Annotated in this window: 37 protein-coding genes and 3 pseudogenes; 25 read left to right on the plus strand and 15 right to left on the minus strand. The window is 67.8% G+C overall.

Annotated elements, in window-relative coordinates; translation table 11 throughout:
* Positions 1-28: 28 nt before the first annotated feature.
* The 4 genes from AB0G02_RS01490 to AB0G02_RS01505 all read left to right on the plus strand — a co-directional run bounded on the left by AB0G02_RS01490 (position 29) and on the right by AB0G02_RS01505 (position 2,584).
* Positions 29-772, plus strand: a complete 744-nt coding sequence (locus AB0G02_RS01490; protein ID WP_360787711.1) for an SPASM domain-containing protein — start codon at positions 29-31, stop codon at positions 770-772.
* Between the two features lie 109 nt (positions 773-881).
* On the plus strand, positions 882-1,535 hold the full coding sequence (locus AB0G02_RS01495) for an AAA family ATPase (RefSeq protein ID WP_360787714.1): 654 nt from the start codon (positions 882-884) through the stop codon (positions 1,533-1,535).
* Positions 1,536-1,723: 188 nt separating this feature from the next.
* A complete protein-coding gene (locus AB0G02_RS01500; protein WP_360787614.1) occupies positions 1,724-2,377 on the plus strand; it encodes an aminoglycoside phosphotransferase in 654 nt (217 codons plus the stop codon).
* 69 nt (positions 2,378-2,446) lie between these two features.
* Positions 2,447-2,584: a hypothetical protein gene (locus AB0G02_RS01505; RefSeq protein ID WP_360787617.1), complete on the plus strand. Its 138-nt coding sequence runs from the start codon at positions 2,447-2,449 to the stop codon at positions 2,582-2,584.
* A gap of 135 nt (positions 2,585-2,719) precedes the next feature.
* Here the strand turns inward: AB0G02_RS01505 and AB0G02_RS01510 are convergent, their stop codons facing one another.
* The 3 genes from AB0G02_RS01510 to AB0G02_RS01520 form a co-directional block, all read right to left on the minus strand.
* On the minus strand, positions 2,720-2,887 hold the full coding sequence (locus AB0G02_RS01510; protein WP_360787620.1) for a hypothetical protein: 168 nt from the start codon (positions 2,885-2,887) through the stop codon (positions 2,720-2,722).
* Positions 2,888-2,890: 3 nt separating this feature from the next.
* On the minus strand, positions 2,891-4,075 hold the full coding sequence (locus AB0G02_RS01515; RefSeq protein WP_360787623.1) for a multidrug DMT transporter permease: 1,185 nt from the start codon (positions 4,073-4,075) through the stop codon (positions 2,891-2,893).
* Between the two features lie 105 nt (positions 4,076-4,180).
* Entirely contained in the window at positions 4,181-4,423 is a 243-nt protein-coding gene (locus AB0G02_RS01520) for a helix-turn-helix domain-containing protein (protein ID WP_360787626.1), read from the minus strand.
* Between the two features lie 317 nt (positions 4,424-4,740).
* Between AB0G02_RS01520 and AB0G02_RS01525 the strand changes: the two are divergent.
* Positions 4,741-5,195 (plus strand): annotated as a pseudogene (locus tag AB0G02_RS01525) (NUDIX domain-containing protein).
* Between the two features lie 118 nt (positions 5,196-5,313).
* Here AB0G02_RS01525 and AB0G02_RS01530 read toward each other — a convergent pair.
* Both AB0G02_RS01530 and AB0G02_RS01535 read right to left on the minus strand, forming a co-directional pair.
* Entirely contained in the window at positions 5,314-6,216 is a 903-nt protein-coding gene (locus AB0G02_RS01530) for a phosphotransferase (protein WP_360787629.1), read from the minus strand.
* Positions 6,209-7,531, minus strand: a complete 1,323-nt coding sequence (locus AB0G02_RS01535) for a helix-turn-helix transcriptional regulator (RefSeq protein ID WP_360787632.1) — start codon at positions 7,529-7,531, stop codon at positions 6,209-6,211. Before AB0G02_RS01535 ends, AB0G02_RS01530 begins: the two co-directional genes overlap by 8 nt.
* A 472-nt stretch (positions 7,532-8,003) precedes the next feature.
* Here AB0G02_RS01535 and AB0G02_RS01540 point away from each other — a divergent pair, with 472 nt between their 5' ends.
* Positions 8,004-8,864: a helix-turn-helix transcriptional regulator gene (locus tag AB0G02_RS01540; RefSeq protein ID WP_360787636.1), complete on the plus strand. Its 861-nt coding sequence runs from the start codon at positions 8,004-8,006 to the stop codon at positions 8,862-8,864.
* Entirely contained in the window at positions 8,864-9,142 is a 279-nt protein-coding gene (locus AB0G02_RS01545) for a zinc finger protein (protein ID WP_360787639.1), read from the plus strand. The genes AB0G02_RS01540 and AB0G02_RS01545 overlap by 1 nt, the downstream gene beginning before the upstream one ends.
* An 857-nt stretch (positions 9,143-9,999) precedes the next feature.
* Here the strand turns inward: AB0G02_RS01545 and AB0G02_RS01550 are convergent.
* Positions 10,000-12,534, minus strand: a complete 2,535-nt coding sequence (locus AB0G02_RS01550) for a DUF262 domain-containing protein (RefSeq protein WP_360787642.1) — start codon at positions 12,532-12,534, stop codon at positions 10,000-10,002.
* 147 nt (positions 12,535-12,681) lie between these two features.
* The gene (locus tag AB0G02_RS01555) at positions 12,682-12,990 is read right to left on the minus strand and encodes a hypothetical protein (protein ID WP_360787645.1); all 309 of its coding nucleotides are present in this window, start codon (positions 12,988-12,990) and stop codon (positions 12,682-12,684) included.
* Between the two features lie 365 nt (positions 12,991-13,355).
* Between AB0G02_RS01555 and AB0G02_RS01560 the strand changes: the two genes are divergently transcribed.
* From AB0G02_RS01560 to AB0G02_RS01570, 3 genes and pseudogenes are all read left to right on the plus strand, one after another.
* On the plus strand, positions 13,356-13,898 hold the full coding sequence (locus AB0G02_RS01560) for a transposase family protein (RefSeq protein ID WP_360787717.1): 543 nt from the start codon (positions 13,356-13,358) through the stop codon (positions 13,896-13,898).
* Positions 13,864-13,947, plus strand: a pseudogene (locus AB0G02_RS01565) (hypothetical protein); the annotation flags it as partial. The gene AB0G02_RS01560 and the pseudogene AB0G02_RS01565, both read left to right, overlap by 35 nt.
* 389 nt (positions 13,948-14,336) lie before the next feature.
* The gene (locus AB0G02_RS01570) at positions 14,337-14,906 is read left to right on the plus strand and encodes a transposase (RefSeq protein ID WP_360787648.1); all 570 of its coding nucleotides are present in this window, start codon (positions 14,337-14,339) and stop codon (positions 14,904-14,906) included.
* Between the two features lie 125 nt (positions 14,907-15,031).
* Here the strand turns inward: AB0G02_RS01570 and AB0G02_RS01575 are convergent, their stop codons facing one another.
* Both AB0G02_RS01575 and AB0G02_RS01580 read right to left on the minus strand, forming a co-directional pair.
* Positions 15,032-17,554, minus strand: coding sequence for a DEAD/DEAH box helicase family protein (locus tag AB0G02_RS01575; RefSeq protein WP_360787651.1), 2,523 nt, complete (start codon positions 17,552-17,554; stop codon positions 15,032-15,034).
* Positions 17,551-19,560 (minus strand): site-specific DNA-methyltransferase, encoded by a 2,010-nt coding sequence (locus AB0G02_RS01580; protein WP_360787654.1) that lies wholly within the window; start codon positions 19,558-19,560, stop codon positions 17,551-17,553. The genes AB0G02_RS01575 and AB0G02_RS01580 overlap by 4 nt, the downstream gene beginning before the upstream one ends.
* A gap of 1,088 nt (positions 19,561-20,648) precedes the next feature.
* Here AB0G02_RS01580 and AB0G02_RS01585 point away from each other — a divergent pair.
* The 9 genes and pseudogenes from AB0G02_RS01585 to AB0G02_RS01625 form a co-directional block, all read left to right on the plus strand.
* Positions 20,649-20,780: pseudogene (locus AB0G02_RS01585) on the plus strand (RNA polymerase subunit sigma); the annotation flags it as partial.
* Between the two features lie 84 nt (positions 20,781-20,864).
* Entirely contained in the window at positions 20,865-24,086 is a 3,222-nt protein-coding gene (locus tag AB0G02_RS01590; RefSeq protein WP_360787657.1) for an SNF2-related protein, read from the plus strand.
* 1,360 nt (positions 24,087-25,446) lie between these two features.
* Positions 25,447-26,001 (plus strand): hypothetical protein, encoded by a 555-nt coding sequence (locus tag AB0G02_RS01595; RefSeq protein ID WP_360787660.1) that lies wholly within the window; start codon positions 25,447-25,449, stop codon positions 25,999-26,001.
* 173 nt (positions 26,002-26,174) lie between these two features.
* Entirely contained in the window at positions 26,175-29,201 is a 3,027-nt protein-coding gene (locus AB0G02_RS01600; protein ID WP_360787663.1) for a tetratricopeptide repeat protein, read from the plus strand.
* Between the two features lie 456 nt (positions 29,202-29,657).
* Positions 29,658-30,104 (plus strand): YbaB/EbfC family nucleoid-associated protein, encoded by a 447-nt coding sequence (locus AB0G02_RS01605; RefSeq protein WP_360787666.1) that lies wholly within the window; start codon positions 29,658-29,660, stop codon positions 30,102-30,104.
* Positions 30,105-30,108: 4 nt separating this feature from the next.
* Positions 30,109-30,414, plus strand: a complete 306-nt coding sequence (locus AB0G02_RS01610; protein ID WP_360787669.1) for a type VII secretion target — start codon at positions 30,109-30,111, stop codon at positions 30,412-30,414.
* The gene (locus AB0G02_RS01615) at positions 30,411-34,883 is read left to right on the plus strand and encodes a DUF6531 domain-containing protein (protein ID WP_360787670.1); all 4,473 of its coding nucleotides are present in this window, start codon (positions 30,411-30,413) and stop codon (positions 34,881-34,883) included. The genes AB0G02_RS01610 and AB0G02_RS01615 overlap by 4 nt, the downstream gene beginning before the upstream one ends.
* Positions 34,884-34,935: 52 nt before the next feature.
* Positions 34,936-35,337, plus strand: coding sequence for a hypothetical protein (locus AB0G02_RS01620; RefSeq protein ID WP_360787672.1), 402 nt, complete (start codon positions 34,936-34,938; stop codon positions 35,335-35,337).
* Positions 35,324-35,665 carry a hypothetical protein gene (locus AB0G02_RS01625; protein WP_360787674.1) on the plus strand — a complete coding sequence of 114 codons (342 nt, stop codon included), beginning with the start codon at positions 35,324-35,326 and terminating at the stop codon, positions 35,663-35,665. The genes AB0G02_RS01620 and AB0G02_RS01625 overlap by 14 nt, the downstream gene beginning before the upstream one ends.
* Before the next feature lie 105 nt (positions 35,666-35,770).
* Here the strand turns inward: AB0G02_RS01625 and AB0G02_RS01630 are convergent, their stop codons facing one another.
* Positions 35,771-36,922 (minus strand): serine hydrolase domain-containing protein, encoded by a 1,152-nt coding sequence (locus tag AB0G02_RS01630; protein WP_360787677.1) that lies wholly within the window; start codon positions 36,920-36,922, stop codon positions 35,771-35,773.
* Positions 36,923-37,233: 311 nt separating this feature from the next.
* Entirely contained in the window at positions 37,234-38,421 is a 1,188-nt protein-coding gene (locus AB0G02_RS01635) for a serine hydrolase domain-containing protein (RefSeq protein ID WP_360787680.1), read from the minus strand.
* A 209-nt stretch (positions 38,422-38,630) separates the two neighbouring features.
* On the opposite strand from AB0G02_RS01635, the gene AB0G02_RS01640 reads away from it, so the two are divergent.
* Both AB0G02_RS01640 and AB0G02_RS01645 read left to right on the plus strand, forming a co-directional pair.
* Positions 38,631-39,842: a sensor domain-containing protein gene (locus tag AB0G02_RS01640; RefSeq protein WP_360787683.1), complete on the plus strand. Its 1,212-nt coding sequence runs from the start codon at positions 38,631-38,633 to the stop codon at positions 39,840-39,842.
* Positions 39,830-40,486, plus strand: a complete 657-nt coding sequence (locus tag AB0G02_RS01645; protein WP_360787686.1) for a response regulator transcription factor — start codon at positions 39,830-39,832, stop codon at positions 40,484-40,486. The genes AB0G02_RS01640 and AB0G02_RS01645 overlap by 13 nt, the downstream gene beginning before the upstream one ends.
* A 534-nt stretch (positions 40,487-41,020) precedes the next feature.
* On the opposite strand, the gene AB0G02_RS01650 is transcribed toward AB0G02_RS01645, so the two are convergent.
* From AB0G02_RS01650 to AB0G02_RS01660, 3 genes are all read right to left on the minus strand, one after another.
* On the minus strand, positions 41,021-41,377 hold the full coding sequence (locus tag AB0G02_RS01650; protein ID WP_360787689.1) for a hypothetical protein: 357 nt from the start codon (positions 41,375-41,377) through the stop codon (positions 41,021-41,023).
* Between the two features lie 120 nt (positions 41,378-41,497).
* A complete protein-coding gene (locus tag AB0G02_RS01655) occupies positions 41,498-42,868 on the minus strand; it encodes a hypothetical protein (RefSeq protein ID WP_360787692.1) in 1,371 nt (456 codons plus the stop codon).
* Complete coding sequence (locus tag AB0G02_RS01660) at positions 42,865-44,154, minus strand: hypothetical protein (RefSeq protein ID WP_360787694.1); 1,290 nt, start codon at positions 44,152-44,154, stop codon at positions 42,865-42,867. Before AB0G02_RS01660 ends, AB0G02_RS01655 begins: the two co-directional genes overlap by 4 nt.
* Positions 44,155-44,986: 832 nt before the next feature.
* Here AB0G02_RS01660 and AB0G02_RS01665 point away from each other — a divergent pair.
* From AB0G02_RS01665 to AB0G02_RS01675, 3 genes are read left to right on the plus strand one after another with little or no spacing between them, the layout of a single operon-like run.
* Positions 44,987-45,577, plus strand: a complete 591-nt coding sequence (locus tag AB0G02_RS01665; protein WP_360787697.1) for a toll/interleukin-1 receptor domain-containing protein — start codon at positions 44,987-44,989, stop codon at positions 45,575-45,577.
* Positions 45,577-47,205 (plus strand): AAA family ATPase, encoded by a 1,629-nt coding sequence (locus tag AB0G02_RS01670; RefSeq protein WP_360787700.1) that lies wholly within the window; start codon positions 45,577-45,579, stop codon positions 47,203-47,205. Before AB0G02_RS01665 ends, AB0G02_RS01670 begins: the two co-directional genes overlap by 1 nt.
* A gap of 11 nt (positions 47,206-47,216) precedes the next feature.
* On the plus strand, positions 47,217-47,822 hold the full coding sequence (locus AB0G02_RS01675) for a hypothetical protein (RefSeq protein ID WP_360787703.1): 606 nt from the start codon (positions 47,217-47,219) through the stop codon (positions 47,820-47,822).
* Here AB0G02_RS01675 and AB0G02_RS01680 read toward each other — a convergent pair.
* Positions 47,759-48,463 (minus strand): hypothetical protein, encoded by a 705-nt coding sequence (locus AB0G02_RS01680; protein ID WP_360787706.1) that lies wholly within the window; start codon positions 48,461-48,463, stop codon positions 47,759-47,761. The two genes, AB0G02_RS01675 and AB0G02_RS01680, sit on opposite strands and share 64 nt — an antisense overlap.
* A gap of 621 nt (positions 48,464-49,084) precedes the next feature.
* Between AB0G02_RS01680 and AB0G02_RS01685 the strand changes: the two genes are divergently transcribed.
* Positions 49,085-50,928: DUF87 domain-containing protein (locus AB0G02_RS01685; RefSeq protein ID WP_360787709.1), on the plus strand; the 1,844-nt coding region annotated here is incomplete at its 3' end.

Raw genomic sequence — 50,928 nt, forward strand, 5'->3', positions numbered from 1 at the left:
CCGCTTCTTCCTGCCCATGGGCTCCATGATGGGACATCCTTCCGGGGGCACGCGCCCCCTGATCTCAGATGTCCGTCAAAACGGGTCAGGCCCAGATTTGGTGAACCGTGCCCTGAGTCGCGGCCTGCGAGTCGAGGTGTTCAGTAACCTGGTGCGCGTGTCGCCAAGGCTCTGGGAGCTCTTTGCGCAACCTGGCGTGCAGCTCGCCACGAGTTACTACAGCGACCGTCCGGACGAACACGAGGGCATCACCAAGGTGCGGGGTAGCCACCAGCGCACCAAGGCCAACATTGTGGAGGCGTTGCGCCGTGCGATCCCGCTCCGCGTCGGGGTGACCGACCTCGGTGACGGACAGCGCGTCGAGCAGGCACGTGGTGAGCTTGCCGCGCTGGGGTTCGACGGCGAGGTACGTGTCGACCGCTTGCGAGGGGTCGGACGCGGAGTGCGTGCCATGGCCTCCGACTCGTCTGCGCTGTGCGGGCAGTGCGGTGACGGGAAGGTCGCGGTTGCCGCGGACGGCTCGGTGTGGCCGTGCGTGTTTTCGCGTTGGCTGCCGGTGGGTAACGTGCGGCTTGCTCCGCTTGTCGAGATCCTGAACGGACCAACCATGCTGGCGACGACGACTGCGTTGGCCGAGCGGTTCGCGCAACGACCGGTGTCGCCGTGTGTGCCGAACATGTGCGACCCGCAGTGCGGGCCGAGTTGTGGCCCGGCGTGCAACCCTGCGGGCAACTGCACGCCCAAGGGGAAGTGCGTCCCGACCGAGTACTGATCAAGGACAGCCCATGCTTGCCCGCCGCGCGTACATCCCTGACGACCTACTGCCCTCCGGTCTTCCGGATTCACGACCGTGGCCGCTCACCGTGCCGTGCGTGGCGCAGATGGCCGAGGAAGGCATGGTCTTCGAGCGGCCGATCACCTTCCTGGTCGGGGAGAACGGTTCGGGGAAGTCGACCCTGGTCGAGGCGTTCGCCGAGGCGTGGGGACTGGACGCGCGCGGCGGGCGAGCGGGTCGCAAGTACGTCAACGACCGGCCGAAAACGGTGCTGGGTGACCTGCTCCGCTGGGAGACCACGGCCGCGGGCGCCCGGCAGAAGAGCGGGCCGCGGACCAAGCGCCGGGGATACTTTTTGCGGGCCGAGACGGCGTTCGGGTTCATGGAAGCCGTCAGCGGGATGCGCGGCTACTGGGAAGAAGACACCAGCGAGATGAGCCACGGCGAAGGCTTCCTCACCGTGCTGGCGAACATGTTCCGTGAACCCGGCTTCTACCTCATGGACGAGCCCGAGGCGGCGCTGTCGTTCACATCCTGCCTACGGCTGGTCAACCTCCTGTACGACCTCGGTGAATCGGGGGCGCAGGTGATCTGCGCGACGCACTCGCCGGTCCTGGCCGCCACGCCGGGCGCCGACATCATCGAAGTGGGCGACCACGGGTTCCGGCGGACGAAGTGGGAAGACCTCGCACTGGTCGACCACTGGCGCCGGTACATGAACAACCCGGCCGCCTACCTGCGGTACGTCACCGAACAGTGAAAAAGGGCGAGGTGCCGATCGACACAAGCGAAGCCGACGCGCGGTTCCGGCAGTGGATGCGCGACAACCTCGACCGCGCTGCCGAACACTTCGGCGTGGTCGTAACCGGGGACCCGCTGCTCGGCTGGCACGACCGGTCGATCAGCACCCCCGTCCGCAAGGGCGACGCCGAGTACTGGCTGCGCGTCGTGTCCGAGGACAAGCAGTGGATCGCCGGCGACTTCTGGACGGGCAACCTCGACGCGAACGTCCTCGCCGACCTCGCCAAACCGCGCGTCCTGGACGTGGTCGAGTGGGAGGAATGGCGACAGCAGCGCGCCGAACTCATGACCCGCATGCCTGGCCAACCTTGCTCACCCACCGACGCACTGCGCACCGCGGTCGAACTGCCTGACGAGTGGTGGGCCGAGCTGCGCCGCACCACCAACACTGTCGCGGCGACACCGACCGCACGCGTCAACAGCAGCCAGGACAAGATCACCGACCGGATCGTGCAACGCTTCGGCGACGCCGTCGACCCCACCGTGCCCGAATGGGAGACCGTCCACGGCGATGTCCACTGGGCGAACCTGCTGCGTCCACGGTTCGGCCTGCTCGACTGGGAATGGTGGGGACGCGGACCCGCGGGCACCGACGCGGCGACCCTGCTGTGCTACAGCCTCCTGACGCCCACGATCGCGCAGCGAGTACACGACGTTTACGCCGACATCCTCGACACGGACGCGGGTCGGTTCGCGCAGCTCTACACCATCGCCCGGCTGTCGCGTCGAATCGGCGGCGGAGAGTTCCCCGACCTCGCCGAACCGCTCGAAAGATACGCACGAACGTTGCTCGGTCACTGAGGATCCCTTCACGCTGGTGGTCTTCTCACGAAGGCGGTCGGCGGAGAAGACCTTCCCGTCGAGGACCACGTGGCCCAGCCCCTCGTCCTCGGCGCGTCGCAGGGCGTCGTGCGGGTCCGAGATCTGGTCGGCGAGCACGGTGACGGTCTCGTCGTGGTAGCGGTGTGCGCGGTGGCCCTGCTGATGCGAATCCGGCGCTTGCCGTAGTAAGGAGGCGAGGGCGTCCACTGCCGCTTGGTCGAGGGCATCGGCGTTGATGCGGCCGGTGGCGATCATGTCGGAGTGTTCGTTCGTCGCGCATGTCGCTTCCGCCTGCGCCATATGGATTGAGGGGCGGGCAGCTCAGCCGGGCCGACCGTTGGTGGGTTTGGGCGTACAACATGGTGGGGTGCGGCTACGGGTGGCCAGAATGTCGATCAGGACGTAGTCGAGGGTGGCCTCGGAGTGCATGACGACCGGCTTGTCGGCGTGGTTGCCGCCGTTGAAGTGATAGATGAGGAGACCACGCATCGGCTACGCCATCCTGCGCCAGGAGCTGTCACCGACGTCGACGACGGCCTTGTCCCAGCGGTCCTGCAGGCACTGGAGCAGGCGGCTGGTGACTTCGGGGGCGACGTGGGAGTAGGTGCGTTGGACGGGGTCTTTGAGGATGTGGCCGAGTCGGAGTGACTGGGCGATCTCGGGGATGGTGTCGGCGATCATCCAGGTCTTGTGGCTGTGGCGCAGTCCGTGGAAGGTCAGGCCGGGCTTGACCGGTTGGAGGCGCAGGACGGCGCGGGGCTGGTTGAGGTTGCCGTCGGCGGCGGGGCGCATGGCGCGTTTGCTGAAGTTGCTGCGGCGCTGGAGTGCGCCTTCGGGGGTGGTGAAGACGTGCGGGTGGACGTGGTTGTCCAGGTGCGCCCGCAGGAGTCGGACGAGTGACGGGTTGAGGCTGATGGTGCGGGCGGAGGCGTCGGTCTTGGGCTGGCCGAGCCAGAGCTTGCCGCCGGCGGATTCGTGCAGGGCACCGTTCTGGGGGTCGATGATGAGGAAGCCTGTGTCGTCGTCGAAGAGGTGCAGGTTGTGGCGTTGCAGGCCGGTCAGCTCGCCCCAGCGTGCGCCGGTCCAGCCTGCGGTGATGACGAGCACGGCTCCGATGGGTCCGTAGAAGGCGGCGACCTGGTCGGCGATGCGCAGCACCTCGGTGGGCTCGGCCCAGACTTTCTCGGGGATGCGGGCGGCGTGGTTGCGCCGTCCGCGTCGTCGGGGCCGGATGGGGTTGGCGACGATGAGCTTGTCCTCGGCGGCGTCGGTGAGGATCTGAGAGAGCAGCTTGACGAACCCGGCGACGGTCACCGGTGACAGGTGTCCGGCGCGCAGCTGCTTGGCCCATGCCTGAACCTTGAGGTTGGTGATGTCGGCCAGGGCGGTGTCGCCCCAATGGGGCATGATGTGGTTGCGCACGATGCTGCGGTAGTTGTCCTCGGTGCGGGTATCGACGTCGAGGGCGTCCCACCAGTCGGTGAGCCACTCCTCCAGGGTCGTGCGACCGTCGGTGGGGTCGAGCCAGGTGCCGCGACGTTGGTCGGATTCGAGGTCGTTGGCGTGGTCTTGGGCGGCTTTCTCGCTCCTGAAACCGGGGATGGACCCGATGGTGGCGTCGTCGCGGCGAAACCGGACGCGCCAGTGGTTGCTTCCCGACTGCTCCACCCAGGCCATGTGTGCTGCTCCTTCGTTCGGTGGTGGTGTGGTGGTCACGGTGTGACAGGAGGATGAACGCTCCTACGGTCGAGTAATGCAAGCGTTGCGGCACAAGAACTTTCGTCAGTTCCGAGAGGACTTGGTGCACTTGGCGGGTGGTCGTGTGGAGCGTGCGAGTCGGGCGCCTGTCTGGGCGATCGAGGTGAGGTCGTCGCTGGAGAAGCGCAGGTGCTTGCCGAGGAAGGTGCACGGGATCTCCCGGCGTCCTGCCTTGCGTCGAAGCCACGACTCGCGGACGGCCAGCAAGGCCGCCGCTTCGGCGGGGGTGTACAGCAGGCGGTGGGTGTCGGCATCGTGTCGAGGCACGGAGCCCTCCGGAGGTGGTCGAGGGTGCGATGACACCCTTTAACTCCGGAATAAGGACCGTTGGGGGACACGCGCCGACAAGATCTTTTCGCCGGCTTCCGCCCAAACGGTCGTGTGGACCGGCCCGTAAGGCGGGTACCAACCGCTTACCGAACTGGTACCGCGCTTGGTAACCGCTGCTCAGCGCCTTCTGTTCGTGTCTGGATCAGCGACATGACCGACACGGATCGCACGATCGGCGACCGGGCGCATCCGAATAGTTATATACCTCGTAAGCTGCGCCAGGTTCCAGACCGCGTGAGAACCGACGAGGATCCATGGCTGACCGACACCTGATCGACGTGCACGTCCTCCTCGTCCGCGACGACGACATCCTGCTTACCCGCCGCCGCGACACCAACCCGCTCTTCGACGGCCTGTGGCACCTGCCCTCAGGCAAGCTCGACGCGGGAGAGTCCGTTCTCGATGCTGCTGTCCGCGAGGCGAAGGAGGAAGTCGGCGTCCACGTCGACCCCGCGGACCTGCGCCTGGTGCACACCCTGCACGTCAACGGCTCCGGTCCCGAACCCCGCCTCGCCTCTTCTTCGAAACCCGCCACTGGACCGGGACGCCGACCAACCGAGAACCCGACAAGTGCTCCGCGGTCCGTTGGTTCTCTCTGGACGCCTTGCCCGACCGGCTCATCGACTACCCGGCTGCCGGCATCCACGCCTACCGCACCGCTACCACCTTCAGCACTCGAGGCTGGGCCAGACATGCAGGGACGTTCTGAAACGCGGGCCAGCTTAGTGGTCCTTGTCCCGCCGGTTATTTCCTCGACCTGGTGAAAGTTGTGGATTGCCTCAATAGCGACTTGCTGATCCGCGAATCAGCTAAGCCTTGTATCGTCCCTAAAAGGCGGCCCATGACCAAGGCTGTCTGACCTCTCCTTTCAGGCAAGCTATTCGATGGTGTGCCTGGTTCCTCTTTTTGGAATCGGTGCTGGCTTTGTTCAGGGCGAAGGCGGTCCAGCGGAGTTCGGTTGTGGTAGCCAGTGTGCGGTAGCCGGGCCAAGTGGTGACGTCGTAGCCGCCGTAGGCGTCGATGAACGCTGTGTACTCCGAAGATGTGATACGGGCGAAGTCGGTGTGGTCGACAGCCAGAGGGATGAGATCCCACTCGCGAAGGCCGAGTCCTAGGTTGTCGAGATCCAGGAGCACGGGGACACCGTCGGCGGGGACGGCCACGTTGCCTTGCCAGGCATCGCCGTGGACCACACACCGGGGCGATCCGACCTGCAGTTGCGCGTACTCGCGACGCAACCTCTTCAGCAGGTCTTTGAGCCACGTCCGGTCGTGCTCCGAAAGCGTGGCGGCGGCAGTGAGCGCCTCGTCCAGCCCAGCGAAGGGATCAAGCACAGGCAGGGCTGGCGAGAGGGGCGGAGCCAGTGTGTGGAGTCGTTTGAGCACGGCGCCGAGTTCGACGGGGGCGGCGTATCGGTGTTCTGGGATGCACACCCACCAGGTGACGGGCCGATCGTCGACCATGGTGGGCTGGCCAATGTCGTCGAGTGCTTGAACCGCGGGTATGCCGGTGCGGGCCAGCCAGCGCGAGGTGTGCAGCAGGCGGGTGGCGGTCTCGCGGGAGCCGTCGGGGCCGATGCGGGCGATGATGTCGCCCGGTAGTCGGTAGAGGACGTTGACACCGTCGCGGATCAGTTCCGCGCCGGAGGTCGGTACACCTGCTTGTCTGCCTGCGGCCGCCAGTACTCGGTAGGTGGCCTGGTCTTCGTCGACGTCGGAAACGTCAGGCATCGTTGATCGCCGATGCCAGCGAGTGTGACAGGTCAGCCACCTCGGGAATCGCCAGGTGCTGTCCGCTGGCGCGCATCAGGGCACGCAGTTCCCCGTTCATCCGCTGGGAGTGGAACATTGCGGCGTCCGCAACGGCCTGTCGCCCCAGTGCGGTGGCTTCACGTGGGTCGCCGATCGACATGTGCAGTGCGGCCAAGCGCGTCCTGGAGAACGCCCGCGACCGCGGATAGGCGTCGCTGTGCAAGCGGACCGCCGTCTCCAGGCGTTCGGCGGCCTCACCCGGCCGCCCGGTAGCGATGGCGACAGGGATCAGCGCCCTGGCACTGCTGCCTGCGTGTTCGGCCTCGTCGTAGTAGACCAGCCAGGCCGGCTCGGTGGCCGTTTGGCGCTGCGCGAAGTCCGAGTCGGCGCGGTCCACCTGTGATCGCGCTTCTTCGTGACGGCCGAGCACGGCCAGCACTCGGGCACGGACCACCCCGATCACGGCCCTTGCCGTGGCCGTCAGCCGATCGGCACGGACCTGGGCGAACTCGATCAACGACAGGGCTTGGTCCAAGTCGCCCAGGTAGACGGCCTGTCGGGCCATGTCGGTGAGAGTGGCCGCGCGCAGTTCCCACGAGCCACCTTGCTCCGCACACGACAGGGCGAACCGGAAACAGCGCGCCGCGACTGGGTGATCGCCGACATCGAAGGCCGAGAACGCCACCACGCCAGCCAGGTTCCCGACAGCCTCGAACAACGCCACCTCGACCGCGGGCTCGGAGTGCGCCTTCAACATCCGACTCGCCCAACGCAGGTGGGCGATGCCCGCCTCACCTGTCATACCTCCGCCGTAAAGGTTCTCGCTGGCCGCCAGCGCGCTGGTCATCAACTTCACCTGCCCGACCTCGGCCCGGCCCACGCGCCGTCGAGGTGGTGCATCCAACGTCAGGTCGGCGATCGACTTGACCACGTCTGACTTGGCGTCGACGCGGGTAGCCGAGGCAGACAAATTGGCCTCAAGTGCGACCGTGTTCTGCGGTACACGCCTTACATGCGACTTCCCTCGCAGCCTTTTTTGCTCACTCCTGCCCTGTTCTCGCAACGCGATCAGGACGCCCATTGCGTTCAGGGCTTGATCTAGAGCCCGAATGACTTCGGCGGAGGGAAGGTTGTGGCCGACGCGTTCGGCCAGGGACACGTACTGCCTGGTGTAGCCGATCATCCGGGCCAGTTGTGGCTGGCTGAGTCCGGCTTCGGTGCGTCGTCGGCGGATCTCGTGAGCGAGTCGGACACCGGCTGGTGCGGTCATGTCGGAGCGCTCATCGTCGCTCATGTCGCCTCCGCCTGCGCTAGGGGGCAAATAGGGGGCAAATCCGCGTGTCGACTGTTTGCGTTGTTCCCTGATCGTACCGGTCCTGGTTGAAATGCGTATCTACCGATTTCGGCGGGTCGAAAGGGAAGGCGATGATGCTGGTCTCGTCAGGACGCGCGGCTGGGCGGGTGTCCGGATGCTCGATGGCGCGGACGGCCAGGTTCCGACCGGAGTTGCTGTCCCCCGGCGATCACGACCAAGTCCTCGAAGGCGCCTTCGGCCTCGTCTTCGTTCGCGTTCCCTGCATCGGCAGGACCTCGACATCCGACGGATGGGTCGACACAAGCTCGCGCGCCGAACGTGGCCGCGCCATGCCGCTCGTGTGCAGCCGGACTCGGTCGGACTTATCGGCCTGTTCTGCACCACGCCAGACCGAAGCTTGATCATCGCCGCCGACCGTGTAGCGGCCCCCGAGCACAACTGAGGAACGTCGATGGACACCGACGGCGAGAAGTCGCCCGCCATCACGAGGTTGAGTACGGCTCACAGCCGTGAGCTCGGCGAGGAACTACGCCGCATCCGCCGCACCGCTCGCCTGTCCTCCGCAGTCGTCGCCGAGAGCCTGGGCTGGTCGCTGGGCAAGCTCAGCAAACTCGAGACCGGCAACCGCGGCACCAGCCCCTGGGGGATCGCCACCCTCCTTGGCCGCTGCGTCGCCGACGAGGCCACCCGCGATCGCGTCATGGCCATCGCCCACGAGCCCGACACCGGCACCTTCACCCGCACCCACCACGGCAGCCCCGACACCCTCACCGCCCTGACACTGCACGAACACCTCGCCCACAGCGTCACCGCCTACGAACCGCTCACCGTCCCGGCCCTTGCCCAGACCACGGCCTACGCCGGCGCACTGACTGGTGACCAGAACCTGGCCGCCACGCGTGTCGCGCGTCAGGACCGTCTCCTATACCGCCGCACCCCGCCGAACGCCACGCTCTACGTCCACGAAACCGCGCTGCGGCTGGTCGTCGGCAACCGCGCCGCCATGCGCGACCAACTGCTCTACCTCACCCTGCAAGCAGGTCTACCTCACATCACCGTCCACGTCATCCCCATCACCGCACCAGCCCACCCCGCCCTGCGCCACCACGCTGCACTGTTCACCTTCGCCCCACCACTGCGCCCGCTGTCCTATAGCGAAAACGGCATCACCACCGTCTTCCACGACAACCTCCACGCCGTCGAACACCACCAGCGTCGACTCCGCGAACTCCACGCCCGCGCCCTGCCCGCAGCTCAGTCTGGCGAGGTCATTGCCCACTGGGCCGACGCCTACGACAAGGGAATCCGCTGATGGGACCGCGCCCGTTCCAGTGGCAACCTCACGACGGCAAACGCCATGCCATCGACGACAACGCCATGCCTACCCAGAAGACGACCACGCTGTGCGAGGCGCAGCTGACCATCCCCGCTGCACGCCCCACCAAGCAGCAGTGGTGCTGGCCCACCTGTGCGGAGTGCGACGCCGCCTGGCGCTTCGCACAGGGCATCACCCTCTTTCTACCGCAGCAGCGCGACACCAACCGGAAGACGACGCAGCCCCGCGAAAGTCGCCGTCCAACGCGCACCTGATCCAACCGGCAGTCAAGCCCGTCGATTCCGCCACACCTGTTTCTGGATCCCTGTCTGCACGAGGACCATTGCCTGTCGCAGGCCCAGTGCAGCAGTCAAACGGTATAATTGGCCGCATATTCGGGAGACGCTCCCGCTGTCATGCTGACGCCTCTCCTTGTGCGGCGCATCAAGCTTTGATCGTCGGTGCACTATTGTTGTAGGCACGGCGCTGGCATGGAATTGTGTCTATGCGGCGAACCTCTCGACCGATCACTCTGTGTAGCAACATTGAAGATCGCTTGCGCGTACGGTGACTTCCGTAGGGGGTTCATACGGGGGATCACATTGGGGATCAGGTTGGAGATCCTGTTAGAGCGCCACCCCCTCCGACCGGCGAAGAGCCTGCTTATAGGGGCTGTAGAGGGATCCGCTGGTATCCCAGACTCGCTTGTCCACAAGCCGGTGACACATCGGGGCGGGCTGGTCTTCAGTGGTCACTCGATCTGCCCTGTAGTTGCCTGAACTGGCTACGGAAGGCCTGGTCAATACACCGGCTTCGTTGCCTTATTCCACCGACATCGTTGGCCCGCACTATCGAACGGATCGAGCGGATCCCCGCACGTCATCCGCCCTGGACGCATCCAGGGCGGATGACGGAGGCTGTTCCTGCTGCAGTGGTCGGTCTTCGGCAAGCGCGCCATCACAACGACCGCAAGCTGGTCAACAGCCAATGGTCGGACATCCGACAGCGATCAGGACGCCTCGACTGCGATCTCGAACGCCACGGCTATCTGAACTGGACTCCAATGAGGGGCACCCCTACCGAATTGCCGTTCTCCGAACGTCACGTTGTTACGGTGGTCGCGCCTCGCACATCACGAAACGTCGCTGTCGGCTGGCTGGTCGTTACCGGCGACCGCGTGGAACCAGCCGAGCACTTCGATGAGCTGCTCGCGTGCCGGTGTGTCGAGCAAGACGCCGAGGTCGAAGCCCGGTCGCAGGTCGACCTTCCTTGCAGGCAGGTCGACGCCATCGATGCCGTTCAACCGCTGCCGCAGTTCCTCGCGTCGCGTGAGGTTCTCGAAAGGCGGTCGCCTGCGAAGGTGCTGGAACACGACCTCGAACTTGCCGCTCGGGTAGATGGCCGCGGGCCAGATGTTGCCGTCGGGGTGGGACTTCGTACGGGACATGAGGAAGCACGACGTCTCCAGTTCGACTCCGTAGGCCAGGTGCCCGCCGCTCCCGGTCCATGCGTTGAGCACCGCGATCACCGCCTTGGCGATGTCGTGTCCCTGCCGCTCTACAAGCTGGTCGAGGAAGCGGTCGCGCAACGCCGGGTCTTGACCAGGGGTGGGTTCGGGAACCAGGTCCGGTACGTCGGCGCCGATAAGCACGGCAAGCCCTTCGGTGGTGACGCGTTGGGCTTGGTCTGCCCGCCCGTGACTGTCGAACGTCACCCCTTCTGCTGCCAGCAGGTCCCGCGGGTCGTCGGTTTGGGTCGGGTCGAGCCAGGCGAAGTTCGGCGATACCTTGCCGTCGGACTGCAACACCCGGTGCGCGTTAGGAGCGGGCGTGGTGGCGAGGCGCTGACCGATGGACACGGGATGACTGCCGATCAGCGCGGCGAGGTCACCGTAGGTGGTCCAGGATCCGGCGGGCAGTTCGGCAAGAGCTCTGTTCATCACGCCCCATGGCACTCCCGATGAATCGCCATCATGCGTGGCTGGCGCAGGCCACTCGCCGATCACCCGCTCGGCGAGCGCGTCGGCGCGTTCCAGGATCTGCGGCCGTCCCCAGCGCTCCTGCTTGGCGATCTCCTGGCTCATGAGCACGCCGCTACCTGCGAGTTTGGGGCGCTTCACCTCGAACGGGCTGTTGCTGAGAGTGGCGTTGTAACCGGTGAGGGTCAGGTTCCCCAGCGTGTGCACCAGGGCCTCGTGCACCTGCCCGAACTCCTCTCCGGCCTCCAAGTCCTCTGCCAGCACCTGCCGCCACTCCGGGGTCGGTGTTTGGGGCAGCACGTGCTCGATCGTCAGCGACGACAGGTCCACCGGCTCCTTGCTGCCGTAGGTCTCCTCCAACCACCGCAGCACCAACGTCCGGTGATTCGGACGCCCGTTCAGGTAGTAGGGCATGGACCGTGCTGCCGCACGAATCTCACGATCACTCGCGTAGTGCTTGCGGCCGGTCGCCAGATAACGGCGGACGGCATGGTCGACCGGAGCCTCGGAGTCCATCTCAGTCACCATCGTCAGCAGCGTCCTGTTGATGCCAGCCGTGGGGCGGCCGATGAGGAGGCGGCGGACGAAGTAGCTTTCGAGGTACCGCATCGCGGTCGCGATCTGTGCGGAGTCCGCCGTGCCGCCGACTCGCCGGTCCAGCAGGTGCAGCAGCACCGGGTAGACGGTCGTGGTTCCCCACTCGCCGAGCCGCGTCAAGCGATGCCGCACCGCCGGGTCCGGCTCACGCGACGGGTCGAGGATCGTCCGCAGGAGCTGTCCGAGCCTGCCGAACCGAGCGACCTCCCGCTCGACCTCCTCTTCCGAGCGCATCCGATCCAGGCGCCGTTGCTGGCCCGTGTAGGTGTCGGCCTGCTTGGCGCGCGGGTCGCGCTGCACTAGATCGAGCCAGAACAGCAGCTCTAGTTGGCCGCGGTCCAAGGTGTTCTGAAGTGGCAGCCACAGGGACTCGTAGACGGCCTCACCGCGCGTGGGCAGCCGCATGAACAGGTAGTTGCGCAGCAGGTCGGCCTGGGTCAGGCGCAGACCGGTGTTGTTGAGCGACTCGAAGATGCGGTGCGGGTTGTCACCCTGCTGCGCGGTGACCGAGACCAGGGCGAGGCCGGAGATTACCGCGTCCTCGATCCGCTCGACGTCGTGCGGGTCGTCGGGATCGTCCGCGCTCGCAAGTCGAGCGGAGAAGAACCGGTAGGCGGCGCCGATCCGGTCGGTCCCACCCGCCTGCGGGGTGGAGTCGAGGCAGGCGAGGTAGGCGGCGCGGTCGGCCTGCGTCGGTACGAGCTTTAACCGCTGCTGTCCCGGACGCCATTTGTTGATCAGGTACTGCTCGTCGATGCGCTCGCGGTGCTCCTTGCCCTCCGTCGCCGACCGGTGGTCGCGGATGGCGCACAGCAGGATGGACAGGGTGGTGAGCCGCTGCTGACCGTCGATCACCAGGAACTCCGGCACACCGGTCGGCCCGTTGCCCGGGCTGGGCGTGAGCACCACCGAGCCGATGAAGTGGGTCGACTCGCGGTCGTGCGCGCGGTCGTCGGCCAACTGCGTGATGTCTTCCCACAGCTGCTTGAGCTGGGCCGTCTCCCATGAGTAGGTCCGCTGGTAGAGCGGGATCTGGTATTGCTTCGACCCCTCCAGCAGTTCCTGAAGAGTCGTCTCACGTGCCAGGACCACGTGGTCCCCTTTCTGATCAGGATTTGATGCCGAGGCGGACTGAGAGGTCGGTTGACGGCTGGAACACCCGGCTCACCGAGGCGGGGCATCGGTGTTCGCCGGGATGGAGCACACCGGCCTCGACGGCGCCGGTGTCCGGAGTCGTGCTCAGGCTGTTGTGCTGCGACCAGAACTCCAGGAGTACGGCGAGTACAACGAGCGCCCAGGCACCGTCAATCCACCGGCCGGATCTTCGCGCAGGAGCGTCTTCACGGTGCCCGTGCCGTGCGCCGGCGTTTCGTAGTCGTGAGCTATCGAGACCCGGGCCAGACCGACCTCCGTACGGCGCACCAGCGTCTGACACGCTGCGGCGTCGAGACCACGGTCTTCGAGGTGGTCGCCCCGCGTCCAGTGCAACGCGTAGTAGCGGGCCAGTCTGGTCAGCATGGACATGCCGGGCACCAGCGCGCCCACCATGCCTGTCACTAGTGTTGCGACCGAGAGCGGGTAACGACCGCCACGCTGGTCGAGGCCGGGCGCGCACCACCGAGTCCCGTCCACTTCAGCGGGGATCACAGCGCTCCGCCGAATCCAAACTCAAGACCCCGCACCTCATGGTGATCGCCCAGGATCGCGTCTTCGTTTCACTCAGGCAGGGAGGTAAGGCACCGGTCGACGACGCGTAAAACTGGTTCTGGCACGATTTCCGTGATCTAGCCCCGAGATCCGACTGTCGGCCCGGTAGTCGATCATGATTCGAGTGTACTGATCTTGGTGTGATAGGGGTGCTGTTTCCGCATCTGGCCCGATGCTTGCAGGTGTCGGGCCCGGTGGTGCGGATTGTGGCGAGCACCCCGCAGAGGCCGGTCCCGTGCCCAGGATGCGCGACACCGTCGGCCTGGGTGCCCAGCCGTTACGAGCGCCGGCTGTCCGACACCGCCGTGGCCGGGCGGGAGGTGCTGATCCGGCTGCGGGTCCGGCGCCTGTTCTGCGGCAACACCGAGTGTGGCAGGAAGACCTTCGCCGAGGCAGTCCCCGAGTTGACCGCCCGTTATGCCCGGCGGACCACGGTGCTGGAGCGGGTGTTGTGCGCGATCGCGTTGGCCCTGGGCGGCCGGGCCGGGGCACGGCTGACCCGGCACGTGGCCGCCTCGGTCAGTCGGACGACCCTGCTGCGCATGATCCGGGCCCTGCCGGACCCCGAGCACCCGACACCCCGGGTACTGGGCGTGGACGACTTCGCCCTGCGCCGCGGCCATCACTACGGCACCCTGCTGGTCGACATCGAGTTCCACCGCCCGGTCGACGTCCTCACCGATCGCACCGCACAGACGCTCGCGGACTGGCTGCGTGCCCCATCCCGGTGTCGAAGTCCTGTGCCGTGACCGTGCCACCGCCTATGCCGAAGGTGCCCGTAACGGGGCGCCGGAGGCGACCCAGGTCGCTGATCGCTGGCATGTCTGGACCAACCTGGCCGAGGCGGTGGAACGCACCGTGGCCGTCCACCGCGATTGTCTGACCGCCGCGATGGCCGCCCGGGCCGACGGCGACACCGAGGATGCCGGGGTCGGCGGCGGTGAACAGCCCGCTGCGGAGGGCCGTCTGCAGCCGGCGGCACCGGTCGGGCCGGGAGAGCGGACGGACCGGTGGGCAGTTCGAACCCGTGAGCGGCACTCCGCCGTGCACGCGCTGCTGGCCGACGGGGTCGCGATCAGGGACATCAGCAGACGACTGGGGCTCTCACGGGGCACGGTCCGTCGTTTCGCCCGCGCCGACACCGTGGAGCAATTGCTGACCCGCAACGGAACCGGGCGTCGACCCGCATGCTCGAGCCGTTCAAACCCCACCTGCACCGACGCTTCGGCGAGGGATACACCAGTGCCACCGCCCTGTTCGCCGAGATCGCCGCACGCGGCTATCGGGGCGGGTACACGCCGGTGCGCCAGTACCTGCGGCAGTTGCGCACCACCGGGGGCGTCCCGCGGCCACCGCGCAGGCCGCCCTCGGTCCGCCGGGTCGTCGGCTGGATGATGACCGACCCGCCGAACCTGGACCAGGAGGACCGGCGGAGGCTGAATGCCATCCTGGCCGCCAGCCCTTCGCTGCATGCACTGGCCGGTCACGTCCGCTCGTCCGCCACCATGATGTGCTCGCTGCGTGGTCGGGAACTCGAGTCGTGGATGGCCGCTGTCGAGGCTGACGATCAGCCGGCCCTCCGGTCCTTCGTGGTGGGCCTGCGCCGGGATCAGGACGCGGTCACCGCCGGGCTTACCCTGCCCTGGAGCAGCGGGATCGTCGAAGGCCACGTGAACCGCGTGAAGATGCTCAAACGCCAGATGTTCGGCCGAGCCAAACCCGACCTGCTCCGTAAACGAGTACTGCTCACCGAGTGAGCCGATCGGGCCAGATCACGGAAATCGTGCCAGAACCCAAATTGGGTGAAGGTCGTTGCTGGTGTGGATGTGGCTCTCCGGTCCCTGGAGCTGCACTCGCAGTAAACATGGCGGCTGGGCGTTGCCTACCGTGCGCCGAACGCCTTCATCTGATTCCAGTCGAGCCCGGCGTCGGTGACGTCATCTTCGGTCAGGAGGATGTAGTGCCATCTGCCGTCGACTTTGCCGCTGTTGTTGACTGTGTTTGCCCAGGTCTTGGCGGCCTTCGCCTTGGCCTGGACATCTTCGGCGTTGGCGTCCTTGTTCATTTTGGTCTCGATGAGCCAGCACGTTCGTTGCCCGTCGACCTCCTCGATTGCGACGAGGTCGGGGTTGTACTCGCGGCCCTCCTGTGTCCAGGTGATCGGCAGGTCGTTGATGTGGAGGCGTGCCCATACGATGACGTTGGGAGCCTCGTCGAGCGCCTGTGCAGCCTTGTACTCAGGTGAAGTGTCGAACCAGGCATACTCGTAGAGGCACTTCTTCCAACCGTTGTAGGCGACCGACTTCGAGTGCGGCTCGGAGTGTCCGCCAAGGTGCTCCTTGGCGACCTGGCGTTCCTTCTGCAACCTATGGAACTTCACCTCATCGGAGAACACAACGTCCTGACTGGCGACCTTCTTCAGCTGGTCTGTAACGAGGTTGGTGAGCCTGCGGGACGCGCGCTCCCAGAATGCGGACAAGTGTTTTTGCGCGTCGGTGCCCATACCGTCAATGAGCAGATTGGCGAGGCGCTGTGCCGCTCGCGCTTCTCCTGCTTCCGGGCGGACACTGGGGGCGCGCATGATGGCCCTCACGAGACCAGCCCGCGAGGTTTCGAGTGGGATATCAAGGGCAAGGGACTCGACCCTCGCCTCGGCTTGTACGCCGCGGACGGTGCCACTCTCGTCAGGCCGCAGCAGCGTCCGGCGCAATTCGGTATCAGCCTCGGTCGCGAGAGCCTTGCCGAGCGCAGTGAACGGCGCGTCGTCATGAATCTGGTTGAGGGAGATCACTGCCTTGGAGGCGACCTTCTGCGTGTACGGAATCGCGATCTCAGCGCGGTCCGGGAGCGGGTAGTGCTTCCGAATTCTGGACTCGGTCTGCTCTGCCGCGTCCTTGGCCTTCCCCAAGAGATGCTGCAAGTCGACGATTCCACCCGCAGGCGTAGGCCCCACAAGGAGCGAGCCGGAGGTCTGTGGACCGGTCTGCTGGGCGGCAGGCGCCTTGTCACCGGCGGCGGCGTTGCCTGGCACCGCGTCTGCGGGGATGACATCAGCCGCTTCATCGACGATTTTTCTGCGAGCGACCAGCTTGCCCTCTGCGGTGCGGCGGATCTCGGCGAGTACGGCGTGGTCGATGAACTTCTCGTTAAGCGCTTGCCGCTTGGCCAGCAGGGCCTCATAGCGCTCATGAGCGAGCACCTCGACAGTATCGAGCATCTCGACCCCAGTGTACGTCCCGAACGGGAGTCTCATGCCTCGACCCAGCGTCTGTTCGGTGAGCACGGACGACACGCTGGCACGCATGGAGGCGATGACGTAGACGTTCTTGACGTCCCAGCCTTCCTTCAGCATGCCCACGCTGATGATGACGCGGACGGGTGACTGCGGGTCCTCCACATCCTCCAGCGCGGCCAGTGCCGCTTCCTTCTCGTCGCCCTTGAGGTTTGAGTGAACGAGCAGCGTGCGGCCGATCCAGGCGCCGTTGTCGAATGCTTCGCTGTCGAACAACTCCTGGTAACGATCGGCTTCGGCCGTGTCTTGCGCGATGACGAGCATGACCGGGTTGATGCGCGGGATGCCTTCTTCGTCGCACCGCGCGTGGGCGAGGCGCTCCTTATAGCGGAGCAGCGTGACCCCGTCGAGGAGTTTGGTGTGGTCGTCGTTCCGGTCGTCCTTGCGTGCGACAAGGACGGGCGTCTTGACGAGCTGGTCCGTGATCGCGCGGGCCAAGGGGTAGCGGTAGACGACGAGGTTCTCGTCGGCCTTCGCAGGTGTTGCCGTCAGGCCGACGACGAGTTCGGGCCGCAGGTCGGTGATGGTCTTCGAGAACGCCGGGCCGCGGTAGCAGTGGTGCTCGTCGGCGAGGATGACCAGGTCATCGAGGTTGCTGAGCCAGTTGAACAAGGAGCCGCCGAGCCACTCCTGGTACTCGTGTGTGGCGCGCCCTTCACCGGTCTTCGAGGTGAGTGCCTGGACGGTGAAGATAAACAGTTTGGTCCTGCTGCTGTCCTCCATCACCTTGCGCGTTGCCGGACTTTTGAAGTTGTCGGCCGTGATCACGAACGGCTCGGACTCCATTGCGTCGGTCAGTGACTTGCGGTGACCCGGGCTGAAGTTCTTGATGCTCTTGTCCCGGATCGTGCGACCTGGGGCGAGGAGCAGAAAGTTGCGGGCGGGGTTCACCAGGCCGGCGAAGTACTCGATGAGTCCGGCCATGACGTAGGTCTTGCCGACCCCGGTGGCCGAGTCGACGACACACTCGAACGGGGCCTCTTTCGCATCGACGTCAAAGTGCATTGAGGTCATCGCGGCGACGCTCTCGACCGCTGCGCGGTTGGGCTTGCGCAGTTCGAGTCGATGGGTGATCTCGGAGACGAGGTCGTCGTCAATACGGATGCCGCTCATGAGTCGGCTCCCTCCGGTTCCTGAGTACGGCGCGTGAAGGGAGAGGCCTTGGCAGCTCGTCGCCGGTAAGTGTCGAGCACGGCCTCTGGGATCTTTGTCAGCCGCGATCCCTTTCGGGCCTTGCGAAGCGACTCTTCGGCGTCTGGGTCGATCTGGGTCGCCCAGACTTCGACGATCTGCTTCTCGGGAAGTTGGTCAAGGATCGCCGCCACTGTGCCGTGCCCGACGAGGCCGTCCAGGATTACGTAACGCACCTGACCGCGCTTGGCTGCGAAGATCCCGTCAGGCCGGTAACGAACGCCGAGTTGGGCGCACATCGCTTGCGCGAGGTCGCCCTGGGTAGCCCATTCAGCGAGGACGATGATGTCGGCAACGCTCTCGAACATCGACGGGCCGACTTCGAGGTGCGTGAATCCGCCACCGCCGTGCCAGATGGTCGTGGTCTGGCTCTTGGTCTTCGTGGTGTTCCGGAGCGTTTTTATTGCGTCCTTGTCGACGTCGACAGCTTTCACGACCTTGTTCAGGAGTCGGTTGAACTCCTGCGCCTCGTCGGGCGTCACATCGTCCGGGAGGTTGGCGTCTGCGACGCGCTCCGTCGAGGTGGTGATTCCGCCCGGCTCATCGCCGTTCACTACCCTCGTGAGCCGTGGTTTCGTGTAGGTAGCCACCGTGGCTGGGAGTAGCTCGACGGTTACCCAGCGCCGGCCCATCTTGTGCGCAACCGCTGCGGTTGTTCCAGAGCCGCCGTAGCAGTCGAGAACGATATCGCCGGGGTTCGAGCCAATGTGGATGACCCGTTGGAGCAGTTCCTCTGGCTTCGGGGTGGCGAAGGCGTGGAGGTCCGGGAATAGGTCGCGGACCTGGTTCTTGCCGCGCAACGACCCCCCGACGTCCGATGCGAACCATAGTGTCTCCGGGACACGCCCCTCGTCGGCCAGGTGCTTCTTGCGCTGGATGCGTTCCTTGTCGAGGTCGAGGAAGACCAACTCGGGCCATGATCCCGCCCTGTATCTGGCGCGTGCTGCCTTGGCTGCGTCTTCCAACGGCTCGGCGAGCATGATGGCCGGGACACCCGGCTTGACCCGATCGGGGGTCGTGCCGCAGATCGTGGCTCGGCGTTCCTCATCGCCGATGTCGCGTAGCTCATATTTGGCGTACTCGTTCATCTGCTCAAGGAACCAAGACTGCGCTTTACCCCAGCATCGTCCGGGGGTCGGGTACATCAGCCCGCCGGTGATCGGGTGTTGGATGGCGTAGACCATCGGGTGGTTGGTAGAAGCCTTCCCCGCCGTTGCGTCCCCGTCGCGCCAGGGCACCGGGTCGCCGTCTCGGGAGCGATAGCGGGATGTATTCGAGGATGCAAGCCGCTTCATTCGGTTCGGGGCCCAGCGGTCGGTCTTGCGGTACACCAACAGACTGTCATGGGAGATCGAGAAGCCTGTGGTGTCGTTACGCGGCGATGTGGCCTTCTGCCACACGACCTCTGCAACGAAGTTCTCGGAACCGAGTTCTTCGTCCAGCACTGAACGGCAGCGGTGCACCTCAGCGTCATCGAGATGCACCCACACCGAGCCATTGTCAGACAGGAGCGGCTTGATCTGCCTCAACCGGTCGCGAAGCATCGTGAGCCAGATCGAGTGCTCGATGTTGTCGTCGTAGTGGGTGAACGCCTGCCCCGTGTTGAAGGGAGGATCGATGTACACCAACTTCACCTTGCCGTAGTAGCGCTCGGCGTACTCGGGGACCTTGTTGAGGACGTCCAGAGCATGCATGGCGTCACCCGTGATGAGGAGGTTGTCGGTTGTGGGCTCGGGTAGCCCATCCGGCCGACTGTCGGGTGTCAGCGCTTCGACGCGCTCAACCTCGTGCAGGAGCCGAACCTCAGAGACGCGGTAGTCGGCCCGATCGACGAACGTGTAGTCGTACTTGCCGTCCCTCGTGGATAGGAGCGCTTTGTCCTTGTTCGTCCAGGTGAGTTCGAGCCCTCCGCTGTACCCCGCCGCCATGCAACATCCCGTCCACTGCGTCCCTAGCCTGCTGGTACCAATCTTGCCCGAACAGCCGAGCGCCTGTCTGCGAGACAGCCTCACTGATCCGAGATCGCCCGAAGTATTCTTACGCTGTGGCCCGCCCCCGTGGCCATCCGCACCAGCGAGCGGTCGAACCGCTCGCTGCCAGGCCGGTGACTTCTCGATCCCAAGCGGGGGCCGATCATGCCAGCGTCGTAGCGCGGCCCACCGCACTGTGACTCGGCTAGTCGGGTGATCCACACTGGGGTCACGCGCCGTGTCGGAACGAATGCCTAACGTGGTGGTCGTGACGCAGGCCAGGCGCCCTGACCGGACCCTCTCCCACTTCAATGAGTCGCGCGAGTTCGTGGACAGCGCCACGGCGTTGCACTTCCCCGACACCAAGCCCGTCCGGTGCTTTACCGCATAGGGCAGCAAGGTGAAACGCCTGGAACCGTGGTCGAAGACGCCCGCGATACCGACAACGACGGTTCGCCAGCGTCACCACCCGCGAACGCACACGGAGCCGGCCGCACCGACTCGGGGAAACGCACGAGCGTCACGCAGAAGCCCGCTGGCCCGAGGTGGAATGGCGCCGTTGGGGCCGTCGACTGTCGGCACATGTGCTGACCTCGGGCGATGTCCGGGCGCTGCTCGCCCGCGCCGACGAGCTGGGCTTGCCCACCGAAAGTGCACCGTCCGCGCCTTGCCGGTGGATCGGTCTTGGCGAGGACACGTTTACACCGGTGCGATCCACGCTCCATACTGAGCGTGGGAACGTGTGTTCGGCGTTTGAGTCCGGCTTCTGTCTTTATTCATGCTGCGGTGTGTGGAGCAAACCTGGAGCAGGTGATGGTGTTGAACGACGCGCGACGGCTTCGAACGGCGGTGAACGGCACTGGCTGACGGGCGGTTTTTCCGTTTACGCTGGTCAGGGCGACGGCCGGACCACGCTGGCAGAGTGAGGCTCTGCTTCCTGTTGGTTGCAGTTCTCCGCATTTGGCACGCATTGGTGGGTGTTGGGCACAGTTCGTTGATGTGGTGGGGTCCGTGCGTCTCGGGTGTGACTGCAGCGCGCGGATTGTGGGCTGTCCGCTGAAGAGACCGTTGACCTGCTCTCGACCACGCCTCGCGCGGTCCGAGTCGCTCAGCGCCGCGCGCTCACCAAGCTCCGCGTTCTGCTCGCCGACCGGCGCGTTGCCGGCCTGACCGGCTGAGTTCACCCAACCGCGCGGCACCCCGACCACTCCACCCTCCGCCGCTCGCACCGTCGGAGCGGTTGCTAGGTTCACCGCGTGCGCGTGACCCACCTCCAAGTGGACCTGGTCGATGTCGAGCACGCCGTCGGTCGGACCACCTACGACCGGGGCACCGACTACGCGCTGCGGGGTGCCGTCCTGGGCGTGGCGTGGAACGACATGGACACCGCGCTGCATGGCACGGTGCGCGGCAGGGGCGACGTCTACGAGGCGTCCGCGTACTTCGACGAAGTCGACGACGGCGTCATCGGGTTCGCCCACGGCGAGTGCACCTGCCCCGTGGGGTTCAACTGCAAGCACGTGGTGGCGGTGGTCATCGCCGCCACCCGGCACCCATCCGGCGGCAAGAAGCCGAAGACGACCTGGGACGAGGCGTTCCGGGACCTGCTCGGGACGGGCCGGCACGCCGGCGGGGACGCGCCGCTGGCCGTCGAGCTGACGCTCGCGCCGCACAAGCCGCACACCCGGGCAGAGCCCGCCCTGAACGCGCGGATCGTGCGACGGGGCAAGACAGGGTGGGTCGCGAGCGGGCTGGGCTGGAACCAGCTCGACGCCTACCAGGTCAAGGATTACCGCGCAGTCCACGTGCGGCTGTTGCGGGAGCTGTACGGGCTGTACCTGGCCGGCACCCGCCCCGGCTACCACTCCTACTACGACGCCAGGACGATCCAGCTGACCTCGTTCGACTCCGCCAAGCTCTGGCCGTTGCTCGACGAGGCGCGGGAAGCCGGCCTGCGGCTGGTCCACGGACGCAGGTCGTGGGGCGACGTGGAAGCCCCCGCGGTGGCGCGGATCGCCCTCGACGTCACCAGGGACGGCAAAGCCGACCGGGTCCGCCCGGTGATCGAGGTGGACGGCGCCACGTCCGGGATCGAACCGCTCGGCTTCATCGGCTCCGACGGCCACGGCCTGGTCTACGCGGACCCGACGTGTGCACCGGCTGGAGCCGACAGCCGCCACCGGCACTTCCGGCTCGCCCGGTTCGCCACACCGGTCCCACCGGGGCTGCGGGAGCTTGTGATCGACGACAAGCACCTCACCGTCCCCCAAGCCGGCCGCGACCGGTTCCGCGCCGAGATCTACCCGCGCCTGCGGCGCCTGGCCCCCGTGACCTCCTCCGACGGCACCTTCACACCCCCGGACATCTCCGGCCCCACCCTCGTCGTGCGCACCGAGCACGGCGCGGGGCACGCCGTGGGCGTCGACTGGGAATGGGCTTACGAGATCGGGGACTCCCGGCTGCGCGTGCCGCTGGACGCGGCCGGGGCGGACGACGGCTACCGCGACCTCGACGCGGAACGCGCCGTGTTGGCCTCGGTCGAGCACCTCGTCCCGCAGCCCGACCGGGTCACCCTGAGCGGCCTGGACACCGTGCGGTTCGTCACCGGGACGCTGCCGCTGCTCGCCGGGAACCCCGGCGTCGAGGTCGAGACCACCGGCGAGCCGGTCGACTACCGCGAGGTGAGCGACGCGGTGTCGATCGGCGTGTCGACCACGGCACTGGCCGGGGAGACCGACTGGTTCGACCTCGGCGTCACGATCGCCGTCGAGGGCGCGCCGGTGCCGTTCGTCGAGGTGTTCTCGGCGCTGAGCCGGGGCGAGTCGCACGTGCTGCTCTCCGACGGCGCCTACTTCTCCCTCGACAAGCCCGAACTCCGCGCGCTCACCGGGCTGATCGACGAAGCCCGGACCCTCCAGGATGCCCCCGGTGACGAACTGCGGATCAGCCGCTTCCAAGCCGGCCTGTGGGAGGAACTGGCCGGCCTCGGCGTCGTCGAACGCCAAGCGGAGGCGTGGCGGCAGCAGGTCGAGGGCCTGCTGTCCGGTGAGGCCCTCCGCGCCTACCAGGTGCCCGCCACCCTCGACGTCCGACTGCGCCCCTACCAGGTCGACGGCTTCCGCTGGCTCGCCTTCCTCTGGGAAGCCGGGCTCGGCGGCATCCTCGCCGACGACATGGGGCTGGGCAAGACGGTGCAGTCGCTGGCGCTGATCTGCCACGCGAAGGCGACCAGGCCCGGCGGACCGCCGTTCCTCATCGTCGCGCCCACGAGCGTCGTGTCCAACTGGGCCGCCGAAGCGGCGCGCTTCGCACCCGGCCTGGACGTCGTCGCCGTGCCCGACACCGCCCGGCGGCGCGGCGTGCCGCTGGACGAGTTGATTGCCGGAGCGGATGTGGTGGTCACCTCGTACGCGGTGTTCCGGATCGACTTCGACGCCTACTCGGCCGTGCCGTGGTCCGGACTCGTGCTGGACGAGGCCCAGTTCGCCAAGAACCACCAGTCGAAGCTCCACCAGTGCGCGCGGGCGCTCCCGGCGCCCTTCAAGCTGGCGATCACCGGCACGCCGATGGAGAACAACCTCATGGAGCTGTGGTCGCTGCTGTCGATCACGGCGCCTGGGCTGTTCCCGAACCCGGCCCGGTTCCGGGAGTACTACGGCCTGCCCGTCGAGAAGCGCGGGGACGCCGGCCGGCTGGCGCGGCTGCGGCGGCGCATCAAGCCGCTGGTCAAGCGCCGCACCAAGGAACAGGTCGTCGCCGACCTGCCCGCCAAGCAGGAGCAGGTGCTCGAAGTGGAGCTGCACCCGCAGCACCGCAAGGTCTACCAGACCCACCTCCAGCGGGAGCGGCAGAAGGTGCTCGGCCTGGTCGACGACGTGGACCGGAACAGGTTCACCATCCTGCGGTCGATCACCCTGCTGCGCCGCCTCAGCCTGCACGCCGGGCTGGTCGACGACCAGCACGACGAGCTGCCGTGCGGCAAGATCGACGCGCTGGCCGGACAGCTCCATGACGTGGTCGACGGCGGGCACCGGGCCCTCGTCTTCAGCCAGTTCACCGGTTTCCTGGACAAGGTCCGTGCCCGGCTCGACGCCGCCGGGATCGAGTACTGCTACCTCGACGGCAAGACCCGCAATCGCGCGGCCGTGCTCAAGCGGTTCAAGGAAGGCGCCGCGCCGGTCTTCCTGATCAGCCTGAAGGCGGGCGGGTTCGGGCTCAACCTCACCGAGGCGGACTACTGCTTCCTGCTCGACCCGTGGTGGAACCCGGCGACCGAGGCGCAGGCCGTGGACCGGACCCACCGCATCGGCCAGACCCGCAACGTCATCGTGTACCGCCTCGTCGCGACCGACACCATCGAGGAGAAGGTGATGGCGCTGAAGGCGAAGAAGGCCGAGCTGTTCACCAGCGTCATGGACGACGGCGACGTGTTCGGCACCGCCCTCGACGCCGACGACATCCGCGAGCTGTTCGCACCATCATGAACGGCTCCCCGTCCGCCGCCGGCCACGACGCGGTCGTCGAGTCCTGAGATCGCCGTGACCCATCCTTCGCAAGGGGGTCGGCTACCGGCTTGCGGTAGCAGGTGAGTGCTTAGGCAGGTTGCGCGGGTTCGAGGCGGATGTCAGCTCGGCATTGTCAGCGGATGCGCACCTGTTTGTGCCGGTACGACTGTCGCGGCGACTTGTGGGGCGGGCGGGAGTCAAGGACGGCGATCCCATCCCGGCGAACTGCTCGACTGGGAGGCTGGCGGGAGACTTCGGCGAGCCTGCCGATCTCGTCGGGCTATCGACGCGTGGGACGACGAGTTTCAAGCTGTCTGCGACCTGGACGATCCGATGGGCTCCGGATTTCGGGACGAGGCGACCACGGCGGCGTGGTATGAGCAGGGTGAGCGGTTGGCCGAGTGGTTGGCCGCGGCATTTCCGGTGCGGGTCGAGTTTCACACCGCGCGTGGAGACCGTGTGTTCGGCGGTTGAGGTCGGCACTTGTTGCCGCCGTTCACACCGCGGTGTGTGGAGCAAATCTGGAGCAGACGGAAGAGCTGAACGACGTGCGACGGCTTCGAACGGCAGCGGACTGCGCCGGCTGACGTGCCGGTTCTCTGTTTGTGCTGGTCAGGGCGCTTGTGGAACAGCACTGGCAGTGTGAGGGTCAGGGGTTCGAGTCCCCTCAGCTCCGCAAGTTAATAGCTCGTCTGATTCGCCCGCTGACCTGCGGTATGCAGGTGGCGGGCGATCTTTTATATGTCCACTGTGGACTGCGGTGGCTGGTCTGGAGCAGGCGGTCGCTCCGCACGAATTGTCGTCAGCGCTGTGCTCCAGGTCTCGGTAAACCGGCTGAGTGGATCTGCTCACGGCCTTTTCAGTGGCCGTAACGGCTGCCAATGTCCGGCTCCGGCGCGCTGCCCCTGCAACGGCCCCCTGGGTGGCCGTCAGCGGGCGCATGCAGCAGTCGCTGCTCTGGACGATGTTGGTCTGCCGCCAGCTGACGCATGTAAGGCGTTCACCGGTTCACATGAACTCGCTCAGGAGACCGCGGAGTGGGTTCAGCGGCAGAGTGGCCTCCCAGGAACTAGGGGCAGGTGTGTCAATCGATGTAGAGCGTCACGCCGCTGAGAACCTGCACGTCAGCCCGCCGGCCGGCCCGACGCGCAGCGCCAGGCGGACCGGTGGGCATTGCTGTCTCGGCCGAAACAGTGCGGCTCACGGGCGGTTCAGTGTCAGCTCAGTTCTCGCTCAGCGGTGTCCGGATTCTGGACCTTGACCGGGTCGTACGGCCTGAGGTCCTCTCGCCACCGCTCCGATCGGAGCGGCCGAGAGTCGAGTAACCGGGAGAGAGTCCGTGAAGAGCATCAATCGGGTGCTGGTCGCCGCTGCGCTCAGCGCCGCGGTGTCGGCACCGATGGTCCAGACAGCCACAGCGTCCACGAACCTACCGGCATCCGGTGCCGCCGCGTCGACGATTGCGACGGTTGACCGCGGTGACGCCATCGATCAGGTCGTGCCCGAGCTGACCCCGGCCGAGCAGCGCCAGTGGGCGGGAATGGTCTCCACCTCCGAGGGGCGTGCCCGCGTACTGACCACCCTGCAGGAGTCCTTCGGCAGTGCCATCACCATCGGCGTGCCAGGGGCCGCGGCCGACGGGGAGATGCGCACCAACCTGGCCACCGGTATCACCGGTGACCACTTCTGGATCATCGTCTCCTACGCCGATGTGGTGAACGGCGCCGTCGCCGCCGGTGTGGCCGCCTGTGCCACGCGGCTGCCCCGCCCGCTGTGCGCCGCAGCCGGTGATCTGATCAACAAGTGGGCCGCGGGCTGGGGGAACGCCACCAACCACGGTATCTGGGCCGAGGTGTACTGGTGGCCGCCGAACGTGAAGGTCGGCCGCTGGTAACAGTTCCGCCCAGCACGTCACTGACGCCCCCCTCGCCGAGAAGGCGAGGGGGGGCGTCAGTGACGTGCTGCCACGTTCCCGGCGACAGGCACCAGATGTTCGCCGAGCACTTCGAAGATCAGTGTGCAAGGCTGCGATGACATCCTCATCCGACCGGTTGAACGGTAACCGCAGTGCGCCTCGGTGTTCTCGGAACCACACTGATCGAAGACGACAACGGACACGTGGTAGACATCACGAAGTCGCAGCCGCGTGCGGTGCTGGCGCTCCTGCTGCTGTCTGCAGGGCTGCCGGTGTCGATCGACCGCATCACCAAGGTGCTGTGGCGGGATGCTGCTGACGCACCGGTCGGTGCGGAGAACGTCGTTCAAGGCTGCGTCAGCCAGTTGCGCGGCGCATTGAAGAACCTCCACGACGTGTGGATCGAGCGGCGCGGTCCGGGATACATCCTGCACGTGGACCGGTCACTGGTCGACGTTCACCATTTTCGCGACCTCGTCGTGCGAGCGCGCGGCGAGCACGGCCTGGAGCGCAGGTCGTCGCTGCTCACCGAAGCGCTCGGACTGTGGCGTGGACCGAAAGCGCTGGCCGACGTCTCCTACTCGGAACTGGAGCCTGATGCCGCGGCGCTGGGTGAGGAGTACGCCAACGCGCTGGAGGACCGCGTCCAAGCCGATCTCGACCTCGGTCGGGAGGAACAACTCGTGGCGGAGTTGGTCGCCCACACGGGCCGGCACCCTGGCCGGGAGCGACTGCGGACGCAGCTGATCACCGCGTTGCACCGTTGCGGGCGTACCTCGGAAGCGTCACAGACTTACCTGAACTACCGCAGATGGCTCGTCGAGGAGCACGCCACTGAACCAGGGGAGGAACTGCGGCGCCTCCACAACGACATGCTCGCACTCCCGCGCCGCGACGAGTCCACGAGTGCCACCTCGCCCGCCGTCACGGTGTACACCTCGTGCCTCACCATCGCTGGAGCCTTGCCCCGCGTAGCCGACCTCGACAATCCGCTGCTGCTCGGTGTGCACCCAGCTCCACCTGTCGCCGACGACCTGCTAGGCGCCGACACGCACGATGTCCCGCCCTACGTGACGCGCGACATCGATCCGACCTTGCGAGCAGCCCTGCGCCCGTCAAGATTCGTGCTGGTCGTGGGTGCCGCGACAGCCGGCAAGACCAGAGCCGCCTACCAGGCGATGCGCACAGAATTACCCGGCCACCTCCTCCTCGCCCCTGATGACAAGGCCGGTCTGACCGTGGCGATCGACCACGCCGACAATCTCCGCGACTGCGTTCTGTGGCTGGACGATCTGGAGCACTACCTGGGGCGAGGCGGCCTGACGCGAGCAGCAATCGCCCGGTTCCTGACGTCCGAACACCACCGCGTAATCCTCTCCACACTCAGATCGGTGGAAGACACCCGTTACGCCACTCCCCACAACAAGGAACTGCTGCACTACGCCGTCCAAGCACTCAAGACCGCACGTCGCGTTTCTGTGGATCGGCTGTTCAGCCCAGCCGAGCAACGACGCGCAAGAGCACTGGCAGTACACGATTCGCGCCTGGCCCGTAGCCTCGCCACCGCCGACAGGTACGGCGTCACCGAGTCCATCGCGGCCGGCCCCGCCCTGTACGACATCTGGCGCGCAGCCCAGGCCGAAGGCTCCGAACAACACGGAGCGGCCATCGTCACTGCGGCTGTCAATTGCCGTCGAGCCGGTCTCACCCGACCGCTGAGCCGCCGGTTGCTCATCGACTTGGCCGAACAAGCCCAGCGAGAATTCGGTGGGTTACGACCCCAACCCGTTCCCGACCAGGATCAGGCATGGGCATGGGCGGCTGAACCGCGACTGGGGACGGCAGCCCTGATCACCCCAGACGGTCATGACGGCGGTGTCACGGTGTTCGAGTACCTCGTGGACGCGGTCACTGCTCAGACACCGAGCCCGGCCATCCCGGCCGCCGGTCTCGAACGCATGCTGAGGGAAGCCGACACCGAGGAAGCGTCCCGTATTGGTGGCACGGCGATCGAGCAGGGTGAGTTCGACATCGCCGTCGCGGCGTTCAATCACGCTTACCAGCACCAACGTGGCGAACTGGGAGCCGAACACCCCGAGACACTTGCCAATCGAGACCGACTGGCGTTCGCCCTGCGCACCGCCGGTCAGCCCGAACGTGCCGCCCATGAACACCGCGCCGTGCTGCACGCGCGCGTTTCCAGCCTGGGTGCTGAGCATCCCGACACCCTGGTCAGCCGCAACAACCTCGGTGTAGCCCTCTACCAAGCAGGGCGGTGGTCCGAAGCCGAGACGGAGCTGGCCACAGTCCTGCGAGTGCGCCGTCGAGTCTTGTCTGACGACGATCCTGAGATCGGCCGCAGCATCAGCAACCACGCGTCAGTGCTGATGGACTTGGGCCGCTGGTTCGAAGCCGAACGACTCGCCAGAGAAGCGGTGGTGTTCCGAACCAGGGTGCACGGCCCGGACGATCGCAACACGTTCAACAGCCGCAACAACCTCGGCTTGGTCTTGCAGGCATTGGGCCGGTACGAGGAGGCCGAAGCCGAGCACACCACCACGCTCGAAGCCCGTGAACGGCTCCTCCGACCCGACCACCCTGACATCCTCGAAAGCATGCACAACCGCGCCACAGCGCTGCGCCACCTCAACCGTGCGGAGGAAGCTGAACAGGAGCACCGCCAGGTCTTGCACCGCCGCGCGCAGACACTGGGCGAACACCACTACGAGACGATCGACACGCGTATTCATCTTGCTGCCGACCTGCTCGCTCTCCGACGTACCGCCGAGGCCGAAGAAGTCTCGGGTGAGGCGATCACCGTGGCTAACGCGGTGTATGGGCCAGAGCACCCCTACACGCTCGACGCCCACGACGTGCACGCACAAGCGCTGGCGGTCTCCGGCAAACACGCCGAGGCAGTCGATGAACTGACCACCGTGATCGATCTCCGAAGACGATTGCAGGGCGACGAGCACCCGTACACGCTGGCCAGCAGACTGCAATGGGCGATCGCACGGTCTCAACAGGGTGACCAGGACGTCGAACTCCTGCTAACCGAACTGCACGCCTCCGCCTCGGCGCTGCTCCGACCCCACCACCCCCTGGTTCGCAGCATTATGCAAGCGTTTAGCAGCCAAACGACACCAGGCGCGACAAAAGATTCGTCAACCGGGGATTGATCACTACCCGGAAGCAGTCGCAGAGTAGTAGGTGGTCCGTATCGTCTTCGACGCGGCGTCCGACAGTGGCAGTACGGCGATCAGTCCGGAGCGCCCAGCTTGGCGCGGCGGCACGTCCTGTCCCTAAACGTCGCCCGAATCGGGTAATCGGTGCCGCAAATCGGCGTCGCGTACCCGAACGCAACCGAGGAACGGCGATGGGCACCTACGAGGAGTCACCGGCCAGCACTAAGTTGAGCACCGCTCACAGCCGGGAATCCGGCCAGGGACCATCCTCACGGATCCGGCTCACGCCCGCAGCTGCTTGGCGAGCTCCGCAGGGGTCCAACCGGTAGGACTGGGGCGGCTCGGGCCGGGCCGTTCGGTTGGACCGGCACGTCGGGAACGAAATCGCCCCGGGCGTCGTCCCACACGGGATAGCGTGGCGCGATTTCCACGTCACCGGAGGGGGAGCCGATGACCGATCCGTTGGCCAACGTGCAGCGCCTGGTGGACGACTGGGAGCGCAACGCCGAGGAGAAGGCTGCCCGGTACGAGTCGATGCGGCAGGAGGTCGAGCGGATCTCGCTCACCCGGTCGGCCGCGGGTGGGGCGGTCAGCGTGACGGTCGGTCCGAACGGCATCCCCAGCGACGTGTCCATGACCGAGGGCGTCTCCAGGATGCGGCCGGAGCAGATCGCGGCGGCGGTGATGGAGGCGATGCGCCAGGCGCAGGCCGCCTACCCGGCCGAGTTGGCCCGGATCGTGGGGGAGACGGTCGGGGAGACCGCGTCGGGGCAGCACATCGTGGCCACCGCCGAGCGCAACTTCCCGCAGGCCGAGCAGGACGCCCCTCCGGCCCCGACGAACCGACCGCGCCGTGACGATGGCGACGACTTCAGCGACGACAGCTACCTGGGGTGACGCGATGACGGGGTACGAGGCCGTTACCGGTGAGATCGGCGCGTTGGCGGGCCGGGTGGAGGGCTTGGCGGACCGGCTCCGCACCGCTGCCGACGCCGCGCGGACGGTGGCGATGAACGACTCCGCCTACGGCGTGGTCTGCCAGCCGTTCGCGATGCTGTTGCAGCCGTTCGAGGACATGGGCGTGCAGGCGCTGACCAAGGCGGCGGAGACCGTGGCGGACAACGCCGCGGGGCTGCGTGAGACCTCCCGCGCCTATGACGCGCAGGAGTCCGGTGAGGCGGCGCGCTTCGACGGGATGAACACGTGAACAACCCCTTGGTCGCGACGGCGAAGAGCGACACGACGGCGGTCACCGGTATCGGCATCGCGGAGTCGGCGAGCGATCTGGCGCAGGGCATCTCCGACGGCAGCTGGGTCGAGGCCGGGCTGGGCGGTGTCGGCGTCGGGCTGGAAGTGCTGTCGATGGTGCTCGACCCGGTCGGCACGGTGGCGTCCTACGGCGTCGGGTGGCTGATCGAGCACGTGCAGCCGCTCAAGGAGGCGCTGGACTGGTTCGCGGGCGACCCGCCGGTGATCCGGTCGTTCAGCGAGACGTGGGGCAACGTCGCCGCCGAGGTCGGTCGTGTCGCCCAGGAGCTGGGCACGCAGGACGCGCCGGGTTGGCAGGGTGCTGCCGCGGAGGCCTATCGCGGTCACGCCGCGCAGACCGCGGACGCCATCGCCGGCGCCGCCACCCTGGCCGACGGGATCGGCACCGGTGTAATGGTGATGGGCGAGGTGGTCGCGGCCGTCCGCGAGATCATCCGCGACCTGGTCGCAGAGGTCGTCGGCAAGCTGATCACCTGGGCGTTGGAGGCCGTGGCGACACTGGGCCTGGCCACGCCGGTGATCGTCGCGCAGGCCACCTCGACGATCGCCAAGGTCTGCAACCGCATCTCCGACCTGGTCCGCAAGCTCGTCAAGACCATCGGCAACGTCACCCCGCGCATCCGCAAGGTCCTCGACAAGCTCGGGGAGATCATGGAGAAGCTGGGCAAGCTCGGCCGCAAGGCCGACGGCCCCGGCCCCCACGGCGTCACCAGCCCGTCAAGCGCCCCCAGCGCACCCGACGCACCGACCGTCAAGGGCCCGGACGGCACCACCAGCCCGTCGAGCGCACCGGACACGACCTCGCCCTCCGGCACGACGTCCCCGTCCGGCACCACCACCCCCTCGTCGGCCACCACCCCGAGCAGCTCCACCACTCCCGACACCACCAGTCCGGACGGCGCGTCACCCACCACGTCCCCGGAGAGCCCGCGGCAGACCGACGGCCCCGGGAACAGCGGGCGGCACGACGGCGACATCGACAGCACGGTGGACGACCCGCACAGCGCTTCCCAGTCGGCCGACCGGCCGTTCTGCGAGGACGACCCGATCGACGTCGCCACGGGTGAGGTGGTGCTGTCGCAGACCGACGCCACGTTGCCCGGCCTGCTGCCGCTCGTGTTCTCCCGGCACCACCAGTCCTCCTACCGGGCCGGGCGGCTGTTCGGCCCGTCCTGGGCCTCCACGCTGGACCAGCGGGTCGAGGTCGGTCCGGCCCACGTCTGGCTGGCGACGGACGACGGCCGCCTGCTGCGCTTCCCCAAGCCGGACGGCGCGGAGACCGTGCTGCCGGACTTCGGCCCGCGTTTCACGCTGCGCCGCAGCGGCGCGGGCTACGAGGTGACGCACCCGCAGCAGGGGGTGACGTGGGAGTTCCAGCCCGTCGGCGCGGAGTGGGACGCGCGCTCGACGTTGCCGCTGGCGGCGGTCCGGCGGCGGGCGGGCGGTGAGATCGTCGTCGACTACGACGGCGGAGGCATGCCGACGCGCGTGCGTCACTCCGGTGGGTACGAGGTCGCGGTCGACACGGCCGGCGGGCGCGTGACGGCGCTGCGGCTGGCGTCCGCGCCCGAGCCGATCACCTTGACGCGCTACGCCTACGACGACGCGGGACAGCTGTCCGAGGTGACCAACTCGTCCGGCGCCGCGTTGCGCTTCACCCACGACGAGGACGGCAGGCTCACGTCCTGGACCGACCGCAACGGCGTCTGGTACCGGTACGTCTACGACGACCAGGGCCGGGCCACCACGACCATCGGCTCCGGTGGGGCGCTCAACGGCACGTTCACCTACGAGGACCGCCGCACCACGCACACCGACACCCTGGGCAACGCGACCACCTACGAGCTCAACGAGCTGGGTCAGGTGGTGCGGCAGATCGATCCGCTCGGCGCCGTGACCACCCGCGAGTGGGACCGCTTCGACCGCCTCGTGGCGGTGACCGACCCGCTCGGCCACACCACCCGCTACGCCTACGACGAGGGCGACGTCACCACGATCACCCGACCGGACGGGACGACGGTCACCGCCGCCTACGCCGGCGCGGGCCTGGCGACCGAGGTCACCGACCCCGCGGGCGGCAGGTGGGTGCGCGAGTACGACGCCCACGGCAACCTGGTGGCCGAGACGGACCCGGCCGGCGCCACCACGAGGTTCGAGTACGACGGACGCGGCCACCTCAGCCTCACCACCGACCCGCTCGGCAACGTCACGCGGTACGAGACGGACGCCGCCGGGCTCATCAGCGCGATCACCGACCCGCTCGGCGCCACCACCCGGCACCAGCGGGACGTCTTCGGCCGCGTCGCCGCCACGACCGACGCGCTCGGCGGCACGACCCGGTACAGCTGGACCGTGGAGGGGAAGCTGCTGGCGCGCACCCGTCCCGACGGCAGCACTGAGCGGTGGCGCTACGACGGCGAGGGCAACCAGGTCGAGCAGGTCGACGCGCTCGGGCAGGTCACCCGCACGGAGTTCACCTTCTTCGACCTCCCGGCCGCGCGCACCGCTCCGGACGGCTCCCGCACGTCGTACGCGTACGACACGGAGCTCCGGCTCGTCGAGGTCGTCGGCCCGCACGGTCTGAGCTGGCGCTACGAGTACGACGCCGCGGGCCGTCTGCGGCGGGAGGTGGACTTCGACGGCCGGGTGCTCGCCTACACCTACGACGCCGCCGGCCGGCTGTCCACCCGCACCAACGGCATGGGCGAGACGGTCGTCTACCAGCGCGACGTCCACGGCGACGTGGTCGCGAAGCACACGCCGACCGGGACGTCCACCTTCGACCGCGATGCCTGCGGTCGGGTGGTCCGGGCGACCAACCCGGACACCGAGGTCGTCTACGAGCGGGACGCCCGGGGGCGCGTGCTGGCCGAGACCGTCGCCGGGCGGACCGTCCGGTCGGGGTTCGACGCCGTCGGCAGGCGGGTGTTCCGCGAGACCGCGGTGGGCGTGACCTCCGCCTGGGAGTACGACGCGGCGGGCAACCCGGTGGCGTTGCACGCGACCGGTGGCAGCCTCGCCTTCCAGCACGACCCGCTGGGCCGCCAGGTCGAGCGGAGCCTGGGCGACCTCACCGTCACCCAGTCGTGGTCGCCCGCCCACCAGCTGACCGGTCAGGTCGTCGCGGCCAAGCAGCCGATCACCCACCGCAGCTGGCGGTACCGGCCGGACGGCCACGTCGAGGGAGTCGTCGACCCGACCGGTGAGCGCCGGTTGGTGCTGGACCGGCGGGGACGCGTCGTCTCCGTGCAGGGGCAGGGCTGGTCCGAGCGCTACGACTACGACCCCGTCGGCAACATCACCCGGGCCGACCTGCCGGTCGCGGACCACGGGTCCGAAGGACCGCGCGAGTACGCCTCCACGCGCCTGCGCAGCGCGGGCCGCACCTCCTACGTCCACGACCGGCAGGGCCGCGTGGTGCAACGGCGGCACCGCACGTTGTCGGGGCAGGTCCGGCTCTGGCGCTTCGAGTGGAACGCCGAGGACCGGCTCACCGGCGTGACCACCCCGGACGGCGACACCTGGCGGTACCGCTACGACCCGATGGGCAGGCGGATCGCGAAGGAGCGCTTCGACGCGGCCGGCGGTGTCGTGGAACGGCTCGACTTCACCTGGGACGGCACGCGGCTGGTCGAGCACGTCCACAGCAGCGGCACGAGCAGCACCTGGGAGTACCAGCCGGGATCGGTCACCCCGATCGCCCAGGTCGACCAGGACGAGGTCGACCGGCGCTTCTACGCGATCGTGGCGGACGTCGTCGGCAGCCCGACCGAACTGGTCGACGCCCGCGGCGAGGTCGGGTGGCGGCGCACGAGCACCCTGTGGGGTCGAACGCTGTCCCAGGCAGGCGGGGCTGCCTGTCCGCTGCGGTTCCCCGGCCAGTACCACGACCCGGAGACCGGCTGGCACTACAACCACTTCCGCTACTACGACCCGGAAACCGGGCGGTACGCCTCACCGGACCCGCTGGGACTGGTGCCGTCCGTCAACCCCGGCGCGTACGTGCCGAACCCGACCCGGCAGATCGACCCGCTCGGCCTGCAGGGCTGCGACGTCAGCGGTGACGAGGCCAAGCAGCAGGCGCTGGCCGACGCCGGTGTGCCGCCGGGTTCGGAGCCCTTGGACAGCCGCATGGTGCCGTCGACGACGCCGAGCGGCCGGCAGATCCTGGACGAGAACTACCAGCCGGTCTACTTCCCCGAGGAGATCTACCTCAACAACCGGGACGAGCTGATCGCGTTCCAGGACCACTACACCGGCCACCAGTTCGGTGAGGGTGGAGTGGGCGACCAACCCCCGCACGTCCATGTGCGACCCTACGAGAACACCCGCAACGGCCAGGTCCCCGGAGCGCAGGAGCACTACTATTACAACCCCAGCCTGGGCAGACCGACTCCTGCCCAATGATCAGAAGTCGCTGGCCCGGTTCTACCCGCAGGGACCGGACTTCACCGGCTCGGTGCTGCGATCGATCCGGTTCGAGCGCCGAGGGCCCGGCTGCACGCTGCGCCTCGACCTGCCGGTCGCGTCGGACGTGCCCGGCTACAGCCGTGTGCAGGCGCACCTGGGGTTCCTGGCGGTCGACGATGTGCGGCTGTCCGGCGGCGCGGTGCTCCCGGCCACCGTGTCGATCGAGTTCGCGGAACGCCCGCGAGCCCGGCTGGCCGTGTCGGTGACCGGCGAGTCGCTGCGCCTGACGCTGACGTGCGCCGAGCAGTTCCGCTTCGGCAAGGTCAGCGCCCACAACTCACCCCCGGACGCGGTGGACGACGGGCCGCACGAGTTCACGAGCAGGCTGGACCAGCGGCTGTACACGGCCGTCCCCGGACCGGAGATCGACACCTACCATGAGCACATCTGACCTGTCGGCGTTCGAGCTCTACGCCCTGCACTGGGACGAACGCGACCAAGCCGTCACCGCATCCTTCGAAGGCCCACTGGACGACGCCGCCCGCGAGACCTGGGACGCGCCGCCCGAGCACGACTGGATCCGGTTCCACCTCAGGTTCGCCGCGGTCGAGGACGTGGAGGTGCGCGGCTGGAGCTACCAGCTGCCTACCAGGGTGGAGCAGGTGTCGGTGGGGGACCGGGTCAAGGTCACCGTGACGGGAGAGGGCACCGACGTCCGCTTCACCTCCGCCCCTGCCGTGCGGGTGGGGAGTCGAACCTCCCAAGCCGGATCGCTCTGACCGGTACGCGCCCCGGCACTCCAACCGACGCCTGGCACGACCGAAGCCTCACGGGCCGCCGCGGTGGGGTGGTGACTGCGGCGGCCCGGGAGGAGGTCGGCGGGTTTACTTCGTGGCGCACAGGGCCTTGTCGAAGAACGCGAGGACGTCGTACTGGTGGACTTCGTCGTTCGTCCCGGCGAGGGTGACCGCCCGGCCTTCAGGGGTGATCGCGGTACGGGTTTGGAAGCCGTCGGCGTCGCCGCCGTGGCCGTAGGCGGTGATCCCGCAGGTCAGCTTCATCTCGATGGTGCCAAGGCCGTAGCGCCAGTTGTCGGGGAAGCCGGGGGCTTCCACGGTCTGGCGCATCTCCGCCAGTCGACCGGGCTTGATCAGCCGACCTTCCTGCAGGGCGACCAGGAACTTGTTCACGTCGCTCGGGGTGGCGATCATCTGCCCCGCGGGACCTGCGATCGACGGGTCGAACCGGGTGATGTCGATCAGGTCGCCGTCGATCGGCTGGTTCTTGTCGTTCCTGGGCAGCAGGTAGCCCTGGGGGTGGGGGGAGCGGATCTCCCGGTCGCCGGGGGCCGGGTAGTAGGTCTCCTTCAGCCCGATCCGGTTGATGATGCGGTCGGTGACGACCTCGGCGAACGGGCGTCCCGCGACCTTCTGCGCCACCAGCCCCAGCAGCACGTACCCGTTGTTGCTGTACCCCCACACCCTGTCCTGCCCCGGGGCGAACGTCGGTGCTTGCGCCAGCGCCGCGTCCAACACCTCGCGGGTGTCGAAGTACCGGTCCTTGATCGGGAGGATCCCGTTGGGCATCAGGGGGATACCGGTGGTCATCCCGCTGGTGTGGTTCAGCAGCTGCCTGATGGTGATCGTCCGACCGTCGATCGCCGCACCGTCACCGGTGCCCCGCACCACGCCCGGCAGGAACTTCTCCACCGCGTCGTCCAGCGCGAGCTTGCCCTCGTCGGCCAGCTGCAGGATCGCCACGGCGGTGAACATCTTGGTGGTGCTGGCGATCCGCACGTAGCCGTCCGTCGGCACCTTCGACTTCGTCCGGATGTCACCGACCCCGGCGGTGTAGTTCGTCACCCGCCCGTTCCGGTCCCGCACCGACATCAACATCCCGGGCAGCGATCCGTCACCGACCAGCGCCTCCAAGCCCGCTTGGAGCGCCTTGTCGTGGTCCGGCCTCGACCTGTCGTTCAACGCGCCCGCCGACGCGACGTCCGTCAGCGTGAGTCCGGCGACCGCGACCGCCGTCATTGCCGCGGCGATCACACGACGACGCCGGCGCGGCGGTCGGGTTCCGACCGGCGAAGGGTTGGGGTCATTCGACAAGGGACACTCTCCAAGTTGGCGCTTTGCACTGACCTGCAACAGTGTTGCCACCGCGCCGGCGGCTCACGACCCCGTGCGCTGCACACCTCGGGTACAGCCAGCACTACCTCCGGCGGCACCGGGATCCACCCGGAGGCGCGACAACGGCAAGGGTCCGGTGTGGTGCGTTGACGCGCCACGCCGAACCCTTGCCGTCAGGTGACTTCCCGGTGCGGGAACGACCTCTCAGCCGGTCGTCACTTCGCGCACAACGCGGCGTCCACGAGTGCGTTCCGGTCCGCGCGGGCGGACCCGTCCTTCACCGACCCGTCCAGCGAGGTGACCACGACGGTCGCCGCGCGACCGTCGTCGGTGGCCGCGTCGACGGTCGAGTAGCCCGGGATGTCGCCGCCGTGGCCCCACGCGGTCCCTCCGCAGCTCAACGGGATGCTGAACAGGCCGAGCCCGTACCCCTGGCCCGACTTCGGGTCCGTCGGGATGGTGGTGCGCATCTGAGCGAGCTGGGCCGGTTCGAGCAACTTCCCGTCCAGCAGCGCGCGCAGGAAGGTGTTGAGGTCGCCCGGCGTGGAGACCAGGTGGCCGGCGGCCCAACCCCAGCTCGGGTCCATCCGCGTGAAGTCGAGCAGCTCGTCGGTCGCCGGGTCGCGCTGGTAGCCCTCGGGGTGCCGGCCGCGGATGTCCTGCTCACCGACCTCGGGCGCGTACGTGTCGCGCAGACCGATCCGCTGGATGACCCGGGTGGTGACCAGCTCGTTGAACGGGCGTCCGGTGACCCGCTGGGCGATCAGGCCGGCCAGCAGGTAGTTCGTGTTGCTGTAGGACCAACCGCCGCCCGCGGGCCTGCCCTCCATGGCGTTCGCCAGGTCGAGCAGTGCGCGAGGTTCGAGGTAGACGTGCTGGTACGGCAGGAGATCGGCCATGGTCTTGAACATCGAGTCGGTGTAGTCCGGCAGGCCGCTGTCGTGCTGGAGCAGCTGACGGACCGTGATCCTGGCGGCGTCGACGCCCTTGCCGCGCACCAGGCCCGGCAGGTACGTCTCGATCGACGCGTCGAGATCCACCTTGCCCTCACCGACGAGCTGGAGCACGACGACGGAGGCGAACATCTTGCTGGCGCTGCCGATCCGCACCCTGCCGTTCGTCGGCACCTTGGCGCCGGTCCGCAGGTCACCGACCCCGGCCGTGTAGTGGCTGGTCCGGCCGTGCCGGTCGCGGACAGCGGCGAGCGCACCGGGGTACCGGTCGGCGCCGACGAGCTTGTCCACGCGCTGCTGGATCGCGTCGCGGTGGGGATCGGCCAGGGCGGCCGGGAGGGGACCGGCGAACGTGAGGGCCCCCGCGGCGACCGCTAACGCCGCCGTCGTGGTGACCGCACGGCGGAGGCGCGAGGAAGGTCGATCGTGCGGGGAGGAGAACGTGGACAAGGCAGACAACTCCCGGGTTCGGAGGACGTCGGTCCGGTGACGGCCGACCGGGTCCAGGCTGCTCACCGCCGCCCGGCGGAACAATCCAGCGCGCTGGACAACCGGAGTAGTGGTGGCACCCCCGGGTCGTTCCGGTCCGGGCGGGGAGGTCGGATCACGACCGATTCGGGGTTGTGCCGATCGGATAGGGTTCCGCCGGGGGAGGTGGCATGACTCGGGTGCGGAAGCGCCTGCGGGCGTCGTTCGACGCCGTCGCGCGCCTGGTCGGCGGCCTCGGCACGGCGCTGCTCGCACTGGCCGCCTTCCTCTGGCTCGGTGTGGTCGTGCTGCTCTGCTGCGTCGGTGTCGGCGTTCTCCTGCTGCCCGCTGCCCTGCGTGCGCTGCGGGCGGTCGCGAACCGCGAACGGGTCCGGCTCGACGTCCTCGCCCCGGGCCCGGTGCCGCGCCGGGCGCGGGACGCGCTGCGCGACGTGACCGTGCGGCGTGAGCTGGCCTGGTTGCTGCTGCACGTCACCGTCGGCTCGGCCGCCGGGTTCATCGGTCTCGCGGCGCCGGCCACGGCATTGCAGAACACGACGTACCCGCTCTGGTACCACCGGCTGCCGCCCGACGACAACACCCCCAGTCTCATCCCCTGGGCGGTCACCAATCTCACCGGCGCGCTGGCCGTGTCGCTGACCGGCGTGCTCTGCGTCGTCGTCATCGTCGGGCTCGGGCCGTCGCTCGTCCGCGTGCAGGAGTGGCCGGGCCGGCATCTGCTGACGCCTCCGGCGGGGACCGACCTCTCCTTGCGGGTCGCTGAGCTGACCGCCACCCGTGCCGCCGCGCTCGACGCGCACGCCGCCGAGCTGCGCCGGATCGAGCGGTCGCTGCACGACGGCACGCAGAACCGGCTGGTCGCGGTGACCGTGCTGCTGGGGGCCGCGCGGCGGGCCGTGGACCGGGATCCGGCCGCGGCCGTCGACGTGCTGGACCGGGCCCAGGACGCCGCCGAGCAGGCGCTGGCCGAGCTGCGTGCGGTGGTCCGGGGCATCCTGCCCCCGGTGCTGGCCGACCGCGGGCTCGCCGGCGCCCTCGCCGGCCTCGCGGGCAGCTGCGGCGTGCCCTGCGAGGTGGTGGTGGACGTGCCGGGTCGGTGCGCCGCCTCGGTCGAGGCCACCGCGTACTTCGTGGTGGCGGAGGCCCTGTCCAACGTGGCCAAGCACAGCGGCGCCGCGAGTGCCGTGGTGGAGGTGGGCCGCGAGCGTGATCGACTGCTGCTGCGGATCAGCGACGACGGGCGCGGTGGCGCGGACGAGCGCGGCGGGTCGGGCCTGTCCGGCATCCGCCGGCGGATCGAGGCGTACGACGGGCGCCTCACCCTGGACAGCCCGCCCGGCGGGCCCACGACGATCGAGGTGGACCTGCCGTGCGGATCGTGATCGCGGAGGACGACCCGCTGCTGCGCGAGGGGTTGGCGCTGCTGCTGCGCGCCGAGTCGCTCGACGTGGTGGCCACCACCGACACGCCGGGGTCGTTCCTGGCCGCGGTGGCCGAGCACGAACCGGACGTCGCCATCGTCGACGTGCGGATGCCGCCCACCCACACCGACGAGGGGATCGTGGCGGCCGTCGAGGCGCGGCGCCTCCAGCCCGGCCTCGCGGTGCTCGTGCTCTCGGCGTACGTGGAGCAGGCGTTCGCCACCGAACTGCTCGCCGCCGGTGCCGACCGGCTCGGCTACCTGCTGAAGGAGCGGGTGGGGCGGGTCGAGGAGTTCCTGAGCGCGCTGCACCGGGTGGCGGCCGGTGGCACCGCCGTCGACCCCGAGGTGGTGGGTCAACTGCTGGCCCGCAACCCGCACGCCGGCGCACTGGGCCGGTTGAGCCCGCGGGAACGGGACGTGCTCGCGCTGATGGCGGAAGGCCTCGGCAACGCCGCGATCGCCGAACGGCTCGTCGTCACCGAAGGCGGGGTGCACAAGCACATCCGCAGCATCTTCGCGAAGCTCGACCTCCCACCCGACGACCGTGCCGACCGCCGCGTCACCGCGGTCCTGCGCTACCTGACGGGCGCGGGACCGCGGTAGCGCCGCCGTGCGGCCGGGTCGCCGAAGTGGGAATGCTTCCTGCCGTTGAGGTCGGCGGATCACTCGTACCGCTCTGGGATCATGCCGCGCCATGGACCGTTACGAGCGATTCCGCCGCGCGGCGATCGAGCGGGGTCTGCCGGATGAAGAGGTGAACAAGTTCGCCGATCAGCTCAGGGTCGCGCTCTGGGCGGGTGCTTGCGAGGATGACGCGGAGGTTGTCGGGCAGACGGGAGAACTCCCCCGGCTGCCGGTGGGCGTGGAGTGGCCGAGCGGGTCGGGTCGGGCCGCTGTTGCCCCTCATCGCCTCCGTCGGCTGTGCGGTCCTGGCGCGGGCCGAAGGGCGTTCCCCGCCGGCGGACGGCTCGCTACTCTTGTTCCTGCATCATGAGGACGACCTCGAGGCTTGTCGCAGCGCGGGTGAGCCGGAGTTCGCACGAGTCCTTCATGTCCCGGCAGGCGTGGACACGGAGGTGGTGTCTCCGCCGCCCGACCACGACAGCACGACGTTCTTCCACGAGGACATCCCGTTCCTCACTCCGGAACCCCATGGTCCGCATCGGCGGGTACTGCACGGAGATCGGTGGTCAGGAGGATCCATGGACGCAGGTGGCGCGTACCAACCTCAGGGACCGGTATGAACCCGATTCCCAGATCGGAGCGGTCTCGCAGACGTGACGCGGTGAAGCACCGGTTGATGCGGGGATGGGTGCCGCTCGCCCAGTTCCGCACGCGGAGCGACTTCGACCACGGGTGCTTCCTGATCAGTTCCAATGATCTCGTCGCCGAGTGCTTCGGTGGGATGCGCTCGTTCACCACGTTCTCCGAATTGGTGGGTGCGCGTCCAGGGCGGCGGATGTCGTACTCCGATTGACCGTCGAGCTTGCGCACGCAGCATCACCTCCCGACCTCCCGCAGGTCGCTGTGCAGGTCCTCCTTCACGAAGTCATCGATCAGGGGTACGAGCCTGCCCCATCGGCTCCGCCGGGCACCGCCACCGTGCCGTCGGCCTCACGCTGCCGACGGTGTGCCGCTGTCCGGGGTGTCGAATCGCTTCATGGCTTGTTCGATGGCGGACGTGCTGGTCGCGAGCATTTCCCGGATCGCGACATAGCGGCTGTCAGGCGTCACGCTGTCGTTGATCGCCAGCACGCCTGCCTGGCCGTGGTGGCTCCGGGCCAGGTCGACGACTTCCCTCGTCGTGTCGGTGAGGTTCATCGCCGCGCGGAGGCCACTCCGTTGGGCGTGATCGGCTTGTTGGTGGGCCGCCGCTGCCTGGTCCGCCGCCGTGCCTGCCGCCTTCTCGTGTCCGGCGACGGCGGTCTCGGCGTCGCGCAGGACTGTGGTCAGTTCCTCGATCGTGCGCACTTCGAGAGTGCCCGACTTGAGGCGGTTGAACACGATCGCCCACGGCGCCAGGAAGGCCACCACGCCGAGCATGAGACCGATCACCCAGCCGAGCGGGGTCGGCGTCGTGCTCGGGGTCGGCTGGATGACCCGAATCGCGATCGAGACGGCCACCATGGCGCTGACCACCATCAGGCTGACCAACTTGGTCCGCAGGAGGAACTTCGACCCGGGGAACTCGCCCGCGTCGCTCTCGGCGGGGATGGGTTGCCCGTCGTCCTCGGACCCGGGTTCGGTGGTCCGGCGGGGTTGACCGACCGCACGGCGCTGCCACGCGTCGTGACCGGCCGAGTGGGCCAGCACCGTGAGCACCAGCGCGGCGATCACGGAGAAGCCGAGCGCGGTCGCGGTCTCCGGGAGCTTCTTCGACGCTGCTTCGACGGTGGTGATGTTGAAGAACTTGGCGATGAGGGTGAAGAGCGCGACGACGTCGACGACCAGGGGGATGATCGAGATGACGCTCCACCCCTTCGACGTCTTGTCCAGGTGGCGGGTCTGCCCCTGCTCGGTGTCCTGCTCGATGCGCTTGCGGCACTTGTCGACGACCTCTTGGGCCTGGGTCGCGTTGAGCGGCCCGGCCGCGTAGACGTGCGTGGTGCCGCTGGTGACGTACGTGCGCCGGCGTTCCTCCTCCGCCAGCTTGCGCTCGCGGTCGGCCCGTGCCTGGAGCTGGTGGTACCGGTCCGCGAGTTCGTCCACCCGCTTCACCGTGTTCTCCACCTGTTCGCGCAGCGCGTGCTGGGCCCGCCTGACGACCGCCAGTTCGGCCCAGGTCAGCGCGCTCGGGTCGGCTCGGGGCTGGTCCCGCCAGCGGAACGCCTCGCGGATGAGCAGCGTGATCCAGAGCGCGCGGCGGGGGTGCCACAGCCAGTACCACAGCGCGACCCTGGGCTTCTTGTTCGCGCGGACGACGATCGGCGACGCGGTCGGCTCGCTGTGCCTGGGGTCGGTCGGGCGGTCGGTGTTCAAGGTCATGATCGACTCCGGCGGGTTACGGTGAGGACGACGGTGCGATTGCGCTCGGCGGCCTTGGGGATCAGTCGGCCGTCGGGACCGGTGTCCGGCACGAGGGGCTGGTCGAACCCGACACCGTCGACGTGGGTGAAGAGCGCCCGGTCGGCTCCGGCGCCAACGAGGAAGTCGACCACCTTCCGAGCACGGTCACGAGAGGTGCCCAAGGCTCCGTCGCGCTCGCCCCAGGTCGCGGTGTGACCGACCGCGGTGGCTTCCACCGGCACAGAGGAGTGGTCGGGCAGGAAGTAGTGGGCCACGCCGCTGAGGACGGTGGGCGCTCCGGGGAGGAAGTCCGACGATTCCTCGAAGAACAGCGTGCCGTTCGGCACGGTGACCGTGGTGACGTTCCCGCTGACCACGACCGAACTCTCCCCGGGAACGGGGATGGTGGGCACCGGAACGGTCGCGCGCGGGTCGCCCCCGGTGGAATTCCGCACCACCGGATCGCATTCACCACCGGCTTTGGCGCACACCCCCAACCACAGGTCCTGCACGTTCGTTTTCATCTTCTCGGTGAGCCGGTCCTGCGGTCCGGCGACTTGGCCGAGTCCCACGAAGGTGACCTTCTTGCCGGTCAGATCGGGCAGTCGGTCCTTCGGGATTCGGTCGAGCGTCGACGCGACGTCCAATTCGGAACCGGCGTCCCGCAGGTCGAGCAGGCCGGTGGTCTGCAGGCCGCTGCTCATGACCAACAGGGTTGCTTGCCCGGGAGTGCTCGCGAGGACGCCGAGCAGTCCGAGAAGGTCCAGTTCAGGTTGCGTGCCGACCGCTGCTCGGAGCTTCTCCCGGATCGGGGTCACGTTGTGGGAGAAGCCGTCCTCCAGCACCTGGGGATCTGCGGAGATCTCCCTGGTCGCCTTGTCGAAGTAGACCGACACGTCCTCGTTCACCAGGGGTTGGTTCGACGCCGAGCCGACGTAGGCGGTCAGCCCGACTGTGCCCTTCCCGACGGCCTCCTGAACGGGTTGCAGCACCTCGTCGGACAGGTCGATCGCCGGTTCGTTGGCTGTGGCCGTGGCGCCGAACACGAAGCGGGCGTCCAGGTCCACCGGGGTCGACTCGACATTTCCGGTGTTCGTCGGTTCCGTTCCGCAAGCGGTGATGAGCGCTCCGAGCAAGGTGAGGACTACAAGGCGGGTCAAGGGATTGGTGGTGATCGACGGCACGGCCACGTGCTTCGCCCCCGGTCGTTTTGGGTGAGTGCGAACGAGTCGCGTAAACCATGCATCGAACGGGTCGGCGATCACGTTACCGACCGAGGGTCAAGAAATACATCGGACAGCTATGTGACTGTCCCGGTCGAACCGAGACTTCCTCATGACGGCGTTCGATTGTGTCTTTCAGGAGTCGGATGACTACGCACGGCGGAATTCCGATCTTGGATCACGGGAAATCGGGAGCGCTGGTCGTCGTCCAGGGCTCCGGGGTTGCGATCGGTGCGAGCCGGGTTGGCCGGACCTGTCAACCAGTTCCCCGAGGCGTCGTCCACCCGGTCATGCATCGAGAACTGAGTTCGGAGTCCGACCGGTTCGTTCTCGACCGCTCGACCGCGCGCCGAGGTGGCCCGACGTGACTGCACCGCCCGTGCTTCTGGCCGCGGTCCGGCGCTGGCACGCCCGCCGACGCACCGCCCTCCGTCTGGCATGGCTCGCGATCCCGCTCGTGGCCGTCGTCACCGGAGTGACGCCGGTGGTGGACCTGAGCCGCGACCTGAGCGGACGTCTTTGTCGACCACCGGGCCCGCACCTACCGGAAGGGCCCCGCGTCGCGATTGAAGACGAGTGTGGACGCCGGAGATCGGGCAGGGGATCGAAGCCGGCCGCATCGCGGTCGTGAGCCCGGGCGAGCCGGTCGACGTGACCCGGCTGCCGCCCACGCCGGAAAACCTCGCCCAGTTCACCGCCTCCATCCCGGACGGCATCGCGGAACATCGTCGACGGCCTAGGGCGCGTCGAGCGGTCCCGAAGGGCGGGGCCTCCAGGGCGCGTCCTTCATTTGTCCAGTTATTGGCCCGTGCCGGCCTGATTGGCCACTTTTCTGTCTTTTTCGCGCGCGGGCTCCGTGCTTATCATTTGCCGCGTGTCCGGATACCAGTTCGACCTGTTCATCAGCTACGCTCGTCGGGGTAGTGTGCAGCAATGGCTGTTGAACCACTTCCACCAGAAGTTGCGTGATTGTCTGGCGGACCAGTTTGCGCCCACGCCGAGGGTATACGTCGACAAGACGATGCCGGGCGCCGTGCACTGGCCGGCCAACCTGCGGCACGCCCTGAGGCACAGCAAGATCATGGTGCAACTGCTCACCCCGCAGTACTTCCGGTCACCGTGGTGCGTGGCTGAGTGGAAGAGCATGCTGGCCAGGGAGGAGATGCTGGGCCTGGCCAGTCCGGAGAGGTCGCAGGGATTGATCTTCCCCATCCTCTACTCGGACTCGGAAAACTTCCCGATGGAGGCGAGAACTCGTGCCTGGCGTGATTTCAAGGAATTCGCCTATCCGGATCCCGTGTACCAGCAGACCCACGATTTCATTCGTTTCCACCGCAGGGTGAACGAGTTGGCCGCTGACCTCGTCGAACTGCTCCAGCAGGTGCCTCCGTGGCAACCGGACTGGCCGGACGTGGACACACCCGACCCCTTGCTGCTCCCGACGGCCAAACTACCGAGGTTCTGATGACCCCCGGGACCGTCATCACCTTCTACTCCTACAAGGGCGGGGTCGGGCGGAGTTTCACGCTGGCCAACGTCGCGGTGCTGCTGGCCCGTTGGGGCTACCGGGTGCTCACCGTCGACTGGGACCTGGAAGCGCCCGGCCTGCACCACTACTTCGGGCCGGTGATGTCCGAGGCGCCCGAAGGCGGCGTGATCGACCTCGCCGAGGACTTCCTCGCGGGAGCCGAGGGACCTCGCCCGCACGCGGTCCGGCTGGATGTGGAGGGCAACACCCTCGCCCTGCTGGCCGCAGGCAGGGATGACGGGTCCTACACCGAGCGGATGCAGCGCATCGACTGGGAGGACCTGTACGAGCGCGGGTTCGCCGAGTTCCTGGAGCGCTGCAGGGAGCAGTGGACCGAGGACTACGACTTCGTGCTGATCGACAGCCGGACGGGGATCTCCGACATCGCCGGCATCTGCACGGCGCACCTGCCCGACCGGCTGGCCGTCCTGTTCACCGCCAACGAGCAGAATCTCAAGGACATCGTGGACGTCGTGCGTCGCGCCGACATCGCGCGGGACCGCATGCCCTACGACCGCCCCCGGCACCTCGTGCTCCCGATCCTGTCCCGCCTCGACACCAAGATGGAGTACCAGCGAGCCGAGCAGTGGCGGCGCAGGTGCGCCGAGGTCGTCGCGCCGCTGTTCCGCAACTGGCTGGTCAAGAGCGTGCAGGAAGACCTGATGCTCCGGCACCTCACCATCCCGTACGTCTCCTACTGGAGCTTCGGCGAGCAGCTGTCCGTGCTGGAGGAGGTCGTGCCCTCCGCGGACCAGGTCTCGTTCGCCCTGGAGACGGTGGCGGCCGTGATCGCGCAGCAGTTCGACCGCACCGACCTCCTCGCGGACAACCGGGACGCCTACGTGGCGGCGGCACGTGATCGGCGCCACGAGTTCGACCTGGATCTGTTGGTTTCGAGCCCGAGGTCTGCGTTGGGTGCCGCGACTGAGCTGGTTCGCGAACTGCGCGCGCTCGGCGTCCAAGTCGGCCAGTCGTTGTCTGGCGACCCGGTGTTCCTCGACCAGAACCCCGAGGTCGCCGAACACCTGTGCCTGGTGGTCGATCACAACTTGAGCCGCTGGCAGACGACCGAGGCGGAGCGCTTCCTGCGGCACACCATCGGCCCCGACAGCAGTCGGCGGCAGTTGTTCTGCGTGTTGACCCAACGCACCCACCCACAAGACCTGCCCGGTTTCCTGCGGAACTTCCAGTACATCCGGCTGGAGCCGGGCACAGGACCCGCCCAGGTGGCGCGACGGCTGCACGACCTGGTCACCGGCACTGCGTCGAACGGATCTGATCCAGACAAGGACGCCTTGCTGGGTGCGGTGTCAGCGCTGCGCAACGTGCCGGCCGAAGTGCCCTATCCCAGGCGCCTGGCGTTCGTGGAGCAGACCGTGCGCGGCATGGCCGAAGCGCTCGACGACGGCGACCTGGCCCTGCTGCAAGACCTGTCCGTGGACTTGGACCTGTTGAACAAAGTCCGCACGGGCGGCGCCTTGGTCGCTGTGCCGGACGGTCTGCGTGCTCAGATCGAAAACCTGCTCGCCCGGATCGATCTCCGGATCAACGCGACCACGAACTGAGAGGTGGCGAAATGCCAAAGAAGTACGGGAACCACGAGCGAGCCGCACTGTTCGTGCTGATGCGGGAGAACCGCGAGATGCGCAACACAGAACTGACGAAGATCGGCATCAAACTCGGTCCGACGGGACGAGCCGAGCTGAACAAGGCTGGTTTGCTCCACTCGCGGATGGAGAAGAGGCAGTACCTGCACCGGATCACCGACCAGGGTGTCGACTGGTGCGAGGAGGAGCTGGCTACCGTCGATCCACCTGCCGGTTCCGGACCCTTGGTACGAGAGGTGTTCGGGGTGCTGCGGCGCGCGGTCCCGTTACTGCGGCAGCACGGCATCCGAGTCTCGGAGGTGCTTCATCCCGCGGACTTGGAGTCGTTGATCCGGGCCGCCTACGTGGACCTGTCGACCAAGCCGCAGGACTGGGTCCGCTTGGCCAACCTCCGCTCCAGGCTCAACGGTGCGGGCAAGGAAGAGGTGGACGGCGTGCTGCTGGAGATGGCCAGGACAGGCGACGTGCACTTGGCCCCCGACTCCAACCGCAAGACGCTTACCGACGCCGATCACACCGCGGCGATCCGGATCGGACCTGAAGACAAGCACCTGATCGTGATTGAGGAGTCATGACCGAAGACCAGCGCGAGGCGCTCGCCGCGCTCCGCTTCAACTCGGCCGAGACACCGGACGACGTGTGGCACAACCCGCCCTCTCATGTCGAGGGGTTGCACGCGAGAGCCGTGCACCGCATCCGAGCAGGTATCGCCGACGCCACGGTCAGCACCGGGGCGAGTCCGATCGGTCTGGTGCTGCAGGGGCAAAAGGGTGTCGGCAAGACACACTTGCTGGGATCCGTGCGCCGCATGGTGCAGGCGGAGAGCGGTTACTTCTTCCTGATCGAACTCACCACGGGTGACATGTTCTGGGATGATGTAGCAGATGCAATGCGCAGCGAGTTGCGGCGGCCGGATGACACCGGTGAGCTCCAGCTCACCCGGCTCCTCAAGAAGCTGTGTGCGATGGCCGGCGTGCCTGGCGTCGTCGCGGGAGCGATCACGAGCGAGACGTCGTTGAAGCTCGACGACCTGCGCGTGTTCCTCAACCACCTGCGCGAGGTGGACGGTCGGATCGCTGTGGAGTGCGGCGACACAATCCGGGCATTGGTCCTGTACGCGTCCGATCACGCTGACACCGGTCTTTCCTACCTGCAAGGGCTCGAGGACGTCGATGACGAGCGCCGCCGATGGGGTCTTCCGCCGAAAGTGAAGCACCCGCGAATATTGGTTCGCGACCTCTCGCGCATCCTTGCCCTAACCGGTCCGTGCGTCATTGCCATCGACCAGTTGGACACCTTGGTGAACCGCGGGCATGACGCCATCGACCAACAGGTGTCGGATCCCAAGTTGGCGCGTGAGATCGCGCTCATCGCCGATGGGTTGATGCAGCTCCGTGAGATTACCAGGCGGACGCTGTCCATCGTTGCGTGCCTGCCCAACACGTGGAAGCAGTTGTACTCGATCGCGAGCGACACCGTGTTCGACCGGTTCACCGAGACCCCGATTCTGGGTTCCATCGTTGATCCGCAGATCGGTCGAGCGCTTGTCCAGAAGTGGCTCGACGTGGTCTACCGGCGCATCGGGTTCACCCCACCCCACCCAACCTGGCCGGTGTCACCCGACGCGTTCGACACGCGATGGATTGCCTACACCCCTCGCGGTTTGCTCAAACGCATCCACTCGCACGCAGAGTCCTGCCTGTACGGCGAGGTGCGGGAACTGACTTCATTCGACGAGGATTCTTCGATCCCTGATGTCGTCGCCGCGCCGGTTCCCGATCACTTGGAGGAGTTCGACGCCCGATTCGACTTGTTGCGCCGGGGAGCGGACATCTCCGTGACCGGACTGAAGCAGCACAACGAGGACGAGATCATGCCGACGCTGTTGCTGGCGGGACTCAAGTCGTGGATCACCGAAATCGGCAACGACGACCTGAAGTGGCAGGTGGAGTCGGTCAACGGAAGCAGTGAGCTGCATGCTCGCCTGCGCCGCACCGTCAACGAGGACCTGGACACGGTGGAGCGCTGGGGGTTCCGGCTCATCGCGAGCAGCCACGGCAACCGGGTGCTGCGCAAATTGCGTGAAGCCCGTGCTGCGGCGGGAGTCCGCGTTGGTTCGAGGGACCGGAGGCTGGTTCTGATCTGTAACGGCGGCCAGGGGTGGACCGGTCAGAAGACCAGGGCCGAGGTCGCCGAGTTGGAGCAGGCCGGTGGTCGGCGGGTCGAGATTTCGGACGACGACCTGCGGACGTTCAGCGCGCTCAAGGAGATGTTGTCGTCGCAGACGCACCAGTTGCTGGCATGGCTCGTGGCGCGGAAGCCTGCCAGCAGGACGACGTTCCTCCGGGAGATCCTGCCCGGCTCGGAGCGGTCGGCGGCGAGCCACCAGGAGACACGGCCGCCGCCGTCGTCGGGACCACTCGCACCGCCATCGCCGACGGAGATCGTGCTCGGTGTGGAAGGTGAGATCCGGATCGAGCTGGAGTCGCTGCGCAAGCACGCCATCGTCTTCGCGGGTTCCGGCAGCGGTAAGACCGTGCTGCTGCGGCGGATCGTCGAGGAGTGCGCCCTGCGGGGGGTGTCGGCGATCGTCCTGGACCCGAACAACGACCTGGCGCGGCTGGGTGACGCGTGGCCTCAGCCGCCCTCCGACTGGCTGCCGGACGACCCCGGCACCGCGGCGGAGTACCTCGAGAACACCGAGGTGGTGGTGTGGACGCCCGGTCGCAACGGCGGGCGTCCGCTGAGCTTCCACCCGCTGCCGGACTTCGCCGAGGTGCGGGAGGACGTCGACGAGTTCACCGCCTCGGTCGAGGCGGCGGTCGCCCGGCTCGTCCCGCACGCCAGGGTCGGTGGCGGCTCGAAGACCGCGGTGCGCGGCCAGGCGGTGCTGCGGGAGGCCCTGACGCACTACGCGCACACGGGCGGGCGGGAGCTGTCGAGCTTCATCGAGGTCCTGGCCGACCTGCCGGAGGGGGTCAGCAAGCTCAGCACCGCCCGTGCGACGGCGGCGGACCTGGCGGAGACGCTGCGGGCCGCGATGGTCAACGACCCGCTGCTGGGCGGTGCGGGCGAACCGACGGACCCGGCGGTGCTGCTGACGCCGACGCCGGGCAAGCGGGCGCGGATCTCGGTGATCAGCTTCGTCGGGCTGCCGTCGGAGGAGCAGAAGCAGGGGTTCGTCAGCCAGCTCCAGTTGGAGGTGTTCGCCTGGATCAAGCGCAACCCCGCGGCGGACCGGCCGCTCGGCGGCCTCCTGGTGATGGACGAGGCGCAGACGATCGCGCCGTCGGGCGGGTGGACGGCAAGCACGCAGAGCACGATCCTGCTGGCCTCCCAGGCCCGCAAGTACGGGTTGGGGCTGCTCCTCGCCACCCAGGCGCCGAAGGGCGTGCACAACCAGGTCGTCGGCAACGCGACGACGCAGTTCTTCGGCAGGCTGAACACCTCCGCGCAGATCGCCGCGGCGAAGGAGATGGCCAGGGCCAAGGGCAGTGCGGTGGGTGACATCTCGCGGTTGGAACGCGGTCAGTTCTACGTCACTGGGGAGACCTTCGGGTTCCGGCTGATGCGGACGCCGCTGTGCCTGAGCCACCACCCGCCGAGCCCGCTGCGGTTGGAGGAGGTGCTCGACCTCGGGCGCGTGTACGTCATCGCACCGGCTCCCATCCGAACGCCTCT

Origin of the sequence: Actinosynnema sp. NPDC023658, from assembly GCF_040639995.1 — a bacterium.
Classification (GTDB): Bacteria; Actinomycetota; Actinomycetes; order Mycobacteriales; family Pseudonocardiaceae; genus Actinosynnema.

Excerpts from the sequence above, each read along its gene's own strand:
- AB0G02_RS01625 (WP_360787674.1), top strand. The coding sequence starts at position 35,324 with ATGAGCACATCTGACCTGTCGGCGTTCGAGCTCTACGCCCTGCACTGG.
- AB0G02_RS01515 (WP_360787623.1), bottom strand. The coding sequence starts at position 4,075 with ATGGCCTGGGTGGAGCAGTCGGGAAGCAACCACTGGCGCGTCCGGTTT.
- AB0G02_RS01655 (WP_360787692.1), bottom strand. The coding sequence starts at position 42,868 with ATGACCTTGAACACCGACCGCCCGACCGACCCCAGGCACAGCGAGCCG.
- AB0G02_RS01535 (WP_360787632.1), bottom strand. The coding sequence starts at position 7,531 with ATGAGCGACGATGAGCGCTCCGACATGACCGCACCAGCCGGTGTCCGA.
- AB0G02_RS01530 (WP_360787629.1), bottom strand. The coding sequence starts at position 6,216 with ATGCCTGACGTTTCCGACGTCGACGAAGACCAGGCCACCTACCGAGTA.
- AB0G02_RS01630 (WP_360787677.1), bottom strand. The coding sequence starts at position 36,922 with ATGACGGCGGTCGCGGTCGCCGGACTCACGCTGACGGACGTCGCGTCG.
- AB0G02_RS01555 (WP_360787645.1), bottom strand. The coding sequence starts at position 12,990 with ATGGTGGGCGCGCTGGTGCCCGGCATGTCCATGCTGACCAGACTGGCC.
- AB0G02_RS01670 (WP_360787700.1), top strand. The coding sequence starts at position 45,577 with ATGACCCCCGGGACCGTCATCACCTTCTACTCCTACAAGGGCGGGGTC.
- AB0G02_RS01575 (WP_360787651.1), bottom strand. The coding sequence starts at position 17,554 with ATGAGCGGCATCCGTATTGACGACGACCTCGTCTCCGAGATCACCCAT.
- AB0G02_RS01570 (WP_360787648.1), top strand. The coding sequence starts at position 14,337 with ATGCTCGAGCCGTTCAAACCCCACCTGCACCGACGCTTCGGCGAGGGA.
- AB0G02_RS01540 (WP_360787636.1), top strand. The coding sequence starts at position 8,004 with ATGGACACCGACGGCGAGAAGTCGCCCGCCATCACGAGGTTGAGTACG.
- AB0G02_RS01580 (WP_360787654.1), bottom strand. The coding sequence starts at position 19,560 with ATGGCGGCGGGGTACAGCGGAGGGCTCGAACTCACCTGGACGAACAAG.
- AB0G02_RS01545 (WP_360787639.1), top strand. The coding sequence starts at position 8,864 with ATGGGACCGCGCCCGTTCCAGTGGCAACCTCACGACGGCAAACGCCAT.
- AB0G02_RS01510 (WP_360787620.1), bottom strand. The coding sequence starts at position 2,887 with ATGCGTGGTCTCCTCATCTATCACTTCAACGGCGGCAACCACGCCGAC.
- AB0G02_RS01605 (WP_360787666.1), top strand. The coding sequence starts at position 29,658 with ATGACCGATCCGTTGGCCAACGTGCAGCGCCTGGTGGACGACTGGGAG.
- AB0G02_RS01495 (WP_360787714.1), top strand. The coding sequence starts at position 882 with ATGGCCGAGGAAGGCATGGTCTTCGAGCGGCCGATCACCTTCCTGGTC.
- AB0G02_RS01610 (WP_360787669.1), top strand. The coding sequence starts at position 30,109 with ATGACGGGGTACGAGGCCGTTACCGGTGAGATCGGCGCGTTGGCGGGC.
- AB0G02_RS01640 (WP_360787683.1), top strand. The coding sequence starts at position 38,631 with ATGACTCGGGTGCGGAAGCGCCTGCGGGCGTCGTTCGACGCCGTCGCG.
- AB0G02_RS01490 (WP_360787711.1), top strand. The coding sequence starts at position 29 with ATGGGACATCCTTCCGGGGGCACGCGCCCCCTGATCTCAGATGTCCGT.
- AB0G02_RS01675 (WP_360787703.1), top strand. The coding sequence starts at position 47,217 with ATGCCAAAGAAGTACGGGAACCACGAGCGAGCCGCACTGTTCGTGCTG.